The organism is Hydromonas duriensis (assembly GCF_004363775.1).
Taxonomy (GTDB): domain Bacteria; phylum Pseudomonadota; class Gammaproteobacteria; order Burkholderiales; family Burkholderiaceae; genus Hydromonas; species Hydromonas duriensis.
Genome location: NZ_SNZE01000002.1, coordinates 57,672 through 115,342 on the forward strand (window position 1 = coordinate 57,672; position 57,671 = coordinate 115,342).

Annotated in this window: 52 protein-coding genes and 3 tRNA genes (2 of these 55 cut by a window edge); 23 read left to right on the forward strand and 32 right to left on the reverse strand. The window is 45.7% G+C overall.

Annotated features, from left to right (window positions below; translation table 11 throughout):
• The 6 genes in view from panB to DFR44_RS01485 are tightly spaced (at most 38 nt apart) and all read right to left on the reverse strand, a layout consistent with a single transcriptional unit that may run on beyond the window.
• A protein-coding gene (gene panB, locus DFR44_RS01460; RefSeq protein ID WP_133618939.1) for a 3-methyl-2-oxobutanoate hydroxymethyltransferase crosses the window boundary here: on the reverse strand, positions 1-846 show its 5' portion. The gene continues 24 nt to the left of window position 1, outside the view; 846 of the gene's 870 nt are visible here — the first part of the coding sequence; its start codon is at positions 844-846; its stop codon lies off the left edge, out of view.
• 38 nt (positions 847-884) lie between these two features.
• A complete protein-coding gene (gene folK, locus DFR44_RS01465; protein WP_133618940.1) occupies positions 885-1,406 on the reverse strand; it encodes a 2-amino-4-hydroxy-6-hydroxymethyldihydropteridine diphosphokinase in 522 nt (173 codons plus the stop codon).
• A gap of 3 nt (positions 1,407-1,409) precedes the next feature.
• On the reverse strand, positions 1,410-2,909 hold the full coding sequence (gene pcnB, locus DFR44_RS01470) for a polynucleotide adenylyltransferase PcnB (RefSeq protein WP_133618941.1): 1,500 nt from the start codon (positions 2,907-2,909) through the stop codon (positions 1,410-1,412).
• 12 nt (positions 2,910-2,921) lie between these two features.
• Positions 2,922-3,632, reverse strand: coding sequence for a histidinol-phosphatase (locus DFR44_RS01475; RefSeq protein ID WP_246012015.1), 711 nt, complete (start codon positions 3,630-3,632; stop codon positions 2,922-2,924).
• Positions 3,616-4,293 carry a DnaA regulatory inactivator Hda gene (hda, locus tag DFR44_RS01480; protein ID WP_133618942.1) on the reverse strand — a complete coding sequence of 226 codons (678 nt, stop codon included), beginning with the start codon at positions 4,291-4,293 and terminating at the stop codon, positions 3,616-3,618. The genes DFR44_RS01475 and hda overlap by 17 nt, the downstream gene beginning before the upstream one ends.
• On the reverse strand, positions 4,290-5,387 hold the full coding sequence (locus DFR44_RS01485) for an AI-2E family transporter (RefSeq protein WP_162845113.1): 1,098 nt from the start codon (positions 5,385-5,387) through the stop codon (positions 4,290-4,292). Before DFR44_RS01485 ends, hda begins: the two co-directional genes overlap by 4 nt.
• A gap of 96 nt (positions 5,388-5,483) precedes the next feature.
• Here DFR44_RS01485 and purM point away from each other — a divergent pair, with 96 nt between their 5' ends.
• The 9 genes from purM to DFR44_RS01530 all read left to right on the forward strand — a co-directional run bounded on the left by purM (position 5,484) and on the right by DFR44_RS01530 (position 12,827).
• Complete coding sequence (gene purM / locus DFR44_RS01490) at positions 5,484-6,524, forward strand: phosphoribosylformylglycinamidine cyclo-ligase (RefSeq protein WP_133618944.1); 1,041 nt, start codon at positions 5,484-5,486, stop codon at positions 6,522-6,524.
• 19 nt (positions 6,525-6,543) lie between these two features.
• Positions 6,544-7,023, forward strand: a complete 480-nt coding sequence (locus tag DFR44_RS01495; RefSeq protein WP_162845114.1) for a hypothetical protein — start codon at positions 6,544-6,546, stop codon at positions 7,021-7,023.
• A gap of 206 nt (positions 7,024-7,229) precedes the next feature.
• Positions 7,230-7,799, forward strand: a complete 570-nt coding sequence (msrA, locus tag DFR44_RS01500) for a peptide-methionine (S)-S-oxide reductase MsrA (RefSeq protein WP_133618946.1) — start codon at positions 7,230-7,232, stop codon at positions 7,797-7,799.
• Positions 7,800-7,944: 145 nt separating this feature from the next.
• Complete coding sequence (locus DFR44_RS01505; RefSeq protein WP_133618947.1) at positions 7,945-8,685, forward strand: glutathione peroxidase; 741 nt, start codon at positions 7,945-7,947, stop codon at positions 8,683-8,685.
• Between the two features lie 170 nt (positions 8,686-8,855).
• Positions 8,856-10,313, forward strand: a complete 1,458-nt coding sequence (locus tag DFR44_RS01510) for a dihydrolipoyl dehydrogenase (protein ID WP_133618948.1) — start codon at positions 8,856-8,858, stop codon at positions 10,311-10,313.
• 162 nt (positions 10,314-10,475) lie between these two features.
• A complete protein-coding gene (locus DFR44_RS01515) occupies positions 10,476-11,018 on the forward strand; it encodes an HD domain-containing protein (protein ID WP_133618949.1) in 543 nt (180 codons plus the stop codon).
• Positions 11,019-11,203: 185 nt separating this feature from the next.
• On the forward strand, positions 11,204-11,950 hold the full coding sequence (locus DFR44_RS01520; RefSeq protein WP_133618950.1) for a sulfite exporter TauE/SafE family protein: 747 nt from the start codon (positions 11,204-11,206) through the stop codon (positions 11,948-11,950).
• 3 nt (positions 11,951-11,953) lie between these two features.
• A complete protein-coding gene (locus DFR44_RS01525; RefSeq protein ID WP_133618951.1) occupies positions 11,954-12,520 on the forward strand; it encodes a molybdenum cofactor guanylyltransferase in 567 nt (188 codons plus the stop codon).
• Complete coding sequence (locus tag DFR44_RS01530; protein WP_133618952.1) at positions 12,504-12,827, forward strand: hypothetical protein; 324 nt, start codon at positions 12,504-12,506, stop codon at positions 12,825-12,827. Before DFR44_RS01525 ends, DFR44_RS01530 begins: the two co-directional genes overlap by 17 nt.
• Positions 12,828-12,844: 17 nt before the next feature.
• Here the strand turns inward: DFR44_RS01530 and phoR are convergent, their stop codons facing one another.
• Positions 12,845-14,140, reverse strand: coding sequence for a phosphate regulon sensor histidine kinase PhoR (phoR, locus tag DFR44_RS01535; RefSeq protein ID WP_133618953.1), 1,296 nt, complete (start codon positions 14,138-14,140; stop codon positions 12,845-12,847).
• Positions 14,141-14,154: 14 nt separating this feature from the next.
• Entirely contained in the window at positions 14,155-14,769 is a 615-nt protein-coding gene (locus DFR44_RS01540; RefSeq protein ID WP_133618954.1) for a 5-formyltetrahydrofolate cyclo-ligase, read from the reverse strand.
• A gap of 31 nt (positions 14,770-14,800) precedes the next feature.
• Between DFR44_RS01540 and DFR44_RS01545 the strand changes: the two genes are divergently transcribed.
• Positions 14,801-16,735, forward strand: coding sequence for a lytic transglycosylase domain-containing protein (locus tag DFR44_RS01545; protein WP_133618955.1), 1,935 nt, complete (start codon positions 14,801-14,803; stop codon positions 16,733-16,735).
• A 152-nt stretch (positions 16,736-16,887) separates the two neighbouring features.
• Positions 16,888-17,358 carry a dihydroneopterin triphosphate diphosphatase gene (gene nudB, locus DFR44_RS01550; protein WP_133618956.1) on the forward strand — a complete coding sequence of 157 codons (471 nt, stop codon included), beginning with the start codon at positions 16,888-16,890 and terminating at the stop codon, positions 17,356-17,358.
• A 158-nt stretch (positions 17,359-17,516) separates the two neighbouring features.
• Here nudB and DFR44_RS01555 read toward each other — a convergent pair whose 3' ends face one another.
• Complete coding sequence (locus DFR44_RS01555; RefSeq protein ID WP_133618957.1) at positions 17,517-18,401, reverse strand: CorC family transporter; 885 nt, start codon at positions 18,399-18,401, stop codon at positions 17,517-17,519.
• A gap of 192 nt (positions 18,402-18,593) precedes the next feature.
• Between DFR44_RS01555 and DFR44_RS01560 the strand changes: the two genes are divergently transcribed.
• The 3 genes from DFR44_RS01560 to glnE all read left to right on the forward strand — a co-directional run bounded on the left by DFR44_RS01560 (position 18,594) and on the right by glnE (position 22,956).
• Positions 18,594-19,145, forward strand: coding sequence for a cysteine hydrolase family protein (locus DFR44_RS01560; RefSeq protein ID WP_133618958.1), 552 nt, complete (start codon positions 18,594-18,596; stop codon positions 19,143-19,145).
• A 30-nt stretch (positions 19,146-19,175) separates the two neighbouring features.
• A complete protein-coding gene (locus DFR44_RS01565) occupies positions 19,176-20,153 on the forward strand; it encodes an HpcH/HpaI aldolase/citrate lyase family protein (RefSeq protein ID WP_133618959.1) in 978 nt (325 codons plus the stop codon).
• 76 nt (positions 20,154-20,229) lie between these two features.
• Entirely contained in the window at positions 20,230-22,956 is a 2,727-nt protein-coding gene (gene glnE / locus DFR44_RS01570) for a bifunctional [glutamate--ammonia ligase]-adenylyl-L-tyrosine phosphorylase/[glutamate--ammonia-ligase] adenylyltransferase (protein WP_133618960.1), read from the forward strand.
• A gap of 17 nt (positions 22,957-22,973) precedes the next feature.
• Here the strand turns inward: glnE and DFR44_RS01575 are convergent, their stop codons facing one another.
• Positions 22,974-23,333, reverse strand: a complete 360-nt coding sequence (locus DFR44_RS01575) for a septum formation initiator family protein (RefSeq protein ID WP_133618961.1) — start codon at positions 23,331-23,333, stop codon at positions 22,974-22,976.
• 254 nt (positions 23,334-23,587) lie between these two features.
• Between DFR44_RS01575 and DFR44_RS01580 the strand changes: the two genes are divergently transcribed.
• Positions 23,588-23,959 (forward strand): hypothetical protein, encoded by a 372-nt coding sequence (locus DFR44_RS01580; RefSeq protein ID WP_133618962.1) that lies wholly within the window; start codon positions 23,588-23,590, stop codon positions 23,957-23,959.
• Between the two features lie 72 nt (positions 23,960-24,031).
• Positions 24,032-24,871, forward strand: coding sequence for a class I SAM-dependent methyltransferase (locus DFR44_RS01585; protein ID WP_133618963.1), 840 nt, complete (start codon positions 24,032-24,034; stop codon positions 24,869-24,871).
• Positions 24,872-25,360: 489 nt separating this feature from the next.
• On the opposite strand, the gene DFR44_RS01590 is transcribed toward DFR44_RS01585, so the two are convergent.
• Positions 25,361-27,568: a UvrD-helicase domain-containing protein gene (locus DFR44_RS01590; protein WP_133618964.1), complete on the reverse strand. Its 2,208-nt coding sequence runs from the start codon at positions 27,566-27,568 to the stop codon at positions 25,361-25,363.
• Positions 27,569-27,810: 242 nt separating this feature from the next.
• Between DFR44_RS01590 and recQ the strand changes: the two genes are divergently transcribed.
• A complete protein-coding gene (gene recQ, locus DFR44_RS01595; RefSeq protein ID WP_133618965.1) occupies positions 27,811-29,625 on the forward strand; it encodes a DNA helicase RecQ in 1,815 nt (604 codons plus the stop codon).
• A 127-nt stretch (positions 29,626-29,752) separates the two neighbouring features.
• Here recQ and DFR44_RS01600 read toward each other — a convergent pair whose 3' ends face one another.
• The gene (locus DFR44_RS01600) at positions 29,753-31,402 is read right to left on the reverse strand and encodes an electron transfer flavoprotein-ubiquinone oxidoreductase (RefSeq protein WP_246012016.1); all 1,650 of its coding nucleotides are present in this window, start codon (positions 31,400-31,402) and stop codon (positions 29,753-29,755) included.
• A gap of 296 nt (positions 31,403-31,698) precedes the next feature.
• Between DFR44_RS01600 and DFR44_RS01605 the strand changes: the two genes are divergently transcribed.
• Both DFR44_RS01605 and DFR44_RS01610 read left to right on the forward strand, forming a co-directional pair.
• The gene (locus DFR44_RS01605; protein ID WP_133618967.1) at positions 31,699-32,397 is read left to right on the forward strand and encodes a CoA transferase subunit A; all 699 of its coding nucleotides are present in this window, start codon (positions 31,699-31,701) and stop codon (positions 32,395-32,397) included.
• 45 nt (positions 32,398-32,442) lie between these two features.
• Positions 32,443-33,087, forward strand: a complete 645-nt coding sequence (locus DFR44_RS01610) for a 3-oxoacid CoA-transferase subunit B (RefSeq protein WP_133618968.1) — start codon at positions 32,443-32,445, stop codon at positions 33,085-33,087.
• Between the two features lie 44 nt (positions 33,088-33,131).
• Here the strand turns inward: DFR44_RS01610 and DFR44_RS01615 are convergent, their stop codons facing one another.
• From DFR44_RS01615 to DFR44_RS01665, 11 genes are all read right to left on the reverse strand, one after another.
• Positions 33,132-33,902, reverse strand: coding sequence for a TatD family hydrolase (locus DFR44_RS01615; RefSeq protein WP_133618969.1), 771 nt, complete (start codon positions 33,900-33,902; stop codon positions 33,132-33,134).
• Positions 33,903-33,988: 86 nt separating this feature from the next.
• Positions 33,989-34,064 (reverse strand) — tRNA-Glu (locus tag DFR44_RS01620).
• A gap of 51 nt (positions 34,065-34,115) precedes the next feature.
• A tRNA-Glu gene (locus DFR44_RS01625) sits at positions 34,116-34,191 on the reverse strand.
• 40 nt (positions 34,192-34,231) lie between these two features.
• Positions 34,232-34,307 (reverse strand) — tRNA-Ala (locus tag DFR44_RS01630).
• A 73-nt stretch (positions 34,308-34,380) separates the two neighbouring features.
• Positions 34,381-35,670: a serine--tRNA ligase gene (gene serS, locus DFR44_RS01635; protein ID WP_133618970.1), complete on the reverse strand. Its 1,290-nt coding sequence runs from the start codon at positions 35,668-35,670 to the stop codon at positions 34,381-34,383.
• Between the two features lie 31 nt (positions 35,671-35,701).
• Positions 35,702-36,979 carry a replication-associated recombination protein A gene (locus DFR44_RS01640; RefSeq protein WP_281275596.1) on the reverse strand — a complete coding sequence of 426 codons (1,278 nt, stop codon included), beginning with the start codon at positions 36,977-36,979 and terminating at the stop codon, positions 35,702-35,704.
• A 125-nt stretch (positions 36,980-37,104) separates the two neighbouring features.
• Positions 37,105-37,848, reverse strand: coding sequence for an ABC transporter permease (locus DFR44_RS01645; protein WP_133618972.1), 744 nt, complete (start codon positions 37,846-37,848; stop codon positions 37,105-37,107).
• The gene (locus DFR44_RS01650; protein WP_211336882.1) at positions 37,845-38,792 is read right to left on the reverse strand and encodes an ABC transporter ATP-binding protein; all 948 of its coding nucleotides are present in this window, start codon (positions 38,790-38,792) and stop codon (positions 37,845-37,847) included. The genes DFR44_RS01645 and DFR44_RS01650 overlap by 4 nt, the downstream gene beginning before the upstream one ends.
• Before the next feature lie 5 nt (positions 38,793-38,797).
• Positions 38,798-39,964, reverse strand: coding sequence for an ABC transporter permease (locus DFR44_RS01655; RefSeq protein ID WP_133618974.1), 1,167 nt, complete (start codon positions 39,962-39,964; stop codon positions 38,798-38,800).
• A 94-nt stretch (positions 39,965-40,058) separates the two neighbouring features.
• Positions 40,059-41,039, reverse strand: coding sequence for a glycine betaine ABC transporter substrate-binding protein OsmF (osmF, locus tag DFR44_RS01660; RefSeq protein WP_246012017.1), 981 nt, complete (start codon positions 41,037-41,039; stop codon positions 40,059-40,061).
• A gap of 188 nt (positions 41,040-41,227) precedes the next feature.
• Complete coding sequence (locus DFR44_RS01665; protein ID WP_133618975.1) at positions 41,228-41,872, reverse strand: glutathione S-transferase family protein; 645 nt, start codon at positions 41,870-41,872, stop codon at positions 41,228-41,230.
• 78 nt (positions 41,873-41,950) lie between these two features.
• Between DFR44_RS01665 and DFR44_RS01670 the strand changes: the two genes are divergently transcribed.
• Positions 41,951-42,514 carry a TetR/AcrR family transcriptional regulator gene (locus tag DFR44_RS01670; RefSeq protein WP_133618976.1) on the forward strand — a complete coding sequence of 188 codons (564 nt, stop codon included), beginning with the start codon at positions 41,951-41,953 and terminating at the stop codon, positions 42,512-42,514.
• A 573-nt stretch (positions 42,515-43,087) separates the two neighbouring features.
• Here DFR44_RS01670 and phbB read toward each other — a convergent pair.
• The 5 genes from phbB to polA form a co-directional block, all read right to left on the reverse strand.
• Entirely contained in the window at positions 43,088-43,825 is a 738-nt protein-coding gene (gene phbB, locus DFR44_RS01675) for an acetoacetyl-CoA reductase (protein ID WP_133618977.1), read from the reverse strand.
• Positions 43,826-43,943: 118 nt separating this feature from the next.
• Positions 43,944-45,125 (reverse strand): acetyl-CoA C-acetyltransferase, encoded by a 1,182-nt coding sequence (locus DFR44_RS01680; protein WP_133618978.1) that lies wholly within the window; start codon positions 45,123-45,125, stop codon positions 43,944-43,946.
• A gap of 97 nt (positions 45,126-45,222) precedes the next feature.
• Complete coding sequence (locus tag DFR44_RS01685; RefSeq protein ID WP_246012018.1) at positions 45,223-45,582, reverse strand: DUF3147 family protein; 360 nt, start codon at positions 45,580-45,582, stop codon at positions 45,223-45,225.
• A 12-nt stretch (positions 45,583-45,594) separates the two neighbouring features.
• On the reverse strand, positions 45,595-47,757 hold the full coding sequence (gene phaC, locus DFR44_RS01690) for a class I poly(R)-hydroxyalkanoic acid synthase (RefSeq protein ID WP_246012019.1): 2,163 nt from the start codon (positions 47,755-47,757) through the stop codon (positions 45,595-45,597).
• A gap of 162 nt (positions 47,758-47,919) precedes the next feature.
• The gene (polA, locus tag DFR44_RS01695) at positions 47,920-50,754 is read right to left on the reverse strand and encodes a DNA polymerase I (RefSeq protein ID WP_133618979.1); all 2,835 of its coding nucleotides are present in this window, start codon (positions 50,752-50,754) and stop codon (positions 47,920-47,922) included.
• A gap of 242 nt (positions 50,755-50,996) precedes the next feature.
• Between polA and DFR44_RS01700 the strand changes: the two genes are divergently transcribed.
• Complete coding sequence (locus DFR44_RS01700) at positions 50,997-51,743, forward strand: LOG family protein (RefSeq protein WP_170175393.1); 747 nt, start codon at positions 50,997-50,999, stop codon at positions 51,741-51,743.
• A gap of 126 nt (positions 51,744-51,869) precedes the next feature.
• Here DFR44_RS01700 and moaA read toward each other — a convergent pair whose 3' ends face one another.
• From moaA to msrP, 3 genes are all read right to left on the reverse strand, one after another.
• Positions 51,870-52,874, reverse strand: coding sequence for a GTP 3',8-cyclase MoaA (gene moaA, locus DFR44_RS01705; protein ID WP_246012020.1), 1,005 nt, complete (start codon positions 52,872-52,874; stop codon positions 51,870-51,872).
• 77 nt (positions 52,875-52,951) lie between these two features.
• The gene (locus DFR44_RS01710; RefSeq protein ID WP_162845115.1) at positions 52,952-53,584 is read right to left on the reverse strand and encodes a protein-methionine-sulfoxide reductase heme-binding subunit MsrQ; all 633 of its coding nucleotides are present in this window, start codon (positions 53,582-53,584) and stop codon (positions 52,952-52,954) included.
• A gap of 112 nt (positions 53,585-53,696) precedes the next feature.
• Positions 53,697-54,653, reverse strand: a complete 957-nt coding sequence (gene msrP, locus DFR44_RS01715; protein ID WP_133618981.1) for a protein-methionine-sulfoxide reductase catalytic subunit MsrP — start codon at positions 54,651-54,653, stop codon at positions 53,697-53,699.
• Between the two features lie 203 nt (positions 54,654-54,856).
• Between msrP and dnaK the strand changes: the two genes are divergently transcribed.
• The gene (dnaK, locus tag DFR44_RS01720; protein ID WP_133618982.1) at positions 54,857-56,782 is read left to right on the forward strand and encodes a molecular chaperone DnaK; all 1,926 of its coding nucleotides are present in this window, start codon (positions 54,857-54,859) and stop codon (positions 56,780-56,782) included.
• Positions 56,783-56,951: 169 nt separating this feature from the next.
• A complete protein-coding gene (locus DFR44_RS01725) occupies positions 56,952-57,350 on the forward strand; it encodes a hypothetical protein (RefSeq protein WP_133618983.1) in 399 nt (132 codons plus the stop codon).
• Positions 57,351-57,555: 205 nt separating this feature from the next.
• Here DFR44_RS01725 and DFR44_RS01730 read toward each other — a convergent pair whose 3' ends face one another.
• Positions 57,556-57,671, reverse strand: partial view of a LysR family transcriptional regulator gene (locus tag DFR44_RS01730; protein ID WP_162845116.1) — the 3' portion only. The gene runs 802 nt beyond the window's last position; 116 of the gene's 918 nt are visible here — the last part of the coding sequence; its start codon lies off the right edge, out of view; it ends in the stop codon at positions 57,556-57,558.

Sequence of the window (57,671 nt, forward strand, 5' to 3'; positions counted from 1 at the left end):
AGGTTGCGGAAACGCGCCCGTTTTTACAGCCTGTACATACGCATCAATCGCTCCCGAAATGCTGGTTTGGCCTTGCATAAAATTTTTCACAAACTTGGCTTTTTTGCCTGGAAACACATCCAGCATGTCATATAAAACCAAAACTTGACCATCGGTATCTTTTCCTGCGCCAATACCGATACACACCATTTCAACCTGCTCGGTCACGTGTTTACCGACATGCATTGGCACTGCTTCAAGCACCAACATCGACGCGCCCGCCTCTTGCAAGACCAACGCCTCTTGGAGTAATTGAGCCGCAGCCGCCTCTGTTTTTGCCTGAACCTTAAAACCACCCAATTGATAGACAGACTGAGGCGTCAAACCCAAATGAGCACAAACAGGAATGCCATTGCGCACCAATGTACGCACGGTATCAGCCAACCACGCTCCGCCCTCAATTTTAACCATGTGCGCTCCAGCTTGCATCAGCTGGACGGCATGATGCAACGCGTCCTCGGTATTGCCGTAACTGCCAAACGGCATGTCGGCGACCACCCAAGCACGAGAGGTTGGGCGTGTGTATAAGCCTCGCAATACCGCTTTGGTGTGATAAATCATGTCTGCCATGCTCACAGGCAAAGTTGTGCGCTGCCCTTGAATGACATTACCAAGCGAATCACCGACCAATAAACAATCAACATGATGCAGGTCGAGCAATGCTGAAAAAGAGGCATCGTAGCAAGTGAGCATGGCTATTTTTTCACCATTCTTTTTCATTTCCTGTAGCGTAGTGAGCGAAATGGGTTTAATCGGTTTGGCAGTCTCGGTGACCGAGTTGACATGTCCATAAGCGGCTTGGTTCATCAGAAAAACCTTTAAAAAAATATTTTAATAACAATCTATTAGATAAAATTTGGGTTGTGATTCGTCAATCGACTGACATCTTGACCATTCACCAAAGGCAATAATTGAGATAAGACCTGAATCTTGCCATCGGCTGCCAGCCACGTCAACTCGGAGGCAATTTCAGCCAAGGGCAAAAGGACAAAACCTCGCTCACACATGCGTGGATGCGGCACTGTTAACCGCTCATCATGCAAGCAGGCATTACCATACAACAATATATCCATATCTAAGGTACGCGGGGCATTGCGATAACTGCGTTCACGTCCGTGTTCACTTTCGATTTGTTGTAATTCATCGAGCAATTCGTGTGCGGTTAATTCGGTTTCAAGCTGCACCACGGCATTGATGTAATTGGGGCCGTCAGCCCCATCACCCACTGGCGCACTGCCATAGAGTGACGAGACAGCAAGTACTTGCGTGTCATGCAATTGACCCAATGCGTGTATGGCAACACGTACGGTCTGAGTCGGCTCGCCTAAATTTGCGCCTAGACCAATATACGCACGTACTTTATTCATCGTTTACGCACTTTCGCCATGTGTTTGAGGCGTACCCATTGTGTCTTCTTTTGATTTTTTAGAATTGCTTTTACGGCGACGACGGCGTTTTTTAGCCTGCTCGCCGCCTCCACTCAATGTTGAGCCGCGCTTAATTGGTTGGCTGCGCAAAATTGCAACCGTTTTATCACGCATCTCTGGAGTTGCAAAGTGAAAATCCTCCCACCACTGGGCTAAAGGCAAGCCCTCTTCGCCCAAATGGCCCAATTGTGCCCGCAACAATAAAAAATCATAAGCGGCACGAAAACGCGGATGTTCGACCAAACCTATGGCTTGACGTGGCAAACGGCGCTCTAAACGGGGCTGCAAACTCCAAATTTCACGCATATCGGCCACAAAGCGTTTGGTGATTGTAATTTGCTCGTTATTTTGATTAACCACTTCTACAATCGCTTGGTCCAACGCAACAATAGAAGGCGAACCTTTGCTTTGAAAAAACTGCCAACGCTCTTCAATTTTGGGCCACATTAATGCGGCAAATAAAAAACCTGGCGAAATCGATTTATCCTCGTTCACCCGAGCATCGGTTTGTGCCAAAACACGATGTACCCACGCCGCGCCCTTCTCAGTTTGCATCACTTCGTGCAATACGGGCATTAAATAGCGAGTGAAATCATAGTCTTGCAGAGCATCCAAACTGGCGGCAGCATGACCTGTAGTGAAAAACTTCAAAGTTTCGTCAAACAATCTCGCCTGAGGAATATTGCCTAAAAGAGGCTTACAGCTCTCCATTGCATCTTCAGTGTATTCATCAACTGAAAAATCGAGCTTGGCCATGAAGCGCAGTACGCGCAACATACGCACGGGGTCTTCACGAAAACGCGTGACGGGGTCACCAATAATGCGCAACATGCTGTCAGCCAAATCCTGCACACCGCCATGAAAATCCAGCACGGTTTGATGTTTGACATCGTAATACAACGCATTGATTGACAAATCACGACGCACCGCGTCATCGGTCAAAGTGCCATAAACATTGTCACGCAAGACACGTCCATGCTCATCGACCTCTTGGTCATCCAAATCGGCAGAACGAAAAGTCGTCACTTCAATTAAGTCACGTTTGTGCTGCACATGCACAATGCGAAAACGCCGCCCAATAATGCGAGCACGACGAAATAATTTGACAACTTGCTCAGGCTTGGCATTGGTTGCGACATCAAAATCCTTGGGTTGCAAGCCTTGCATTAAATCCCGCACCGCTCCGCCGACAACATAGGCCTCAAACCCTGCATCCGTTAAAGTGCGTGTGACCATGACCGCCGCTTCCGGGATGTATTTTGGATTGATGCCATGTTTTTTTACAGGATACGCATTCGCCTTATGCGAAACGGTTTTCAATGACAGTTTTTTTCTCGGCACACGCGTATCTTCTTTAACGGATTTAGCCGCTGTGGTATGTTTTGTGTGACTGTTTTTGTCTTTTTTAGGCGCAAACAGTTGTTTAATAAATTTGGTAATCATAAGTCTCTATTGTTATGCGGCATATTCGCTGTGAAACAGCTCAATGAATGGCCAATGGCGCTTTTTAGCTTCCTGTGCGAGGCGTTCATCGGGATGAATCACAACAGGAAAAGTTGCTTGCTCCAACAAAGGTAAATCATTGATAGAGTCGCTATAAAAATAGCTGGCGGCAACGGTATCCAACGACAACCCTAAGCCCTCCAGCCAAGCATTCACATTGATGATTTTGCCACTTTGAAAATTAGGTGTGCCTGCGACTTTACCTGTGTAACGACCAGCCACCATCTCCGCTTGAGTGGCAATCAAGGTATCGAATCCTAAAGCCTTGGCTATGGGCGCCGTGACAAAGTCATTGGTCGCAGTCACCAACGCACACAAATGACCTGCGTCACGGTGTTTTTTAACCAAAGCAACCGCCTGCGGACGAATCATGGGAGCAATAATAGTCGCCATATACTCATCGCGCCATTCATTTAAAGTCATTAAATCGTTGTCCGCCAAAACTTTGAACGAAAATTCACAATACTCATAAATGTTCAATGTCCCAGCTTTATATTGTCCATAAAAATAATCGTTTTTACTCTCATAAAACGCATGATCCACATAACCGCGATCCACTAAGAACGAGCCCCAGCCATGATCAGAATCCCCTGGAATCAAGGTGTGATCCAAATCAAATAAGGCCACCGTTGGTGCTGTTATGGGTTTAGTTGTGTTCATCATGTAACCATTCTTTAAGAAGCGGCAAGGTCAACGCCCTTTGTCGTTCTAGACTATACGTGTCTAAATGTTGTAAAAAATTGTTTAACTGTGACAAGTCGCGAGTTAGGTGTCGCAACATATAAGGCACGACATCCGCCGACAAGGAGAGTCCCCGCTCTTGTGCACGCTGTTGCAAAACCTGCGCTTTATCTTCATCGGTCAAAGCATGCAATTGATAAACCAAATCCCACGCCAAACGTGTTTTTAGATCGGGCAAAAAATCAACGGGCAGATGGGCGGGGGCAACATCCGCCGCCAATACCAATACAGTGCCTTTATGCGCCCGCACATGATTATAGAGGTGAAACAGGGCTTTTTGTTGCGCTGCATCTAATAAATGTACATTATCAAGCACATAAATCCGCGCAGTCTCATCATAATTTTGGCCATCCAAAACTTGTGGTGTCAACCAAGCCGAGTGCGGCAAAAGTGCCAAGCTACTGAGCACATGAGTTTTACCTACGCCCGCTGCCCCCCAAAGGTACAATGCCGCGTGTGAAAATTCGCCTCGTGCCACTTCAGTCACTTGGGCCATGGCCTCGCCATTTTGCCCCACTATAAAATTATGCAGGCTCGGCTCATTAGACAAACTCAATGGCAAAGCCAATTGCGGGTGAATCATGGCGAAACCTTGCCTTCATTATAAAAAGAGCTTTCAAGATATTTTCTGCGCATCTGACGCATCAACACCACAATCACTGCGGATGCAGGCAAAGCAAAAATAATACCAACAAAACCAAATAAAGCACCAAAGACCATTAAAGCAAAAATCACCGCAACGGGCGAAAGACCAATGCGTTCACCAACCAAGCGTGGCGTGAGCACATAACTTTCCAAGACCTGCCCCACCCCATAAATAGCCAATACTGCAAAAAATGGAGTGTTAAACCCAAACTGCAACATCGCTGACAGCGCCCCAAGCAACAGCCCCAAACTAAAACCAATGTAAGGGACAATCACAAAACAACCCGTCAAAATACCAACCGAGACCGCCACATCCAATCCAGTCAAACTTAATGCAATTGCATAATAAGCCGCCAAGCTGACTATCAATAAAAATTGCCCACGAACATATTGAGACAACACGGCATCCATTTCGTCACCCAACAAAAACACTTCAGCACGCCAACGCACAGGAATCAAACGACGCCACATTTTGACTGTTGAAGGCCAATTCGCAAGTAAATAGTATGTAATCAGCGGTAACAACGCCACCCACGTCAAAATATTCAAAATCACTGAGCCACCTTTCATCAATACGCCAAAAACCTGATGGCTGATATTGGAGAAATTGACATTATCGACAACGAATTGGCTGATATGTTCAAACCACGCCGCGATATCACCATCACCAAAGGATGGAACGACATTTTTTACCGTCAACAATACCGAAGAGGACGTGATTGTGTGTTGTAAATTATCGAGCATCAACGGCAACCGAGCCTGCAAGACAATCAATTGCTGGCTTAAAATGGGCCAAGGAATAAAAGCCACTAAGAAAAATAGCAATAAAAAGCTCAACGAAGCCAAACCCGCTGCAAGCGAACGGCTCACCCCATGCACGCCCAGTTTTTTTACAATCGGATTAAGCAAATACGCCAACAAAGCTGCAAAACCAAATGGAATCAGGATGCTTTTTATCGTCCAGACCAACCAGAAAAACGCTACAATAACGGCCAAAGCCAACGCAGCCTTAACAATCTGTGTCCATTTCATATTTTTCCCCATTTTTTATCATTTGCCCCAACACAATCGGTACACACTCAGTCCACTGTACCCAAGGGGCGTATTTTATAGGAGTTTTAGGGCATCATGGTAGAACAAACATCAGGATTATCGTATAAAGACGCTGGGGTCGATATGGAGGCAGGCGACGCGCTGGTTGAACGCATCAAGCCTTTTGCAAAAAAAACCATGCGCGAAGGCGTATTAAACGGCATCGGCGGCTTTGGTGCATTGTTTGAAATTTCTAAAAAATACGACAACCCCGTACTCGTTTCGGGCACAGATGGTGTCGGCACAAAACTCAAACTCGCTTTTGAATGGGGCTTTCACGACACGGTCGGTATTGACTTGGTCGCCATGAGCGTCAATGACATTCTCGTTCAAGGCGCAGAACCTTTATTTTTTCTTGACTATTTCGCATGTGGCAAACTTGATGTCGATACAGCGGCCGATGTCATTAAAGGCATTGCATACGGTTGCGAGCAGTCCAATGCGGCACTGATTGGCGGCGAAACCGCCGAAATGCCGAGCATGTACCCAGACGGCGAATATGATTTAGCTGGCTTCGCGGTCGGCGCGGTTGAAAAATCCAAAATCATCACGGGAGCAGACATCAAAGCAGGCGATGTCGTGCTTGGTTTGCAATCCAATGGTGTTCACTCCAATGGCTTTTCATTGGTGCGCAAAATTTTGGATGTGTCAAAAGCAGATTTAAATCAGGAAGTGGGCGGAGTCAGTTTGAAAAAAGCCATCAGCGCACCCACACGCATTTATGTCAAACCGATTTTAGCTGCATTGCAGCACGTTACCATCAAAGGCATGGCCCACATCACAGGTGGCGGCTTGACCGAAAATGTGCCCCGTGTTTTGCCCGAAGGTACGCAAGCGGTACTCGAACGCTCAAAATGGACTTTACCTCCGCTTTTCCAATGGCTACAGCAAGCGGGCAATGTCGCCAATGATGAAATGCACCGTGTATTTAATTGCGGTATCGGCATGGTGCTGATTGTTGATGCTGCAGATGCGGACAAAACCGCTGAAATTTTACGTGAACACGGTGAAACCGTATTTAACATCGGACACATCCGCGAACTGCCAGCGGGTGAAGCACAAACGATTGTGGTGTAAAACATCAACCACTTGAAAGATGGGAAAGGCATCCATTGAATTTCCCATCGTCATTGGCCACACTTCTCACTCATTTGACCCACACTTTCAAAACACACTGCAAAGTAAAAATATGATTAAGCGTCTAACATCTTTGTGCATCGCAATTGCGCTGACGGCGTGCCAAAACGTACCAAGTTCGCAAGTTTCAACCAAAGCATGCACGGGTCAAAGTTCAACAGCACAAGCCATTTGTCTCGACCCCAACTGGGTTCTTGATGCCGTAGTCGATGGCAATGATGAAAAAAGCAAAGTGATGGTTGTCCTCACCATTGACGGTATTAAGGCACTTAAAGCGAAGGCCGATGCGATGGGCAACACGCCTATCGCCCTCCAAGTTGGATTTTATACTTTTGAATCGTATAACTCGCAGTCGCTCACCAGTGGTTTTTTGGTGCTTAAGCCTTTTCACAACAGAGAGGAAGCGAGCTACATCGTAGAAGAGTTGACGCACAAATAAAGGCTTGCAACAAAAAACTAATGATTCAATAATTATGAATAAAAATAAAAAAGCCGCGAATGCGGTTTTTTTCATTTATGCTGTCAGTTCACACGGGTCAATACATCTGATAAAAATAGAAACAAATAAAAACAAATAGAATCTTTTTTTAAACAGGATGAATACAAAATGACAGTCAATTTTTATTCACTCATGAGGAGTTATTTATGTCCATTGCACACCCCATTACGACTCAATACCATCACGCCCCACAATTTGAACGGGCGACTCTAGGTGGAGGTTGCTTCTGGTGCATCGAAGCTGTTTTTACCAGTCTAAAAGGCGTTATTGACGTTGAATCAGGTTACGCAGGCAGTGACTACCCTCACGCCAATTATCAAGCCGTATGCACTGGAAAAACGGGATTAGCCGAAGTGGTACAGATTCTGTTTGACCCAAGCATCATCAGCTACGAGCAACTATTGGCAGTGTTTTTTACCGTACACAACCCAACCACGCTTAACCAACAAGGCGCAGACAAAGGCACGCAATACCGCTCGGTGATTTTCACTCATTCAGCGGAGCAAGCCGCAATGGCTCGCGCAGCAGTATCGCACGCACAACAAGACTGGGATGCGCCGATTGTCACTCAAATTGAGACGTTTAATCACTACACTCGCGCTGAAGATGAGCATCAGGAATATTTTGCTCAACATCCGTTTCAAGGGTATTGCCAAGCCACAATTCCCCCTAAACTTGCAAAATTAAGAGCACAATACAACTCGCTTTTAAAATAAACTATTGAAATTAAAAACATCAATAGCTTTAAACTATTAATTGAATTAAAAAGCATCATTAGTCAAAACAAAAATAGACTGATATGATTCGTACATCAACTCTCATCGGAGTTGTTTATTTGACAAATACATTAAAGGAGTGAACATGAGCTTAGAAAATTTTGAAGGTAAAAAAGTACCCCAAGTCGATTTTAAATTACATGAAAATAATCAATGGGTCGCCACGAATAGTGCAGAGTTATTCGACAACAAAACGGTCGTGGTTTTTTCTTTGCCTGGTGCATTTACACCCACCTGTTCATCGACTCACTTACCCCGCTATGAAGAACTAGCCCCTGTCTTTAAAGCGCATGGTGTGGACAGCATTTTATGTGTATCGGTCAATGATGGTTTCGTCATGGAAGCATGGGGCAAAGACCAAAACGTTGCCGCTGTTCGTCCTATCGCTGACGGCAATGGTGAATTCACAGCGGGCATGGGCATGCTGGTTGACAAATCTGAGATTGGCTTTGGTAAACGTTCATGGCGTTATTCAATGCTGGTCAAAAACGGCGTTGTCGAAAAAATGTTCATTGAGCCCAACGAGCCAGGCGATCCATTTAAAGTATCTGATGCGGACACAATGCTCAATTACATCGCGCCCAATGCCACCAAACCAGAACAAGTTGCCCTATTCACTAAAGTCGGCTGTCCATTCTGTGAAAAAGCCAAAGAAGAACTTAAAGCGGCTGGTGTGAGTTATTTTGAAATGCCATTGGAAGATAATGTGCGTCAACGCTTGTTATCCGCAGTGGCAGGAAAAGCAACCTCTCCACAAATGTTCGTCAATGGTCATTTAGTGGGTGATGCCGCGGCCATTAGCGAATGGGTTAAAGCACGCGGTTAAGTCGCCCCTAAACGATATGCGTCATGTCTGTATTTTTCGATACAGACATCCATTTAAAAATGGGCTTTGGCCTCCCCCAGCTAAAGCGACGCATTTTTAAAATTTATACGCCAGCGCATGATTCAACGTGCTTTGACTTATAAAACCAATAACATATAAAGGAAGCAATTATGACCGTTTACCATACTGATGTCGCCGTCATTGGCGCAGGAACCGCAGGTTTAGCCGCCTACCGCCAATCCATCGCTCAAGGCGCAAATACTTTACTTATTGAAGGCGGTCCTTATGGCACTACCTGTGCGCGTGTTGGTTGCATGCCATCAAAATTATTAATTGCAGCGGCGGATGCTCACCATGCTTTAGGTCGTTTACCCGCATTTGGTATCGACTTACCCCACCCCCCGCTCATCAAAGGTGAGCGCGTGATGGCGCGTGTGCGCAATGAGCGCGACCGCTTTGTTGGTTTTGTGGTCGATGGCGTCAACAACATCCCCGACGAACACAAAATCCGAGGTTATGCACGCTTTGTAGACGAACACACTTTAAGCGTCAACCTCGAACAAGGTGGGCAAGCCACCATTCATGCCAAAACCATTGTCATTGCTTCTGGCTCAACCCCTGTTGTACCAGACATCCTCAAAAATGCAGGTGACCGCGTCATCATCAATGATGATGTGTTTAGCTGGAACACACTGCCTAAATCAGTACTTGTCGTAGGCGCAGGTGTCATTGGCCTAGAGCTGGGACAGGCTTTATCTTATTTAGGCGTTCGCGTGACTTTGTTGGGGCGCAATAATGGCATCGGCCACTTATCCGACCCTGTCGTGCGTGAATCGGCATTAAATGTCATCAAACACAGCATGGATTTTCAATCGGATGCGAGCCTTGAATCCGTTGGGCGCACTGAAAGCGGTGTGAAAGTGACCTACATTGACGACGCGGGGCAAACACAGCATCGCGAGTATGACTACATCCTCGCAGCGACTGGACGAGCCATCAACCTGAACTCTCTCAACTTCGCCGCAACCCAATTAACCCCACAAGCCAACGGCGTGCCTGCTTTTAACCGCCACACTCTACAAATCGGCAGCAGCCATCTGTTTATCGCAGGGGATGTCAATGCAGATGTACCCTTATTACACGAAGCCGCAGATGAAGGCGCTATCGCAGGCGCGAATGCCGCACGATTGGCATTGGGCAAGCCCGTAGAAGCTGGAGAGCGACGCTCACCCATCGCCGTGATTTTCAGCGAACCCAACATCGCTCACGCAGGCCAAATGTACAAAGAATTGGATTTAAGTAATACTGCGGTCGGTTCTGTCGACTTTAGTGACCAAGGTCGCTCACGCGTCATGCAAGTCAATCAAGGGGTCTTACGTGTTTATGGCGACATTGCCTCGGATCGTTTCTTGGGTGCAGAAATGGTGGGGCCTCGCAACGAGCACATCGCGCACTTACTCGCATGGTCACATCAAATGGGCTTGACTGTCACACAAATGCTTGCAATGCCTTTTTATCATCCCGTGATTGAAGAAGGCTTACGCACCGCACTGCGTGCTTTAGCTGCAAACATTAAACAAAAAAGCGCAATTGCACCTTGTGAGGCGCACTTGACTGTCGGTGACTAACAACTCCGCGATTGATATAAACAAAATCGCTAACGCAAAAAAGCTGAGAGCAATCTCAGCTTTTTCATATTGTAAATAAATAACACAAAAAGAATACAATTATCAATTGCCCTGATATATCAATATCTTTAAAATTAAAATACATTATTTAAAAGGACCATCATGCCCAACGTCATTACACACATCCCCTTGCTTGAAGATATTTTAGATTTATGGAAAGAACGCATCGGCAACGATTTTGAAGGCTATAAAAATCATGTCTACCGCATGCTAAATTTTTGTTTTTATTTACACCCAGCCACTGAAGAAGAACAAAAAAAGATGCTCATTGCAGCGGCTTTTCATGACATTGGCATTTGGAGCGACGGCACCGTTGATTACTTACCGCCCTCGCTCATTCAAGCGCGTTTGTATCTAGAAAAAAATGGCTTGTCGCACTGGGTTGAGGAAATATGTCTCATCATTGACGAACATCATAAATTCACGGCCGTTAAAAACGAAACTTTTCCACTCGTCGAGATTTTTCGCCGAGCTGACTTGGTTGACTTTTCACTTGGCATGGTCAAACATGGCGTACCCAAAAGCTTTATCAAACAAGTTAAAGCGGCTCTACCCAATGCGGGATTTCATAAACGTCTCATGCAGTTAACATGGCAACAAATCAAAAAAGAGCCATTTAACCCTGCACCCATGATGAAGTGGTGAGCGTTCGGGTATCGAACTCATGCATCGCATCAAGGGCACATCACGTGCCCTTTCTTGATAACGGCCCAAAATTAAATACACTAAACCCAATGGCCATTATGATTATTACTCTAAAGTAGAGGTTACATTTCATTCAGTTTACTGTACGCTGTGACTTATTTGATTCACTGTTGTATAGGTCATTTATGAGCTTTGAGCTTCTAATTCTTCTCGCTTGTGCCTTCTTTGTCATCGCCTTAGTCTACTCCAGTGTCGGCCACGCGGGTGCTTCAGGCTACCTGTCAGTGATGATATTGGCTGGCGTGGCTCCAGCCGTCATGCGCCCGACGGCTCTGAGCTTAAATATTGCGGTCTCGAGCTTAGTGTGCCTCCATTTGTGGCGTCATGGCCGAATGGATTGGCGTGCATTGTGGCCTTTTATTTTGTCTTCAATTCCTATGGCGGCACTGGGTGGCTCAATGAAGTTGAGTGACAAAACCTATTTAAACTGGCTGGCAATTGTCATGGTGTTGTCGTCAATCTTGTTATTTTTGCGCACGCGCGAACACACGCCCAATGTCGAACAACGTGCACACATTCATCCCGTGTTAGCCTTATGTATTGGCGGCATCATCGGGCTGCTTTCTGGCATCACGGGAACGGGCGGCGGAATTTTTCTCAGTCCCATTTTAATTTTATTTGGTTTGGCGGGCGTGCGGACAACGGCCGCCATTTCAGCCCCATTTATATTATTCAACTCAATTTCAGGTTTGAGCGGCAATGTCCTCTCAGCCCATTATTTACCCGATGGCATTTCTGTTTTGATGGCGGTGGTATTGGTGGGCGGATTTATCGGCGCGCGCTTGGGCACTCACGTGTTATCGGCAAAAGTTTTATTGCGCGTTTTAAGCGGCGTCATGCTTTTTTCTGCTTCTAAACTTATTTTGGGCTAACCCATGACGATGATCGGTGTTGTACTTGCAGGCGGGCGTTCTTCTCGAATGGGGCGAGACAAAGCCCATTTACAACGGGAGGATGGACGAACGTGGCTAGAATTTAGCAAGGATACTTTGCGACAAATCAACTGTGAGGCTATTTTCATCAGCGGGCGCAATGATGAAAATGGCATTCCTGACCGTCAAATACATGCCGGGCCAGCCGCAGCATTGGTGGATGCGTATGCACACATCTGCACGCGCTGCCCCAACACAACGCTCATTGTTTTTATCCCTGTTGATTTGCCTTTTTTATCTGCCAACACTTTAAAAATTCTGGTGCAAGCATCGGCAAACGTTGATTTGGCGAATTTTACACATCACCCTTTGCCTTTGGCAATCAAGGTCACCCCGAAAATCAGTGCGCATTTACAAGCCCTGCCCCACGTACAAAACATGTCGATGCGTCAACTCGCAAAGGCACTTCATCATGTACAAGTGCCTTGCACGATAGCGATTGAACACTCGCTCACCAACGTGAACGCCATTGAGGAGTTAAAAAGACTGCATCATGAAAATCAGAATTGACAACAACAAAATGTGCTGGCGCATTTCACACGCTGAGCTGAACCTGCTCCGTGAGGGTGTGCCTTTGAATTGCGACATTGACTTGCCGTTGCCCATGCAATTTTCAATGAGCGTGCTCGCATTGGCACATCATCAGGTCTTACAGCTCGAGCACAACCAAACCAACACGGCAACACGCATCCACTTAAACCTCAGCCCACAAGGTTTAGCAGAACTCATCGCCCAACCGCAGCAACCCTTGCGAGATTTTGTGCCCAACCATACAACAGAATTAGTGGTCGAAATTGATTTTAAGAGCCAAGTTTAATTCATTCTAAAAACTCATTATTTTAATAACCGCTCTTTCGGAAACTGCACAATAAAAGTCGAGCCTTCGCCCACATTGGAATGAATTTTCAATTCAGCTTGGTGGCGAATTAATACGTGCTTGACAATCGCTAAGCCTAAACCTGTTCCTTTGCTCGCTCGAGATTGATCTTTATTCACACGATAAAAACGTTCGGTCAATCGGGGCAAATGCTCGGGGGCAATTCCAACGCCCGTATCGCTAACGCTTAAAACAGCCCCTTCTTGCGTGACAGACCACTTTAAAGAAATCACGCCACCTGCTGGCGTATAACGAACGGCATTTGACAACAAATTGGTAATTACGCTGTCAATTTCTTGATGACTGCCACGCAACTTCACTTGCACCACATCGGCCATAAACTCGTGCTGCCCATTGGACAATGCTTGAGCGGCAATCAACTGCTGTTCAAGCAGACGCGGCATATCAATATCAACGTCTTCAACACGCATCTCACTTTCCAGCCGCGAAAGCATCAACATATCGCTCACCAAAATCGTCATGTGTTCCGCCTGACGATGCATCAACTTCATTTGTCTTTGCTGCTCCTCTACAGGCGTATTTGCCATAGCGTCTGGGTCTTGCGCATATTCTAAAAAACCAGAAATAACCGTTAATGGCGTGCGCAACTCATGTGAAGCATTGGCAATAAAATCACGGCGCATCGCATCAACCCGTTCGGTTTCTGTAATGTCTCGACTGACTAAAATCACACTTTCTTCCTCAAACTCAATCAAAGTCACTTCCAACTGCCGACTGAGGTAACTCATTTTCATGGGCGCATCATATTGCGCCGCACGGATGTACTCAATGAGTTTAGGCTCTCTCACTAAATTGAGCATCCGATGTCCACGGTCACGCGCCAAACTGAACTCAAAATGCTGTTCCGCCACAGGGTTACACCACTCCAGATGCGACGATTTATCCATCAAAACCACACCATCGGGCAAATGCCTCATGGTATTTTGAAAACGCTCCAGCCATTCCGCCAGCTGCGCCTCGTGCTTTTCATCCATTCGCCGCATGGCGTATAACTTAGCAAAAATATCCGTCCACACGCCGTGGCCAGAAGGCACATTTTTACTGGTTGGGTGCGTCAACCATAGTGCAAAATGATGCAACTCTCGATAATGATTGGACAATTGCCACACCAAAAAAGCAATCACCAAAGCCAAACCCACCCAAACAGGCACAAACCAGCTCAAAACCGCCACAATCACCAGCCAAATCAATGAGGGTAAAGCCGCTGCTCGTAAAAAAGACACTTGTTTCATAAAAAACCCATCAATCAAACAGCCAAAATCACATCCATCGGAATGTCAAACTCGCTCGCAGCAAAATCCACACACCCTGCAGCATAAGCAACGCCAACGGTATGCACATCTGCCACCGCATGTCGCCACGACGCCAAAGTGCGGTCATAATAACCACCGCCATAACCCAGCCGATAATTTGCCGCATTGAATCCGACACAAGGAATCACCACCACATGAGGAATGCAATCAACAATATCACGCTCATCAGGCTCTAAAATGCCATACGCCCCAACATTTAAATTCATTTGACTTGAATAAGCAGCAAAACGCAAAGGTGCATGCTTTTCAAGCACCACGGGTAACAGAACCTGCCAACCCGCATCTAATAAATCATGCGCCAACGGCATCAAGTCAGGTTCACCTCTAATCGGCCAATACAACGCAATGGTTTTTGCACCCATTGAATCCGAAGACTCGAGAAACCCGCCGTATACTGTTTTTAAATGCGTTGATAATAATGCACACAACCGAGCATCCAAAAGCCCCTTTTCCGCCTGTGGCAACGACATCCGCGCACTCAATAATTGAGAGCGCAACGCCCCTCGGTCCGCATTTGCCGTTACAATACCGTTCTTGTGTATCACCATTGTGAACTAACCATTCTTTTGTAGGAAAAACATGTCCGCACTCAGCCAAAAAATCCCAGCCCTCCGTGCCGCAGGTGTCGCCTTAGCCGTATCAGGCATTTTGACCAGCACCACTATTTTTGCTCAAAACACCTATACAGGCGCTCCCGTCTTGAGTGCAGGTTCAATTGGCAGTCACCCCTTAGACAGTGTTTTTGCTCAATTACGCGAAGCAGCTCGCGCCAACAACCCAACACGCGCAGCGCAATTGGCGGATCAACTGTCAGACTACCCCATCCAAAGCTACGTCAATTACTACCGCCTCAAGCCCCAATTGTACAACACAGACGGCACGCCAAACGTCAACGCTCCCGATGACGAGATTAAACAGTTTATCAACACTTACGCCACAGATGCCATTGGCGACCGCATGCGCAACGATTATGCGTTGGTGCTCGCAGCACGTCAAGACTGGAGTGCATTTCGCACGCAATACGCTCAATTTGTACTCAAAGACGACATGCAATTAAAATGTTATGAACAAATGGCTGAAGCCGCCGAAGGTAAAAACGTCATCGAATCCACCCGCCTCTTATTGACAGAAAGCAAATTTGCCAACACAAAAGCCTGCCAACAGCTGCTCAACAACCTTGCTCGCACTGGCGGTATGTCAGAAGAAGACATTAACTATTTTGCCGCACTGAGCGCATATGGCAGTGGCACACAAGGGCAAGCCCTCGCCAGCAAAAGTAGAAATTCAAGTGGCGCATCGCGCATGGCCAGCCTGATCACACAAGCCAACAACGACAGCACAGGAAGTCTAGCCAGCACAGTTAGCGCAACGGCCAGCGGCTTGACGCCACAACAAGGGGCACTCGCTAATGCGTATTATGGCTACAGCGCGGCTCGCCGAGCAGACTCAAGCGCATCCAGTTTTTACAACAACGCCTACCAACAATACAGCAATTTAAAACTACCAGATGACGTACTCGGCTGGCAAGCACGCGCAGGCATGCGCGTCAACGACTGGAACTTAGTGGCCTCTGCAATTGATAAAATGAGCGATGCAGAGAAAAACACCGCCATTTGGCAATACTGGCGAGGCCGAGCCTACGCCGCACAAGGCAAAAAAGCACAAGCCAGCGAAGCATACGCCAATGCCGCCAAATCATTTGACTTCTACGGCATTTTAGCCACCGAAGCCTTGGGAAAACGCGTCGCCCTCCCACCAATGGCCGCGGCCCCTACGTCAGACGAAATGCGCGAAATATCTAAAATCAAAAGTTTTGAACGCGCCCGTAAGTTCCAATCAATGAACATGACGCTCGAATACAACCGCGAATGGAACTTCCCACTGCGCGCAATGAACGACCGTCAACTGCTCGCCTCCGCTGAACATGCACACAAGCTCGGCATGCTGGATCGGATGATTAACACCTCGGAACGCAGCAAAACAGAATTTAACTTCAAGCAACGCTACCCCACCCCATTTTTAAGCATCATGCAAAACCGTGCTGCCGAAGCAGGCATCACGCCCGCATGGGCATACGGCATCACCCGCCAAGAATCACGTTTTGTCGTCTCCGCACGCTCAGGCGCGAATGCCAACGGCTTAATGCAAATCATCCCTGAAACAGCGCGTGCCGTCGCCCGCCGAATTGGTTTAACAGGCTTCACCCTCGACCAACTGTACAACACCGACACAAACATCCAGCTCGGCACTGCTTATTTAGGACAAATTCGAGACCAATTCAACGGCTCATTACCCATGGCATCCGCTGGTTACAACGCAGGCCCTGGCCGCCCAGCGCAATGGCGTCGCTCACTCACGGGTAGCGTTGATGGTGCCGTCTTCGCCGAAACCATCCCATTCAGCGAAACGCGAAATTACGTGAAAAATGTCATGGCAAACACGATTTACTACCACTTGCTGATTGACGGTTCAGCACCGTCTCTCACCAATCTGATGGGAACGGTTTATCCATAAAACCTACCCAATGCGGTTTAAAATAAAAAGCCTGCGATGTTGCAGGCTTTTTTACACGCACCGAGTGTTCTAGTGTTTATTGCTCAGTTGCTATAGATTCGCTATACATTTTAAGATGATACAATCACCCGTCAAAATAGTTTTCAAACAATATGTTAATAAAAAAAATCCCCATCTCTGTTTTAGTGGTTGTATACACGCCCGATTTACAAGTCTTGATGATGAAACGCACGCCCAAGAGCCAAACGGGCGATTTTGAAAAGAATTTTTGGCAATGTATCACGGGCAGTTTAGACTTTTTGGACGAGAAGCCACGAGATGCAGCAGTGCGTGAGTTGTTTGAAGAAACGGGCTTACGCGCAGATGATTTTGAGTTGCAAGATTGGCAACATCAATCGGTTTACGAAATTTTTCCCGAATGGCGACATCGCTATGCTGAAGGTGTAGTGGAGAATGTAGAACACTGGTTTGGGCTGCGTGTGCCCTCAACTCGACTTCATATACAACTCGAACCTCAAGAACACACCGAATATAAATGGTTGCCTTTTGAGGAGGCGGCTACGTTGTGCTTTTCTTGGAACAATGCCAATGCGATTCGCAGCCTGCCTGAACGAAATCAATGATGGGCTTTATTTGACATTGCCAAAACTTACAAAACGACATCAACGAAAACTAAAAATTTAAGGCGACTTAAAAAAGCCGCCTTAAATTTTAGTAAAACTGAATCAAAGATGAGGAGTTAAAAAAGCATTTTTAAATAATGAACTTAAAAATCAAGTATTTAATTGTCTTCTTTATCCTCTTTCGCCTGTAACAACTCCAACTCTTCTTTCGTCAACGGGCGCACCATCAAAACATGTACCTGACGCGCATCGGCTCGCAACACCTCGAACTCAAACGAGTCCAATACAATTTTATCGCCACGTCGAGGCATACGGGACAACGTAGAAGTCACCAAACCGCCTATCGTATCGGCATCTTCATCAGACAACGCCACATTAAAAAACTCATTGAATTGTTCAATTTCGGTCAAGGCGCGCACACGGAAACGTCCACCACGGTCAGCGATGATGTTGTCTTCGTCTTCATCATAATCATGTTCATCTTCGATATCACCAACGATTTGCTCGAGCACGTCTTCGATGGTAATCAGTCCAGAGACACCGCCATATTCATCGACAACAATGGCCATGTGGTTGCGGCTTTCACGAAACTCACGCAACAACACATTCAACGGCTTGGATTCAGGAATAAACACGGCTGGGCGCAAGTTGTCGCGCACGTCAAAGTCTTTTTCGGTGTAATAGTGCAACAAGTCCTTAGCCAACAAAATGCCAATCACATGGTCACGCCCCTCTTCAACGACGGGGAAGCGTGAGTGATTGGTTTCCATGACAAAGGGGATAAATTCTTCGGGGGATTGGGCGATGTCAACCACGTCCATCTGCGCCCTCGGCACCATCAAATCACGCGCTTTGAGCGAGGCGACTTGCAGCGCGCCTTCAATCATTGACAATGCATCATCGTCGATTAAACCTCTTTCGCGCGCACCATGTAATATTTCTAGGAGTTGTTCTTGCGTCTCTGGTTCGCTGTCGAATAGAGCTGAAAAACGTTGAAAAAATGACTTTGGCTTGCTGCCACGCTTAGGATGGTCGTCTGACATGAGAATAAAATCGAGTTAATCGAACGGCTAGCATACTCATATTTATAAAATTACGCAAGCATAACCATACCAGCGCATAAATGCCGCTCAACTCAAGGGGGGATAACAAACGGTTTAAAAATACCGTAGCCGCAGTATAATCACTGCGGTGTCGACAACAATGCAATAAATGCAACAAACACAAGGTCAAACATGTACCCTGCTCTGATTATTATTGATATGCAAAAAGGCATTCATTCCCCCAAGCTCGGACAGCGTAACAACCCCGAAGCTGAAAGCAATATACACTCTCTTTTACTCGCATGGCGGGCTACGCAAGCGCCTATCGTGCATGCACGCCATATCTCTCGCTTTAGCGACTCTGTTTTTTGGCCTAATCAAGAAGGCGTTGAATTTCAAGACGATTTTTTACCTTTGTCGCACGAGCAGATATTTGAAAAAAATGTTCCTGATGCTTTTGCTCATTCAGGTTTGGAACGATGGCTACATGTTCGTGGCATTGAGTCTTTAATCATTACAGGTGTCGTTACCAATAATTCTGTTGAAGCCACTGCCCGTAGTGCGGGCAATTTAGGGTTCAACTGCCATGTGGTTGGCGATGGTACGTTTACGTTTGATAAAACAGACTACAACGGTATTCTGCGCAGTGCCGATGAGGTGCATGCCATGTCGCTGGCAAATCTCGATGGTGAATATGCAACCATCATCAAGACCCGTGAAGCACTCAATTTTTTGACCCCTTAATCATTATTCTCTCTTTTCATTGATACTCAAATGACAACTCACCCCGCCCAGATACTGTTCTCAGACAGCCCAGCTCCGAAGATGCTTTCACCTGTTGACCATTATGCAGGCAATGAACGATTTATAGGCAAAGCCATTGCCAAACAAATTGAGTTAAACGGTGCTTTTGACATTGCACTTGACCTTGAAGATGGCGCGAGTGTGGGACAAGAATCCGCACAAGCACGCTTAATGGGCGAGGTATTGGCTTCGTCAGATAATGTGTTTAACCGCCTAGGCGTGCGCATTCACGATGCCTCGCATGAGCATTGGCGGGCTGATGTGGAGATTGTATTAAAAACCGCGAAACGAGCGCCTGCATATTGGATGATTCCTAAGGTCGGCGATTTAAGCCAGACGCGCGACATTGTGACGCAAATTAAAATCGCTCACCACAATGCGGATATAGCACTCCCCCCACTTCACATTCTCATCGAAACGCATGCGGCATTGCATGATGTGTATCACATCGCCGCGTTACCTGAGGTTGAGAGCCTTTCTTTTGGCTTAATGGATTTTATTTCTGCGCATCACGGTACGATTCCCGCGCAAGCGATGAGCAGCCCGAAACAATTTGAGCACCCAATAGTTGCATATTGCAAACTTGCCATTTCTCGGGCTTGCGCTGCGCATGGCAAGGTGGCTTCACACAATGTGACGACCGACTACGCTACCGCGAATGCTGCTTTTAATGATGCGCGGCGCGCACGCGATGAATTTGGTTACAGCCGCATGTGGAGCATTCACCCGAACCAAATCGATGAGATTTTGCGTGCATTTGCTCCAGAAGAGGATATGGTTGATTTTGCCGCTGGTTTATTGGGTCAAGCAGCCGCTGCCAATTGGGGGCCTATTTCATACGCAGGTAAATTGCATGACCGTGCGAGCTTTAGGTACTTTTGGTTGATTATTCAACGTGCTCATGCCTTGGGCCAAAAGATGCCAAGCAATGTGGCTCAATGGTTTTGATATTCCATCATTTTGATGTCAATTGGGTACGCAACACATTGCTCATACAAAAACAACGCTCACCTATGAATCGCTTATGAATCCCTTACTCGCCGAAAATTACTCGAATTACGCCCGCACTCAACTGGCGAATGGTCGTCTTTCTGCCGAGCACGTCATGGCATTGTTGCCTGAATTGCCACTCTCAATTGATGACATTGCCCGTTTGATTCAAACCAATACTCCCGCACACCATGACCCCGAAGTCGCTGCTGGTATCGCTTTGCGCCGCACACGGACTTTAATCATGGTGACGCTAATGGAGTACAACTTAACTCACCCACTGGATGAAAAACACCTAAATGTTGTGACTCAAACCATCAGTGCATTGGCCGATGCCAGTACGCTCCATGCGCTGAATATCAGCCGCGCGGCATTAAGAGAGATTCACGGCGAACCCCTGCGCAAAGATGGCAGCCCAATGCCTCTTTGGGTGATGGGAATGGGTAAATTGGCGGGGCATGAGTTAAACGTGTCTTCCGACATGGATTTAATTTTTATATTCGAGCATGAGGGCGACACCGTAGACACCTGCAACAATCCGCGTATAAGGATGTTGTCTCATGGTGAATTTTTTGAACGTTTGGGTAAACGCATCATTAAGTTGCTGGATGATGTCAGTGAATACGGTTTTGTATTTCGCGTGGACATGCGTTTGCGCCCGAACGGGGCCAGTGGCGCATTGTGCGTGAGTTTAGCCAGTTTAGAAAAATATTTGATTTCCAATGCGCGCACATGGGAACGTTTTGCTTGGCTCAAAAGCCGTTTACTAAACCCAGACGAGCATTCACAACAGTTACAAAACTTAATTACCCCTTTCGTTTTTCGCCGTTATTTGGACTACGATGCCATTGATGCACTGCGCGATGTACACCGTAAAATCCGCACACAAGCCAATGCCAAAACAGCCGCTAAAAATAATGCAATTGACATTAAACTGGGGGAAGGTGGCATACGCGAAATAGAGTTCATCGTGCAATTGTTTCAAATCATCAAAGGCGCACGCAACCCTGTTTTGCAACAACGAAACACTTTAACCATACTTCCACACTTGCATGAACAGGGTTTATTAAGTACAGAAAAAACCGCACAACTCACCGAGTACTACGTCTTTTTGCGCCACCTTGAGCACCACATTCAATACATTGACGATGCTCAGACTCAACTGTTGCCGAGCCAAATCGAGGTTCAAAACAAACTGGCGCACGCCATGCGTTTCGCAGATTTTAACGCCCTCAAAACCTATTTAACGCAAGGGCAAGGCATCGTTTCAAGTCATTTCAACGCGCTGTTTGATTCGGGTAAAAATGATTCCCAAGACAGTCATTTGCCACAAAATGATGATTACGCTGCACTGATTGCGCCCTTTCAAGAACCCAACGCCCTACAAGAACAGCTTGCCCGTCTCGACACAGACGCTCGCATCATACAACTCCCCGAACGCAGTCAAATGCGATATAAGCAATTGATATTGCGTACATTGGCTATTTTAGACACCCAGAACACATCGCCCATTCCAAACGAATACGCGATGCGGGTGTTTAATTTTTTGGATGCCATTGCCAAGCGAAGCAGCTACTTGGCACTATTGACCGAGTATCCAAAGGCTCTTGCCCACCTTATCAAACTGTGCACACGATCACGCTGGGCGGCCGACTACCTGACGGCGCACCCGATTTTGCTCGATGAAATGCTCACCCCTGCTTTACACACACCGCCTGATTGGTCTCAGGTGAACAATCAATTATATGAGGACTTAACAAGGGCAAACATCAACGACAACCCCAACCAGCCCGATGTCGAACGACAAATGGATATTTTGCGCGAAACCCATCATGCACAGGTGTTTCGCCTACTCGCGCAAGAGTTAGACGGATTATGGAGCGTTGAAGAATTGGCCGACCATTTATCCGAGCTGACCGATATTATCTTGCGACAAGCCTTATATTTTTGCTGGCGTGCTTTCCCTAAACGACATCAAGATGAACCAAAATTTGCCATCATCGCTTATGGCAAATTAGGTGGCAAAGAAATGGGCTACGCGTCGGATTTAGACTTGGTTTTTTTATACGATGACACGCACATGGATGCGTCAGAAATTTACAGCCGCTTTGCCCAACGCCTGAATAATTGGCTCATCACACCAACGGGCGCGGGTAACCTATTCGAAACCGATTATCGCCTCAGACCGAATGGCGCAAGCGGTTTACTGGTCAGCAGCATTCAAATGTTTAAACAATACCAAGCCGAATCCGCTTGGTTTTGGGAGCATCAAGCCATCACACGCGCACGCTTTTGTGCAGGCGATGAAATGATTGGGCAATGGTTCGAAAATGAACGGCGAGCGATTTTGCAACAGCCTCGTCATCGTGACAAAGTCATTCACGACATCCTTGAAATGAAACAAAAAATTCAAGATGGACACCCGAACCCAACCGAGTTATTCGATGTGAAATACGATGTCGGTGGCATGGTCGATATTGAGTTTTGCGTACAAGCTTTGGTTTTGCTACACTCTCAAAACCACCCAGAGTTGCTTGATAACAAGGGCAACATTGGTCTGTTGCATCGAGCTGGCAAAGCAGGTTTAATCAAAAGCGAAACAGCCCAGCAAGCCGCCGATGCCTATCGTAATTATCGCGCCATCCAGCACGCAGCTCGATTACAAAACAGCAGCGACACCCGCGTTTTGCATGACACGGTGCAACACGAATCAGATGCTGTCAAACAGCTACTTAAAGAAGTGTGTGGCGAATTGCCGTGACAAAAAATAGATACAAACTAAGGTTTGACTAGCGTTACGGTTGCGCCTGTGGGTGCGGGGGCTGCGGCTCCCGCTTGAGTTGAAGCCCCACTCGGGGTGGCATTTAAAACAGAGGGCTGATCCATAATTTGCACAAACACTTCATCCGCCTTAACCATGCCAAGTTGTAACCGCGCGCGTTCTTGTACGGCATCGTTACCTTGTTTCAAATCACGAATATCCGCTTGTAACGCCGCATTACGATACACCAAATCTTGATTGACCTTTTGTTGAGCATCAATCGCTTGACGAGTTCGATACAAATTCCAATAACCATTCCACAAAGGCCATTGTAAAGTAAGCAAAACAAGTAATAAAAAAAGAGGTAAACGACGCATAGTAATTGATGTTCAGCGGTTTATATGATGAGCGTCACTATACCGCAAAACGTTTCATCAGACGTGGACTTTATTGCTAAAATCAACCGAGGCTTATACCCAAGCCTTTGTTTGTTATAGGCTTTGAATCACTTTGAACGTGGTACCAAACGTTTAAAGTCTGATACAATTGAATCGTCGACAAAAAACAAACATTCGATAAACTTTCCTTAAAAGTAGTTCTATTGCGGTTTTATTTAAACAAGGAGTATCTCATGGGTATTTTAGACGCTATTAAAAATTTAACTGACAAAGCGGTCGGTAACGTCAAAGAAGCCGTGGATGATGTGCAAGAAGCCTACAATGAAGCGGGTGGCATGAGCGGTATTGTTGACAAAGCAAAAACAGAGATGACCGAACTCGGAAGTGAGCTGTCTGAAGTTGCAGGGAAAGCGGTTGACACGGTTAAAACCTCAGCAGCTGAAGTCGCTGAATCGGCTAAATCAACCTATAACGAAGCGGGTGGCGTGAGCGGTTTAATCGATAAAGCGAAAACCGGCGTAACCGAGCTGGCTGACTCAGCTAAAGATGCCGCGGGTCAAATCATTAATAAAGTCAAAGGTGAAGATGGCGAGCCAAAGGCTTAAACTGTAGAATACGAATACGCTTTCTAAAACCAGCATCATGCTGGTTTTTTTAACCCCCATGCCCAAACCATCATGCACAAAAAAAAAGACAAGTCTCTCGCTTATGAAGTACGTCCAAACCAGTCCATCGAGCTGCTTAAAGAATTACATATCCTGACTAAAGATGGCAAAATGAACCAAGACAGCCGCAGGAAACTAAAGCAGGTCTATCATTTATTCCAATTCATAGAACCGTTATTAACGGACTGCTTGACGCGTAATCCACACTTTAGCTTGGTTGACCATGGCGCAGGAAAGTCGTATTTAGGATTTATTTTGTATGACTTATTTTTCAAAGAAAAGTCGCAAGAATCAAAAATTTACGGCATCGAAACACGTGATGAGCTGGTACAAAAATCAACCACTTTGGCTCAACACTTAGGTTTTTCGGGTATGAATTTTTTGAATCTATCCGTAGCTGATTCCATTACATCAAAGGCACTACCAGAACATGTGGATGTGGTCACCGCTCTGCACGCCTGCAACACGGCCACCGATGATGCCATTCATTTTGCCCTGAAAAAAAACGCCCAACACATTGTTCTTGTGCCTTGCTGCCAAGCTGAAGTCGCTTCTGTTTTGCGTAAAAACAAATCTTCGCAACTCAAAAACCCTTTATCTGAAATTTGGCGTCACCCTTTGCATACGCGAGAATTTGGTAGCCAATTAACGAACGTGCTGCGCTGTTTACAACTGGAAGCGCATGGCTATCACGTTACAGTCACTGAATTAGTCGGCTGGGAGCATTCTATGAAAAACGAACTGATTATCGCCAGTCGCAAAGGCAAAGCCAATCCTCGAACGCGTGAGCGGTTACATGAAATGTTGACATCGGTCGGTTTAGATGAGTTACGTGAACGATTTTTTTGTTAATTTTCGTCTACGCTGCGTAGTCGTAACTTAAAACTTTTTGGTCTGTAAATCTTATATTTTCAATAGACAGACACGTCATCCATTTAACGATAAAGCCACATAATAAATAACCTTATTTTTTATGTGGCTTTATTTTATTTTGTGGCGTATCATTATGACCGTACAATTTGTAAGGTTAATTTTCAAATTCAACTCAGGCCAATTGGAGAAAAATCATGAGTGACATGTGGAACTACGTGCCAGCCGAAATGCGTTATGTTGTTTACGTTTTATTGGTATTTGCAATTGTAACAACCGTTGGAATTGTTAAACTGCTCACTAAAGGCAATAAATAATCGTTTAACTGCTCGCTTAAGTCAAGCATATAGGCGTATTCCTTCGACACGCCTATTTTCGTCTACTTAATAAAAACATCCCAATAAACATCGTGTTGAAATCCATTCACTCGATTTATTGGGTGTTTTTTATACTCGTTTAACTTGACTCTGTTTAATGTGTTTCCAATTTTGCAATATTCAACGCCAAACACTTAATCCCAAAACCAGCACCAAAGTTAATATACGCCCGTGTATCTTCACCACTGCCTTCCAGTTTAACAATCACGCCATCGCCAAATTTAGCATGCGAGACCGATTGCCCCACACGATAGCCCAAGGTGTCTTTTTTACTTTCTTTGAATGTACCAAATGACGGTGTATCTTCAGTTGCTTTCGCCGTGTTTGACCACGCATCATAGCGCACACGCGGCGTGAGCCATTTCACATCATCATCTGATAATTCGTCGAGAAATCTCGATTTGATGCCGTAGCGCGTTTGGCCATGCAACATGCGTTGCTGCGCGAGGGTCATGTACAGACGCACGCGGGCACGAGTGATGGCGACATACATTAAACGGCGTTCTTCTTGTACACCATCGGCATCGGATAGGCTGTTTTCATGCGGGAACAAACCCTCTTCTAAACCTAAAATAAAGACGGTATTAAACTCCAAACCCTTTGCTGCATGCACCGTCATCAGCTGCACCGCGTCTTGCCCTGCTTGCGCTTGGTTGTCCCCTGCTTCAAGCGCAGCATGGCTAAGAAATCCAGCCAATGGCGTCATCATGGTGTCATCCTCATCCGTTTCACTGGCTGTCGTACTGTCCTTGTGCCCCTCAACTTGTACAAATGCAGCCGCGGCATTGATGAGTTCGCTTAAGTTTTCCAACCTATCCGCGCCTTCTCTATCTGCTTTGTAATGAGCAATTAAACCGCTGTGTGCGGTGACATGGTCAACCAGTTCAGGTAAAGGGAGGTGCTGGGTATCAAATCGCAGGCCGTCTATCATTTGTGCAAAAGCCAATAGTTTGGCTGCACCCGAACCTGACGCATGCTGCACCGCCCCCCATAAAGAACTGTTGAGGCTTTTAGCCGTGTCCTGCAATTGCTCAATTGTTCTCGCGCCAATCCCTCGAGTTGGAAAATTCACCACGCGCATAAATGCCGTATCGTCGTGCGGGTTGTCAATCAGCCTTAAATAAGCCAGCGCATGTTTAATTTCAGCCCGCTCAAAGAAACGCAAACCACCATAGACACGGTATGGAACGCCCGCATTAAATAGGGCATGCTCGATGACCCGCGATTGCGCATTTGCCCGATACAACACCGCGATGTCTCGACGAACGGCCCCTTCATTAATTTGCGCCTTGATTTCTTCGATGACAAAATCGGCTTCTGCATAGTCGCTGGTGGCTTCGTAAATGCGAATCGGCTCGCCCTCTCCTCTATCCGTCCATAGGTTTTTACCCAGTCGATTGTTGTTTTGGCTAATCAATGCGTTCGCAGCGTTGAGAATATGACCATAAGAGCGGTAATTTTGTTCGAGTTTAATCACATTGTGTTGAGCAAATTCGCGCTCAAACAAGCGCATGTTTTCCACTTTTGCCCCTCGAAACGCATAAATTGACTGGTCGTCATCACCGACCGCCATCATGACGGTTTGCGGGCTGGCTATCAATTTGAGCCACGCATATTGCAAGGTATTGGTATCCTGAAACTCATCCACCAAGACATGAGTGAAGCGCGTCTGATAATGCATGCGCAAAGCTTCGTTCGCTTTCAACACCTCGTATGCCCGCAACAATAGTTCTGGAAAGTCGACCACACCTTCGCGCTGACATTGCGCATCGTAGGCCGTATAAATTTCAACCAATTTTTTGTAAAAGTAGTCGTTTGCCTCAACATCGGCGGGGCGCAAGCCATCTTCTTTGGAACCGTTGATGAAGTTTTGCACTTGCTTCGGTTGAAATTTTTCGGTGTCCACCTGCATGCTTTTGAGCAAACGCTTAATGGCGGATAACTGGTCTTGTGTGTCTAAAATCTGAAAAGTTGCAGGTAAATTGGCTTCACGATGATGCGCTCGTAAAAATCGATTGCACAATCCATGAAACGTACCAACCCACATGCCACGCGTATTCATCGGTAACAACGCCGACAATCGCGTCATCATTTCCTTTGCCGCTTTATTTGTAAACGTCACTGCTAAAATTGACTGCGTTCGCGTCTGGCCTGTACTGATGAGCCACGCCATGCGCGTAGTCAATACACTGGTCTTACCCGAGCCTGCCCCTGCGAGAATTAGAGCAGACTGCGGTGGTAAAGTCACGGCTTGGAGTTGCGCCGAATTGAGTGACGCCATTTGTTTTTCGAGAGAATTCATGCGACCTTATGTTTTGATTTCAAAATGGTTGAGTGATAACAGTAATATGATAGTCATCACAGTTATGACATCAACGAGCACCCATGAGCACCCATAAGCACTAAACACGATACACACATTATGTCGTGCTGATGCCGCCCCCCGTCACAACCAGTTGGCAATGTCGGACATTTTACAGTGCCACACCTTTATAATGCCGTATCTTTTCAATTAATCTACGAATTTTACCGAATAGCGCACCCATGCCCCAAGAAAAAGCTTTGTCCGTCCTACAAAACACCTTTGGTTATACGCAATTTCGAGGCCATCAGGGCGACATCGTCCAACATCTGATTGAAGGGCATGATGCATTGGTATTAATGCCCACGGGAGCAGGTAAATCTCTGTGTTATCAAATCCCTGCTATGGTGCGCTCAGGCGTCGGCGTGGTGATTTCTCCATTAATTGCGCTGATGCAAGACCAAGTGGATGCCCTAACCGAATTAGGCGTGCGGGCGGCTTTTTTAAACTCAACACAAGATTATGAAACCAGCAGGTCAATTGAGCAAGATTTGCATTCAGGTACAATCGATTTACTTTATGTCGCACCCGAACGCCTCTTAATGCCGCGGACATTAAGCCTATTACAATCACTCGACATCAGTTTATTTGCGATTGATGAGGCACACTGTGTCTCACAATGGGGGCATGATTTCCGCCCTGAATACATTAAGCTATCTGTATTACATCAGCTTTTTCCTCGCACACCCCGAGTCGCTCTGACTGCGACCGCCGATGCACAAACCCGCGCTGAAATTACACTGCGTTTGCAGTTGGAAGAGGCTCGGGAATTTGTATCCTCTTTTGACCGCCCTAACATTCGCTACACCATCGTTGAAAAGAACAATGGGCGGGCGCAGCTATTAAACTTTATTAAAAATGAACATGCGGGTAGTGCGGGGATTGTTTATTGTTTATCGCGTAAAAAAGTAGAAGAAACGGCTGATTTTTTAAACAAAAACGGCATTAACGCCTTACCGTATCACGCGGGTTTGGATATCGAAACGCGCGCAGCAAACCAAGCTCGTTTTTTGCGTGAAGATAATCTGGTGATGACCGCAACGATTGCCTTCGGCATGGGCATCGACAAGCCGAATGTGCGTTTTGTGGCTCATTTAGACCTACCCAAAAGCGTCGAAGGTTATTACCAAGAGACAGGGCGAGCGGGACGAGATGGCGCACCTGCCGATGCGTGGATGGCATACGGTTTACAAGATGTGGTTCAACAACGTCGCATGATTGCTGAGTCTGAAGCGAATGACGAATTTAAACACACTCAATTCACCAAGCTCGATGCCATGATTGGTTTATGCGAAACCATCGATTGCCGCCGTGTACACTTACTCAACTACTTTGACCAAGCCAGTTCAGCGTGTGGCAATTGCGACACTTGTTTACATCCACCTAAAGCGATGGATGGCACGCAGTTATTGCAAAAATTATTATCGACCGTGTATCGCGTCAAACAGCGATTTGCCACTGGGCATGTTATTGACGTACTGCGCGGCATCGACAGTGAACGCGTGCAACAATTTCGCCATGACAACCTATCCACGTTTGGCATTGGCAAAGAGATCTCCGAAGCCGAGTGGCGAGCGGTTGTGCGCCAAGCCATTGCCCATAATTTACTCACTGTTGATTTTGAACATTACAATGCGTTACTACTGACCGAGCTCGCTCGCCCAGTCCTCAAAGGCGAGCGAACCATCAAACTGCGACTGTATCAAAAACCGCTCAAAACCAAACGCTCATCCAGCCCGTATGGCAACATACAAGATGCCAATTTATCCGACCTAGAAAAAGCAATTTTTGCCGCCCTACGCAGTTGGCGCTTCAAAACGGCACAGGCACATAATGTGCCTGCATACGTTATTTTTCATGATGCGACCTTACGCGACATTGCCATTGAAAAACCCACGCGCTTAAGTGAATTGCGTGGGTTATCGGGTTTGGGTGAGAAAAAACTAGATAATTATGGAAATGAGATTCTTGAAGTGGTTGCGCCATTTATTCATTAAAACCCATCATCAATTAAATTCACCACCAATTAAATTCATCGCCAATTTAAAGCGAGTGAGATTGTCTCCTCGCTTTAACAAACCATAACAACATTATTGATTGTTAAATCAACGAGTTAATCCGAATTTACATATTGGTATAGTTCGGCCCACCGCCCCCCTCTGGCGTGACCCAAACAATATTTTGACTCGGGTCTTTGATGTCACAAGTTTTGCAATGCACGCAATTTTGCGCATTAATTTGTAAACGTTTCTGCCCCACATTCTCAGCATCGTCAATGAATTCATATACACCCGCAGGGCAATAACGTGACTCAGGCCCTGCATAAGTTGCCAAATTAACGCCAACAGGAATCGAAGCATCGCGTAACGTCAAATGCGCAGGTTGATTTTCCTCATGATTGGTATTTGAAATAAAAACCGACGATAAACGATCAAAAGTCAATACGCCATCAGGCTTTGGATAAGCAATCGGAGCGCACTGTGCGGCGGGTAAAAGGCATTCATAATCCGCCTTGGTTCGATGGATGGTCCATGGAAAACGCCCTGCCAGTATTTTTTGCTCGATGCCCGTCATCAATGTGGCAACCGTTCTACCGTGCTTGAACCACTGTTTAAAGTTACGTGCCTTCCATAACTCATCTTTGAGCCATGATGCATTAAATAAAGCCTCATACTCAGGTAACTCATCTCGTGCGCGTTCAGCTTGAATGGCATTGGCAATCGCTTCTGCGGCCATCATGCCCGTTTTAATGGCCGCATGTGAACCTTTAATGCGTGACGCATTTAAAAAGCCCGCTTCGCACCCAACCATCACGCCGCCTTTAAAATAAAGCTGCGGCAATGACAAAATACCACCCGCAGTAATCGCACGCGCACCGTACGCCAAGCGTTTACCACCTTTAAGATACTTGGCAATTTCAGGATGAGTTTTATAACGTTGAAACTCTTCAAAAGGCGAGAGATAAGGGTTTTGATAATCCAAGCCCACCACCAAACCTAAAGCAATTTGATTATTGTCTAAATGATAAAGAAATGAGCCGCCATACGTATTTGAATCTAAAGGCCAACCCGCTGTATGCACAACCAAACCTTCTTGATGCTGTTCTGCGGGCACTTGCCAAATTTCTTTGATACCGATGCCATAAGATTGCGGGTCTTTGCCTTTGTTCAGGTTAAATTTTTCCATCACGCATTTGCCCAAACTTCCACGAGCGCCTTCGGCAAAAACCGTATACTTCGCGTGCAACTCCATACCCGCTTGATAGTTCGCAGTGGGTTCACCATTTTTACCGATGCCCAAATCACCTGTCACAACCCCTTTGACTGCGCCGTTTTCATCGTACAACACACCCGCCGCCGCAAAACCAGGGTAAATCTCAACGCCCAAAGCTTCCGCCTGTTCGCCCATCCAGCGTGCAACATTCGCCAAGCTGACAATATAATTACCATGATTTTGAAAGCCGCTAGGCAGTAACCAACTAGGGGTTGCCTTTGAATCCGTTTCGCTTAAAAACAAGAACTTATCTTCTGTAACGGCAACGTTCAGCGGCGCGTTAAGCTCTTTCCAGTTTGGAAAGAGTTCATTGAGCGCAATTGGATCCATCACCGCGCCCGACAGAATATGTGCACCAATTTCTGAGCCTTTATCGATTAAACACACATTCAAATTTGCATTTAATTGTTTTAAATGAATCGCACTGGCTAAGCCCGCAGGGCCACCACCAACAATGAGTACATCATATTCCATCACATCACGTTCGACTGTCGTGTCCATTGTTTGCTCCATGTTAATTTATTTATATTAAAGTTGACGAATAGTAGCATAAATCATTAAACACGCGCACAAAAAGAAACGGTCGTTCTTTTTTTGTACATGCTTAATTTTGAATGATTGAAAACTATATTTAAACTTTGTTTAAAATTTTTTGAGAAAAGTTTAAACCTGCAGGTTAAACCCTACAGAACAGTAAAACACTTCTAAAATAATGGCCAAATGCTTTATCGACGGTATATTTTAGGCTAAGATGCAGTGTGACTGTTTTTTGTGCAATACAACAAAAGGTAATGATTATGGCAAATAAAGTATTCCCAAGTGCGGCTGCCGCATTAGCAGATATAGTCAGTGATGGTCAAACAATCGCCGTGGGTGGTTTTGGTTTATGTGGCATTCCAGAAGCATTGATTGCCGCATTGAGAGATAGCGCCGTCAAAAACCTCACTTGTATTTCAAATAATGCAGGTGTTGACGGTTTTGGATTGGGCTTGCTGCTTGAAACACGTCAAATCAAAAAAATGATTTCATCGTATGTCGGTGAAAATAAAGAGTTTGAACGCCAATATCTCGCTGGCGAGCTGGAATTAGAGTTCACGCCTCAAGGCACTTTGGCTGAGAAATTACGTGCTGGCGGTGCTGGCATTCCTGCTTTTTTCACCAAAACTGGTGTAGGCACGCTGGTTGCCGAAGGTAAAGAATTACGTGAATTCAATGGCGACACCTATGTCATGGAGCACTCTTTAACCGCTGACGTGGCCTTAGTCAAAGCATGGAAAGCAGATAAGTCAGGCAACCTCATTTACCGCCGTACTGCACGCAACTTTAACCCTATGGTGGCGACAGCAGGCAAAATCACGGTAGTTGAAGTCGAGGAAATTGTAGAGAACGGCACATTTGACCCAGATGCTGTGCATACGCCAGGGATTTTTGTGCAACGCATTGTTCTAAACGCCACTCCCGAAAAACGCATTGAACAACGCACGTTGAGTGTTTAATGCATCTGCATCTACGCATTGACTCTTTTTTTGAAGGAAATTGTGATGGCTTGGACAAAAAATGAAATGGCCGCGCGTGCGGCGCAAGAATTAGAAGATGGTTTTTATGTCAATTTAGGCATTGGCTTGCCAACCCTAGTCGCCAACTACGTTGGCGATGATAAAGAGGTGTGGCTACAATCTGAGAATGGCCTGCTTGGCATCGGCCCATTCCCAACTGAAGCTGAGGTTGACCCTGACCTTATCAATGCAGGAAAACAAACCATCACCACACTACCAGGCTCATCGGTATTTTCATCGAGCGATTCTTTCGCCATGATTCGTGGTGGACACATCAACTTGTCTATTCTCGGCGCCATGCAAGTCTCCACAAAAGGCGATTTGGCCAATTGGATGATTCCAGGCAAAATGGTTAAAGGGATGGGCGGCGCAATGGATCTAGTCGCTGGGGTGCAGCGTGTCATTGTGCTCATGGAGCACACCGCTAAACGCAAAGATGGCTCAGGCGAAGATTTTAAAATTCTTCCAGAATGCACATTGCCATTAACTGGGGTGGGGGTGGTTGACCGCATCATTACAGATTTAGCGGTATTAGACGTCACTGCAGAAGGGCTAAAAGTTGTCGAGCTTGCACCTGAAGTCTCTTTTGCTGAGTTGCAAAGTAAAACAGGAGTGACGCTGATTCAATAAGCGTCATCTCCCATCAAAAATTGAAAAAATAAATCATGAGTGCTTTATAAAGCACTCAACCGAAAACATGATTTGAAATTCTCTGTAGTGACGCGCCCCACTTCCTCTACACTCACCCCTTTAATGTCGGCAATGCGCTGCGCCACATGTGCCACCCAAGCAGGTTGATTGGTTTGACCGCGATGAGGCACGGGCGCAAGGTATGGTGCATCAGTCTCGATTAAAATCCGTTCCAACGGCACATATTCAGCGCATTCATGCACAACTTTTGCGTTTTTAAAGCTGACGATGCCTGAAAATGAAATATAAAAATTCAAATCCAATGCTCGTTTCGCCACGTCCTTTGCCTCGGTAAAGCAGTGCATAACACCACCAATGTCTCGTGCATTTTCTTCGGTCATCAAGCGAATCGTGTCATCTTGAGCATTGCGCGTATGAATAATCAATGGCTTTTGTGCACGCAATGCCGCGCGAATATGCGTCCGAAAGCGTTCTCGTTGCCACTCTAAATTGCCCTCTAGGCGAAAATAATCCAAACCCGTTTCACCAATAGCAATGACTTTGGGGTGCTTCGCTTTTTCAAGCAACTCTTCAATGCTGGGCTCATGCACATCGGGATAATCTGGATGCGTTCCCACTGAACCATATAAGTTAGGATATTGCTCAATCAATGACTGGATGCGCGACCAATCGCTGACGTCAACGCTTACCGCGAGGGCATGAGAAACCTTGTGTGCCTGCATTTGCGCTAAAATTTCAGGCATCTGCGGCATCAGCTCGGGGAAGTCAATGTGACAATGAGAGTCAATAAACATGAATAACCTTTTATAGAGGGCAATGTAAACAATGTTAAGACAAGCATAAAACAAAAAACCACATCGCTTGGATGTGGTTTTAATTTTGGCACTCCCAAGGGGATTCGAACCCCTGTAACCACCGTGAAAGGGTGGTGTCCTAGGCCTCTAGACGATGGGAGCTTAGAACTTTTTTCAACACTAGAAAAGTACAAGAACTTTTCTTTAAAATCTTGGCACTCCCAAGGGGATTCGAACCCCTGTAACCACCGTGAAAGGGTGGTGTCCTAGGCCTCTAGACGATGGGAGCTTAGAACTTTTTTCAACACAAATATCTGACCAAAAAATCTTGGTGGAGATAAGCGGGATCGAACCGCTGACCTCTTGCATGCCATGCAAGCGCTCTCCCAGCTGAGCTATACCCCCTTGTGCGAAGAACCGAGATTATGCCGCAATTCGATTGTTTGCGCAAGGGGTTTTCTAAACTTTTTCTAAAAATTTATGCGTTCAACGTTTTTTTACCGCCCATGTATGCTTGCAAGGCGGTAGGAATTTTGACTGAGCCATCCGCTTGTTGATGATTTTCAAGTAAAGCCACTAAAGCGCGCCCTACCGCTAAGCCTGAGCCATTCAATGTATGAACCAGTTCAGGTTTGTTTGTGCCAACGCGGAATCGTGCTTGCATGCGTTGTGCTTGGAACGCTTCGCAATTGGACACGCTCGAAATTTCACGATAGGTGTTTTGTGATGGTACCCAAACTTCAAGGTCATAAGTTTTCGTCGCACCAAAACCCATGTCGCCTGTGCACAAGGCCACCACACGATATGGCAACTCTAGCAATTGCAAGATTTTTTCAGCGTGACCGCGCATTTCTTCAAGCGCCTCGTACGATTTTTCAGGGTGAGTAATTTGCACCATCTCAACTTTTTCAAATTGGTGCTGACGAATTAAGCCCCGCGTATCACGCCCTGCACTACCCGCTTCTGAGCGAAAACAAGGTGTTTGCGTAGTCAGTCGGATGGGTAAATCATCGGCTGAAACGATGCTGTCACGCACGGTGTTGGTCAATGGCACTTCTGAGGTCGGAATTAAATACATCTCACGCGCTTCTTCGTCGCCGCCTTTGCTGACCCAAAACAAATCTTCTTTAAATTTAGGCAACTGACCTGTACCCAGCATACTTTCAGCATTGACCATAAATGGTGTGTAGCATTCGGTATAGCCGTGTTGTTCTGTATGCACATCCAACATCATTTGAGCCAAAGCACGATGTAATTTGGCTAAACCGCCTCGCAAGAAAGAAAAACGTGCGCCCGACAACTTAGCCGCCGTATCAAAGTCCAATAACCCCAACTGTTCTCCAATGGCCACATGGTCTTTGACCTCAAAATCATAAGTTGCAGGCGTGCCCCAGCGCGATACTTCTATATTGTTCGTTTCATCTGCGCCAACGGGGACAGAGTCGTGTGGCAAATTGGGAATGCGCATCAAAAGGTCGTTCAACTTGACTTGAATTTCTTCCAGAGCAACAGCGGATGCCTTTAATTCATCGGCAATTGCAGCAACCTGCGCCATGAGGTCATCTGCATTTTGCTTTTGCGATTTAAGAATACCGATTTCTTTAGACAATTTATTGCGCTGTGCTTGAAGCTCTTCGGTTCGGATTTGAATGTTTTTGCGCTGCATTTCTAACGCATTAAATCCATCCACATCCAGTTCAAAACCTCGTGTTTTTAGACGAGCCGCCACCTCATCGGTATGTTTTCTGAGCAATTGTATATCGAGCATATTTAACCTATTGTATCAATAAAATATAATATTACTTTTTACGCGCGGCCTCATCCAAGGCACGCAACTCACGTAATTTATCCGCTATTCTACCTTCTAAGCCTCGGTCTGTGGGTTGATAACGGGGGGCAGGCGGCATATTTTCTGGAAAATAATTTTCTCCTGCTGCATACGCCCCCTCTTCATCATGGGCATAACGGTAGTTTTTGCCATAATCGAGCGATTTCATGAGTTTGGTCGGTGCATTACGCAGGTGCAGGGGCACGGCGCGTGATGGCTCGTTGGCAATAAAGGCTTTCATTTGATTAAATGCCATGTAACCTGCATTTGACTTCGCGGCCACCGCTAAATACAAGACCGCTTGCGCCAATGCCAACTCTCCTTCGGGCGAGCCCAGCCTTTCGTATGTGGTTGCGGCATCATTGCATATTTGCATCGCACGTGGATCGGCCAAACCAATGTCTTCCCATGCCATACGCACAATTCGCCTTGCAAGGTAACGCGGGTCGGCGCCGCCATCCAACATCCGCGTGAACCAATACAAAGCAGCATCTGGATTAGAACCTCTTACTGATTTGTGCAAAGCTGAAATTTGGTCATAAAAATCATCACCGCCTGAGTCAAACCGTCGCAGGGTGGAACCAAGTGACGACTTCACTAAGGTTTCGCTGATGTGGGTGGTCTTCTGGCTGGTGGCCACCTGCGCCACTTGTTCAACTTGATTGAGTAAACGCCGTGCATCACCATCTGCTGCGCCAATCAATCGAGTTCGTGCGCTATCCTCAATCGTCATGCCCAGTTCAACATCGCAGGCACGAGTAATAAGCTGGTTTAACTCCTCCTCATTCAGTGATTTCAACACATACACCGCAGCTCGCGATAGCAAAGCGTTATTCACTTCAAACGATGGGTTCTCTGTGGTCGCGCCAATAAACGTCAGTAGACCCGACTCAACATGTGGCAAAAATGCATCCTGTTGAGCCTTATTAAAGCGATGCACCTCGTCCACAAATAAAATTGTTTGTCGTCCTTGCGATTTGTAAATATGAGCCTGTTCCACGACTTCACGGATTTCTTTTACCCCAGACAACACAGCGGATAACGCCACAAAATGCGCATCGAACGAATTTGCCACCAAGCGAGCCAAAGTGGTTTTACCCACGCCTGGCGGCCCCCAAAAAATCATTGAATGCAAACGCCGTTGCGCAAACGCAACTTGCAAAGGTTGGCCGTCTCCGAGCAAATGCGATTGCCCCACAACATCAGCGATGGTTTGTGGGCGCATCCGTTCTGGAAGCGGAATATTCATGTTCGCATTTAAAAATAAATCTGACATTCGCTATACATTTCCCGTTATTTTTAGCTCAAATTTTTTATTGAAATATGCCAAACCTAAACCATGCGATGGCTCATTTTTTTAACAATGTCCAACAATCATTTGGCATGACTGTTTATGACTAAGCGGCGTTGCAACATATTTAAACCATCGTACACGAGCACCGCTATTAATCCCACGATGAGCCCACCCTGTAGAACATAGGCGGTATTATTCACCAATATCCCTGCCATTATAACTTCGCCCAAACATTGGGCCGCCACTGTTGCGCCGATGGTCGCCGTGCCAATATTAATCACCGCAGCAGTTTTGATGCCTTCGATAATCAACGGCAAAGCCAAGGGACATTCAACCTGCCACAACAATTGTGAAGAAGACATGCCCATGCCCTTAGCGGCATCAAGCACGCCGTCAGGAATGGACTTCAAACCCACGACTGTATTTTCAAAGATGGGCAACAAACCATACAAAGTCAGCGCAATTAAACTCGGATAAAAACCAAATCCAACCGCAGACACGGCCAAGGCCAATACCGCAACAGGTGGAAATGTTTGTCCAATATGGGCAATGGCTCGTGAGAGCGGTAAAAACTCAGCGCCACTCGAGCGCGTTACAAAAAAACCCGCACCAACACCAATCAAAATACTCAACACAAGTGAGACACCAACCAACTGCATATGCGCCAGTGCCAAACCAGCCAAACTGTTTTGATTATAAATAATCGGCATCCCCTCTTGCGCGAAGGGGGTAAAGAATTTTTCAAACCACTCGGGCTTCACCAGCAACGCAAGCAAAATAAAAAATGCGGTCAAACGAAAAATAATCGCTGGTATTTTGCTCATTTTACTTGACCTATTTTTAAAACATCCGACAAGTGTACCGTTCCAACAGCTTGACCTGCTTGGTTCACAACGCTGATGTGGTTCACACCGTGCCAAGTCATCTCAGATAGTGCATCACGGAGCGAGTTTGTTTGTAAAACGCTGGGTACTGCAAGATGGGTCAGACTCAATTCGCTGCGCATGTACTGGCAAACATTATGCAAAGACAACAGTTTGAGTGCGCGGTCAACCGTTCCAATGAATTGAGAACAAAACGAGTCGGCAGGATGGGTCAAAATGTCTTGCGGGCTATCGTATTGCAAAACCCGCCCATTATTCATCACAGCAATTTTATCGCCCAAACGTAAAGCCTCATCCATATCATGAGTCACCAACATCACGGTAATCCCTAACTGTTGCTGGATTTTTAACAAATCGTCTTGAGCTTTAGTGCGCGTTAAGGGATCTAATGCGCCAAAAGGTTCATCCATCAATAAAATTTTAGCTTCCGCCGCCAATGCGCGAGCAACCCCCACTCGCTGTTGTTGACCGCCTGATAACTGATGCGGATATTTATTTTGAAACACATCGGGGTTCAGTCCAAACACATCCAACAAAGTTTTAACCCGCGCATCAATTTTATTTTTTGACCAGCCAAGTAACTTTGGCACAGTGGCAATATTCTGTCCTACCGTTCGGTGCGGAAACAGACCATGCCCTTGAATCACATAACCCATGCCTCGACGTAATTCCGTCGAAGGAATGCGCATAATGTCTTGCCCCTGCACTTTGATGCCTCCATTGCTGATGGGCTCCAGTCGATTAATCATGCGCAACAAAGTAGACTTGCCCGAGCCAGAAGGCCCGACAATGACGCAAAAATCGCCTGTTTCAATCTCTAAAGAGACTTCGTCCACCACCGTAGCCGAACCAAACTGTTTACTGACGTTTTGAATTGAAATCATAGCGCTCATTTTTGCTCATCTTTTTTCAAATATTCAATTAGCACGTCTAAAAACACTGCCGCACTAAATGCAAAAAAAACCGTTGGCAATGCCCCAAGAAGCACTAAATCTGTAGCGGTTTGACCCAAGCCTTGAAATACAAACACGCCCAAGCCACCCGCGCCGATAAGTGCCGCAACAGTCACCAAGCCAATGGTCTGTACCAAAACGATACGCACCCCCGTCAAAATAACGGGCAACGCCAATGGCAGTTCAATTTGAAACAATATTTGCATTCGAGTCAAACCCATGCCTTTTGCTGACTCTTTCACAAAAGGCGAAACACTGTTTAGACCCACTACGGTATTGGCGACAATTGGCAAAAGGCCATAAAAAACCAGCGCAATCAATGCTGGCGCCACCCCAATGCCCGTCACACCCATCGCAGCAACCCAGTGATAATGAGCCGCTAAATACGATAAAGGCGCCATCAATAAACCAAATAAAGCCAAACTGGGGACGGTCTGAACCAAACTTAAGACTTGCAACGTGGCCGCTCTGATTTTTGGCAACACAAAGCAAGCCAAGCCTAAAGGTAAACCGAACACCAATGCAATAAACAAAGAGCCAAACGTCAAATTGACATGTCTAATAAACTCATCCCAAAATTGAGACTGTCGCTGGTTGTATTCCCGCATCACCGCCAAAGCATCCAAAGTGTGAGTATGTAAAAGACAAGCAAGGAAAGCTGTCAATAATATTAAAAACGAAAGTTTATGTAGGGGCTTTAATCTTAAATTGAGCAAACCATCCGCAAGCGACAACGTATAAACCGAAAACAGCACCCAAAAAGCGGCCGCTGGGCTTATTCGGATAGATGAACTACCCATAGCTAAAGCATTGGCCATCTGACCAACACCAACAAGCAATATGAACAAACTGACGCTTGCGACACCCAAACGCAGCCGTTGGGAAGATAAAAACAATTGAGATCCGCTCCACAATGCAAGCCCACCACACACACACCACATCGCGCTATATTCTATTAATTGAGCGAATGTTTTGGCATCACCTAAGGCAATGCGATTGGGCTTAACAATCAACAAAGGCAGGGTCAGCAGCGCCAACCAGCCCAGCAGTACCAGCAAGATGGATAAGCGATTGCTTCGCTTGATTAAATTTGATAGGCCCATGGCACTTGCTGATTTATGGTATTGATAGGGTATAGATTGCGTTGGCGATGTTAAGCCGAATCATTATGAATTAAAAATATGCTCAATATAAAAATTATTTAATCAAACCTTTGCTCTTCAAATATTCTAAAGCCACAGCTTTAGAAGGTTCGCCGTTCACCTGAACTTTCGCATTCAGCCCTCGTAAAACCTCATTATTCAAAGAATTAAACACAGGCTTTAGCAGAACTTCGATTTCTGGATGCGCTTTCAACACCTCCTCACGAATGACGGGAGCTGGCGCATAAATGACTTGAGTGCCTTTATCATCCTCCATCACTCTTAGGTTTGACGGCTCAATCGCACCATCTGTCCCGTACACCATGGCGGTGTTCACGCCATTGGTTTGTTGAGAAGCCGCTTTAATCGTATTAGCGGTGTCTCCACCCGAGACAATAACCATTTGTTCAGGCTTCATTTTAAAGCCATAAGTCAACTCAAACGCAGGCAACGCACCTTGTAAATGAGTAAACTCTTGCGACGCAATCATTTTTACATTGCCCCCATTTGCCACCCATCGTCCAAAATCGCTCATGGTTTTTAGGTGCGCAGGACCTGCAACATCTTCGCGAACAGCTAATGCATAAGTATTATTGGCTTGCGCTGGTGTCAACCACACCAGTTTATTCGCCTCATAGTCCAACTTTTTGACTTTTTCATACCCATTTTGCAAGTCCTTCCATTCAGCACTTTTTTCATTGCCGTTACTGAACATAAAAGCACCATTGCCAGTATATTCAGGGACAATATCCACCTCGCCACTGATCAAAGCTTTACGAACAATAGGCAAACCACCGAGAGACAATTTGTCTTGAGTTTTAATACCATTGGCCTCTAAAGTCAAAAGAATGATATTGCCCAAAAGCGTACCTTCAGTATCGATTTTTGAAGAGACAACCACAGGTTTACCGATTGCTGATGCCCCATCGGCTTGTGCAGAATTAGACGTTTCTTGCTTTGTTCCACCTGAACAAGCACTCAACAAAAGAGCACCACCCAGCAGCAATGAAATCATTTTTGGACTAACTTTAAACATTTAAACCTCTTTTTTGAATGAGCCATTTGATGTTTTACATTGTTTAGCATTATTTGATATTAATCTCAAACAAACACACAAGGTAAATTAAAATCATCGCGCAGTATACTTGAATAGAACAAAACCAGTTGTGAAGCGCCTCATCAGCACGCCAACAACTGGCTTTATCGAAAGAGAAAACACTAATATTAATTTTTAGGTGAGTTCATTTGTTCTAAAAAAGGAATCAACTCACCCATAAGTTTTTGCACACTGGGGCGCGCCATCATGCGTTCAAAATAAGCCTGCAAATTAGGACTCTCGTTAACAAAGCCCATCTGCTTTGCATAAAACAAAGGACCAAACATTGCACAATCAGCCATCGTAAAGACATCGCCATTCATGTACGACTGCTGACCCAATTCTTTTTCAAAATGAGCCAATGAAGACATCAATGTGTTTTTAGCTTGTGCAACCGCTTCAGGATTGCGCTTATCTTCTGGTTTGCGCGAATCAAGAAAGATGGCAACAATAGGATTGTTCACATACAAATCAATCATTCGATCTTTAAAGCGAGTGCGACGCGCAAGGGTTTTATCTGTAGGAATAAGGCATGTGCCTTGATTTGCAAACTCATCTTCTAAATATTCAACAATAATCGACGACTCAGGGATAAAAGAGTTTTCAGCAACCAATAAAGGAACTTTGCACATTGGGTACACTTCCTTATAGGCCGCTCGCCCAGCCTCACTCGCTAAATCTACAACTGATGGCTCAAACGCAATATTTTTCTCATACAACGCCAATAAAGCTTTTTGTGAATATGTTGAAGCAACAACGTAATATAATTTCATTTCGATGACCTTTTAATGGTATGGTATTGGCTCAAGAGAAACAAAACCAACCAGTTGGTTGGTTTCTAAAATATTAACATGCGTACAGATAGAAAACAAGAACTACTCAATATTGGTTTTAACCTCATGATGCTTCGTGGATATGACAGCATCAGTTTTGCCGACCTTGCTAAAGCCAGTGGTATCGCCAAGCCCACAATACACCACCACTTTCCCACCAAACAAGATTTTGGTTTGGCTTTACTCGACCAAATAGAAAACGGACTCACAGAACGCTTCAAAGGCTTATTGGCAATGCCGCCAGAACAAGTACTACCGATGCTTGAACAAGCACTACATACATTTGACCCCAACGGACGCATTTGCCCGATTAGCTCACTACAGGCACACCATCAAAGTTTATCTGAGCCTTTACAGCAACGCTTAATCGAAGTCACAGAATTAGAATTAAATTTTGTCAGTCAATTATTTGAACGTCTACGAAACGCGCTACATTGGAATGTCAACATCAGCAGCGATGCCGCAGCAAACTTGATTATGTTTCAAACCAAATCTGCTTTGCAATACGGACGCGCTTTAGGTAAAAATTTATTACCGCAAGCCATGGCAACAACGCTTGAGCTATTGGGCATCGCTCGTTAAGATGAGGACGTTTGATAAAAATTAGGCTTTTAAATGAATGGGATGCAATGCCAATTACTCAAAATGTTCAGGGCTCAATCAAAAAAGCATCGTTACCCTTTTATTTCAAATGACTGTTTGATTTTTTTACTTTAGACACATTCAATCTCCAATCCAATCGCCATTTCTTTATCCACAAAATCTGTGGATAAAACTTTGGATAAGTTTATGATAACTGGACTTAACTCTATAAAATCAACAGACTAGGTTAGTTTGGCTGAAATTTAAGCAACGGCTCAGCATTCAGTTGTTGGTCATCCCAAATGGCAATATTTTCTGATTCATCTACATATTTAAAGACTTAAAGACTGTCATTCGACCATACTCTTCCATGCTCGATTATTGAGTTCTTAATTTTTTGTTATTTGAATTAAAAATAAGTTTTAGGTTTTCAAAAAGCAAGCAGTCGGGAGCTGTCATAAGCTTTAAAAAATTTTAGACACCAAAAAAACACTTGAGCCCAAGAAAATCCCCCCAGCAAACTCGCTGAGGGGATTTTATTTGGTACACAAGTAAAGCCTACATAGGCACTCACTAGCCCATATGCAAGCCGCCATTGACGGAGAAGTCGGCGCCAGTTGAGAAACCACCCTCATCAGAAGCCAACCATGAAATCATAGAGGCAATTTCTTCAGGTTTACCCAATCGTTTGACTGGAATACCTGAAATAATTTTTTCCAAAACATCTTCACGAATCGCGGTCACCATGTCTGTTGCGATATAACCAGGAGAAATCGTATTGACCGTGACCCCTTTAGAGGCGACCTCTTGTGCCAACGCCATGGTAAAGCCATGCAAACCTGCCTTAGCGGTTGAGTAGTTGGTTTGACCAAACTGCCCTTTTTGACCGTTCACAGAGGATATATTAATGATGCGACCCCAGTTTTGTTCAACCATGCCATCAATCACTTGTTTGGTGACGTTGAACATGGAATACAAGTTGGTTTTAATCACTTCATCCCACTGTTTGAAGTCCATTTTGCGAAATTGTCCATCACGGGTAATGCCCGCATTGTTGACCAATACGCTGATAACGCCGTGTTCCGCCTTGACTTTATCAAAGGCTTGAACGGTTGAATCCCAATCACCCACGTTACCCGCCGAGGCGTAGAAGGTGTAACCCAATGCGGCTTGCTCATCCAACCATTTCTGAGCATCACGATTCGGACCACAACCCGCGATGACTTTAAAACCATCTTTGTGTAAACGTTGGCACATGGCTGTGCCCAAACCACCCATACCGCCTGTTACATACGCAACTCTTTGACTCATTTTAAGCTCCATTATTTTTCGCACAGCAATTTTTTGCTTTATACGATGTTTATTGTTTATTTTAACGAGCAACAATCAAGCGCACCTCGATTATTGCTCTGTGCTGTTCAACACTTTATTACGCACGTTCTACCGCTAAAGCCACGCCCATGCCGCCACCGATACACAGTGACGTCAAGCCTTTTTTGGCATCACGTTTAACCATTTCGTGCAATAAACTAACCAACACGCGGCACCCCGATGCACCAATCGGATGACCTAAAGCAACTGCACCGCCGTTGACATTGATTTTAGATGTGTCCCAACCCATTTCTTGATTCACAGCGCATGCTTGTGCCGCGAATGCTTCGTTGATTTCCATTAAATCAAGCTCATCTTTACTCCAACCTGCTTTTTCCAATGCACGGCGTGAGGCTGGAACGGGGCCCATGCCCATTATGGTGGGGTCAAGACCTGCGCTGGCAAATGATTTAACCGTTGCGAGCGGGGTAAGTCCCAATGCTTTGGCTTTTTCAGCACTCATCACCATGACAGCGGCCGCACCATCATTGATGCCCGAAGCATTGCCCGCCGTGACCGTGCCCGCTTTGTCAAAGGCTGGGCGCAATCCTGCCAAAGTTTCGGCGTTGGTCTTGCGATTGGGAAATTCATCGGTATCAAATACAATGGGGTCGCCCTTGCGTTGTGGAATGACCACAGGCGCAATTTCGTCTTTGAAGCGACCTGCATCTATTGCGGCAATGGCTTTTTGTTGTGAGGCCAAGGCAAAAGCATCTTGCATTTCACGCGTAATATTATGGGCTTTGGCCACGTTTTCAGCGGTAATGCCCATGTGGTAGTTGTTATACGCATCCCACAAACCATCATTAATCATGGTGTCGACCAGTTGCGTATTGCCCATACGAAAACCATCACGCGAGTTGGGTAGGACGTGAGGCGAGGCACTCATATTTTCTTGACCACCTGCGATGACAATTTCAGCATCCCCGCTTTTAATTGCTTGCGCGGCAAGCATGACTGCTTTGAGCCCAGAACCACAGACTTTGTTAATGGTCATTGCCGACACATGGTTGGGTAAACCAGCCTTAATAACAGATTGACGGGCAGGGTTTTGTCCGCTGCCTGCCGTTAATACTTGCCCCATAATCACTTCACTAATCGCGTCGCCAGACACGCCTGTTTTTTCCAGCAATGCTTTAATGACTGTTGCACCCAACTCTGGCGCAGAGACTTTAGACAACGAACCACCAAACTTACCTATCGCCGTGCGAACAGCTGCCACGATTACCACTTCTGTCATTACTATCTCCTTATTGAAAAAGCAATTTGCTTTTCGATTTTAATAAAAAACTAAATAATATCAATTGGATAGAACCCATTCATCCTGATGTCATTTTTTACAGCAAGTCTATTCCAAACTGTTTCATCAGCAAAACATAGACCATGAATAATGCCATCGTCAGCATTGACCAAACCAGCAAAGCCCATCCGAAGCCCAGCTTTGACAACAACCACGGAAAACACAAAAACATGGGCAACGTCGGCAACACATACCAAAAGGTATAAGACATGTGTCGACTGAGTTTTTCCATGGGTTGCCGCTCAAGATACAGCCAAATGAGCGTCAACACGGTCACCAATGGCAAAGAAGCAACCAGCGCACCGACTTTGTCGCTACGCCGAGCCAATTCGGAAACCAAGACGACAACACCTGCTGTCAGTAGGTATTTGACGATTAAATACATGTGACCAGTCATAACATCCAAATATTAGGCTGCTCGTGCCTTAACATATCGGCCGGGTGCGGCCTCAATGGGTTTATATTGAGCCGTACCCAATTTATTAGGTGCATTCACTTCTTTGCCAGCAAACGGTTTCAACCACAACGTCCAATCAGTCCACCAACTGCCTGGATGCTCCTGAGCTGTATTCAGCCAGTGCTCGGGGTCTCCTGCCAAACTCGCTTTTGGATTAACCCAATAATGGCGTTTATTCTTTTTCGCAGAATTAACCACACCCGCAATATGACCAGAAGCAGCAAGCACGAAGCGTTTATCACCACTCAACGGTTCTTGCGAACGGAAGGCGGCCGTCCAAGGCACAATATGATCTTCACGACAAGATAAGACATAAGTCGGCACATTGAGTCGCGACAAATCGATTTTCTCGCCACAGCAAATCACATCATTTTGCTTAATTAAACGATTTTCAAGATAAGTATTGCGCAAATACCAGCAGAACATTGGACCAGGTAAATTGGTCGAGTCTGAATTCCAATATAAAAGGTCAAATGCTGTTGGTTGCTCACCTTTTAGGTAGTTGCTCACCACATAATTCCAAACCAAATCGTTGGGGCGCAAAGTAGCAAAGGCATTTGCCAGTTCTTTACCCTGCATAATGCCACCTGCTCCAATGCTTTGCTCTCGCATCAACACATGCTGTTCATCGACATAAGCATCTAAAACACCGTTATCCGAAAAATCCAATAAAGTGGTTAACAGAGTCAAGCTGGCCGCGGGCGACTCACCACGGGCGGCCAGTACCGCCAAAGCAGTTGATAATAAAGTGCCGCCCACACAGAAACCGAGGGTATTTATCTGGTCAGAGCGACTCGCCTCTTGTACCACATGGATGGCTCGAATCACCACATCCTCGATGTAGTCATCCCAAGTCGTTTGAGCCAGTGCTTCATCTGCATTGCGCCAGCTTATCAAATAAACCGTATTGCCCGATTCAACCGCATGTCGAACAAGTGAGTTATCAGGCTGCAAATCCAAGATGTAGTACTTGTTGATACAAGGCGGCACAATCAGCAAAGGACGCTCGCCCACCTTTTCCGTCAACGGCGTGTACTGTAAGAGCTGAAAATACTCATTTTCAAAAATCACTGCCCCATCGGAACGAGCAACATTCACACCAATTTTAAAGGCGGTTTCATCCGTTTGAGAAATGCGCCCTTTTTGTAAATCGGTCAAAAAGTTGTGAATCCCCATTTTTAGACTTTCGCCTTGGGTTTCAATCAATTTTTGTTGAGCTTCGGGGTTGGTTAAAAAGAAATTCGATGGCGAGAGAGAATCCACCCACTGCATCACGGCAAAGCGCACACGCGTTTTCGTTTTTGGGTCGGCTTGAACGCACTCTGCCATTTCAAGCATTAAGCGTGCATTAATCAAATAACTCTGCGCCAAATAATTGGCCCAAGCACTGCTACGCCAAGCGGGCGAAGCAAAGCGTTTGTCTCTCAATTCAATGCCTTGTTGTTGTATGTAGTTTTGCCAAAGTGCGGACATTTCGCGCATGTACTCACTTTGTAACCGCTCTAAGTCTTGGGGATTAACCATATTGGCGATATCAGGTGCTTGACCACTTAGACCACCGAAACCCATTAAATTTGCAAACGACGGGTTCATGGGCATGCCCACAATCTGATTCGCAAACTGCTGCCACGTTGTCATTAAACCCATCGAGTCGTCTATGCCGTTGAACATGGACTGGAACAAATCAAATGGCGTGTTTTTTGAGGTGTCTTTTTCAACATTCTGTTGATTAGAACCATGCGCACTTGATTGAGCTGTCTGAACGGGTTTTGCTTTCTGTGCTGCGACTTTGGGTGTTGCTGTCGTTTTAACCGTTGTTTTAACCGCTGTTTTAACAGCCGTCTTAACAGGTGCTTTTACCGTCGTTTTTTTGACAACGGCTTTGGTCACCACTTTTGGCTTTTGGGGGCTTGTTACTTTTTTATTGGCCACTGGTTTAGGAGCGGCGACTTTAGCTGCTGTCGCTTTGACCCGCGTCACTTTGCTTGCCACGGGTTTAGACGAAGTTTCCACAGTCGAATGAACAACAGCTTTTTTTGGTTTAGCCGCTGGTTTTGTGGTTGTCGTTGAAACGGTTTTGCCCGTTGCTCCGTTTGCCCGCCCTTTTGTCGCCATAATGGTCTCCTATTAAAGTTATCTTCACATTGTGCGCAATGCCATACGCTTAGTCAAGTCAACAACAGTGTTTTGTGATTCCCCTAGGATTTACTTTCTTACACAATGCTGACTTGTTTTGCTTTTAAAAATCAAAGAACCATCACTTAGGTGAAATTGTACTCAATGCGCAAGTTCCCAGTTCAGCCCTACCCCAACCTCAGCAACCAATGGCACGTCCAGTTGCGCAACACCTGCCATGCACTCTGGAATCAGTTGCGTTAACACAGTCACCTCGTTGTCTGGCACCTCAAGCACCAGTTCATCGTGTACCTGCATGATTAGTTTTGATTGTAACTGACGTTCGACCAAGACTTGCTGTACCTTTATCATCGCCAATTTAATTAAATCAGCCGAAGTGCCTTGCATCGGCGCATTAATGGCCGCACGCTCGGCCCCTTGGCGTTTACCTTGGTTACGGTCATTGATGTCGGGCAAGTAGAGGCGACGACCAAAATGCGTGAGCACATACCCATGTTCACGCGCAAATTGTTTGGTGCTTTCCATAAACTGCAACACAGTGGGATATTGCATGAAATATTGATCCATATACTGCTGTGCTGCGGTGCGGCTGATGTCTAAGTTTCCCGCTAAACCAAATGCACTCATGCCGTAAATTAAACCAAAGTTAATCATTTTTGCCATGCGCCTTTGCTCAAAACTCACATCACCCAAAGCCACTCCAAAAATCTGCGCTGCCGTTCGTTGATGCACATCTTCATTATTGGCAAACGCACTGAGTAACCCAGGGTCTTGGGATAAGTGCGCAAGGATACGCAACTCAATTTGCGAATAGTCGGCCGACATCATGACGCTTCCTGCGGGTGCCACAAAGGCGGTACGGACTTTACGTCCTTGTTCGGTACGAACGGGGATGTTTTGTAAATTAGGTTCGTTTGAAGACAACCGCCCTGTCACTGCTACGGTCTGGGCATAATGGGTATGCACTCGCCCCGTACTTGGCTCAACCATGAGCGGTAATTTATCAGTGTATGTCGATTTGAGTTTGCTCAAACTGCGATATTCGAGCATGGCTTTAGGCAAAGGATAGTCTTCAGCAAGTTTTTGCAACACGTCTTCGTCTGTGCTCGGTGCGCCTTTGGCGGTCTTTTTAACCACAGGCATGCCGAGTTTTTCAAAGAAAATTTCACCGATTTGCTTAGGGCTATTCAGGTTAAAAGGCTGCCCTGCAAGCTCATGCGCTTGTGTCTCTAAGCTCAGTAATTGCTGTCCTAAATGATGCGACTGTTGACGCAAAGCCTCCACATCAAGCATCACTCCCGCGCGCTCCATAGTGAACAATACATCTGATGTCGGCAACTCAATCTGCTCGTACACCTTTTTGAGTCCATCATCGGCGCAAATACGCGGGTACATCACTGCATGCACGCCAAGACACAAGGCGGCATCTTCAACGGCGTATTGCGCAGCGCGCTCAATATCGACTTGGGCAAATGGAATTTGCGCGGCGCCTTTTCCACACAAATCTTCATACGACACGCTAGAAACTCGCAAATAACGTTCGGCAATGGCATCAAGCGCATGTTTGGCGTGCGAATCCAAAACATACGATTGCAATAAAGTATCGTGCGCGATACCACGCAAAGCAATGCCATGATTGGCTAGAACATGGGCATCGTATTTAAGATTTTGTCCAATTTTTTTAGCATTTTCATCCTCAAACCATGTTTTGAGGGTTCGCAACACAATGTGAATCGGTAATTGTTCAACAGTCTGCATCCCTTCATGCATAAGCGGAATATACCAACCTGATTGCGCGTCAGTGGCAAAAGAAAGTCCGACAATACGTGCCGCGAATGGGCTTAATGAAGTGGTTTCGGAATCAAATGCCACCAAAGATGCGCGGGTCAAAGCGGTGTACATTTGACTCAACGCAGCGTGGGTATTTACAATCGTGTAGTTGACCTTGAACGCGGTAATGGCCACTGGCTCAGTCTCTTGTATTGGGTTACTCGCAGCAGAAGAGGTGGTCGTTGCTTGAGTATTAACCGCATCGAACAACGAGCCTGACTCACCAAACGCCAATGCTGGGGCTTCACCCTCCGTCGCTAACAACGTTTTAAGCCATGATTTAAAACCCGCTTGCTCATATATTTGGCGCAAGGCGGTGCGGTCTTCATTTTTAATATGAAATGCGCCCAAATCACTCGCTTCAGAAGTCAGTTGCAAATCGCATTTGACCGTCACCAAACGACGCGCCATCGGTAGCCAATCCAAAGTTGAGCGCAAATTCTCACCCACCTTGCCAGTCACTTTATCGGCATGTGTAATCAAATTATCCAGCGAATCATATTCAGTCAGCCATTTCACCGCTGTTTTTGGCCCGACTTTTTCAACCCCAGGCACATTATCAACGGTGTCACCCACCAAGGTGAGGTAATCAACAATCCGTTGAGGCGGCACTCCAAATTTTGCCGTCACGCCGTTGGCATCAAGCACCTCGTCGCTCATCGTATTGAACCACAAGACGCGCTCATTGACCAATTGCGTCAAATCTTTATCACCCGTCGCCATGACCGTAACCCAGCCCTGACCAGCCGCCTGTACAGACAAGGTACCAATCACATCATCGGCTTCCACGCCCTCCATCGACAGCACTGGCCAACCAAGGGCACGCACCGCGGCCTCAATAACAGGAATTTGCAAGGCCAAATCATCTGGCATGGATGGGCGGTTGGCTTTATATTCGGGATACCATTCGTCACGAAATGTTTTGCCTTTTGCATCAAACACACACAACGCATGTGCAGTCGGCACCATCGTGCGCAGGCGTTTAAGCATATTGATAATGCCATACAGCGCACCCGTCGGCGCACCAGATGGACTACGTAAATCAGGCAAACCATGATAAGCACGGTACAAAAAACTCGAACCATCAACCAACAATAAGGTGTGCTCAGTATCTGTTTGAGCTAAAAAATCAGAAAGTAAAGACATAGGGTCAACATCACTCAATATAAAAGACGCGGTTTTATTTTTTAAATATTCAATTTTAATTTAAAGCATTTATTTGAAACACTTGTTTGGAACATTCGTTTGACGCCTCAAGCCCGTCATATCTGGCATTTTTTAAAACCTGTGTAAAAACAATCGCGTTACAAAATCCAAAGATGGATATTGTCGTACAATGCTGGATTACATTTTCGTGTATTTAACTAAAAAACAGTAAAGCCAAAACCATGAACCGTAACGCCAAAGAACAAATCCAAACACTCAGCGAATCTTCACACACAGAAACTGAAAAAGCCACCATGACCAAAGCGCGGGAGTCATGGCACATACTCGGCATTATGTCAGAATTTGCCAATGCCGCTGAGCAATTGGCGCATATTCGCCCTGCCGTTAGCATTTTTGGCAGCGCACGCACCAAGCCTGAAGACCCTGTGTATCAAAAAACCGAACAGCTGGCCAACATGTTATCCAACGCAGGCTTTAGTGTCATATCTGGTGGTGGTCCAGGCATCATGGAGGCGGCCAACAAAGGTGCATTCGCTGGCAAGTCCGCCAGTGTCGGTTTGAATATTTTGCTGCCACACGAGCAGTCAGGCAATCCATACCAAAATGTCTCCATGAACTTTCGCCACTTTTTTTCGCGCAAAGTCGCCTTCGTTAAATACGCCACGGCATACGTGGTGATGCCTGGTGGCTTTGGCACGATGGACGAATTATTTGAATCATTGACTTTGATTCAAACAGGTAAAAGCCGAAAAATGCCCGTATTTTTGTATGGCACAACATTTTGGACTGGGCTGTGGGACTGGGTCAAAGAACAGTTGCTTGGCAACAAGCTGATTTCACCAGAGGATTTAGACCTTGTACAGATTACTGATGACCCTGAATTTATCGTCAATGCGATTTTTGATTTTTACGAAAAACGCGGCTTTACACCAACCGACACTGAACGCGCACAAATGATGCAACTATAAGCGATGCATTGTTGCATGTAAGCATTGAAAAAAAGCAGGCAAAAGTAAACATACTTTTGCCTGCTTTTTTTCAATAGCCATGCGAACTATCGCACCCACCATAACAGTCCTCGGCTCGCCATAAACTCAGCCCCCTGTCATCGACATAAAACGAATAATTTTTTCAGGCTGCTCACGGAACTCATGTTTTTCAGGTTTCAATTCAATCGCAGCACGGATGGCATCTTCAAGCTCTTCATCAGTGCAACCCTCTCGCAACAATGGGCGCAACTCAAAACGCTCCTCTTGCCCCAAGCACATATACAACGTGCCATCCACCGACAGCCTCACCCGATTACACGTTTGGCAAAAATGCTGCGACATTGGTGTAATCACACCCACGGTAAACTCACCATCCTCGCTGTGCCAGTAACGCGCAGGTCCGCCACCGAGCATTTGATGACTTTCTTGCAAATTAAATTGCTTTTTAAGTCGCGCCAAAATCGGTTGTACATCGACAAAACCTTGGTTTTGTGCGGTCACGCCCATCGGCATCATTTCAATCAAACGCAAGATGAAGCCATGTTGAATACAAAACGCCACCATATCACTGACATCGTTTTCATTCACGCCCTGCATCATGACCATATTGAGCTTGATGCGTTCAAAGCCTGCACCTTTCGCAATGCGCAGACCATGAAGCACTTTATCTAAACTATTACTACCCGTAATGCGTTGCACACACTCGCCCCGCAATGAGTCCAAGCTGATGTTCAAACGTTTGACACCCGCACGACGCAACGCATACGCTTGTGTTGCCAGTTGAGTGCCATTGGTTGATAGTGACAAATCATGCACACCATCAATGACGTTGAGCTGCTCGACCAAATCAACCAAGCCTTTACGCAACAGAGGCTCTCCCCCTGTGAGGCGAAAACGGCGCGTACCCAAACGAGCAAAAGCCCCAACCACACGAGCGATTTCATCAAATGAAAGCCAGTGTTCGGGTTCTTCAAAGTTGCGAAAGCCTTTTGGAATGCAGTATGTACATCTCAAATCGCAACGATCTGTCACAGACAAACGCAAATAATCAATGCTTCGATTAAAGCGATCTTTAAGTCCATTGATGGGAAAGGCTGTGGGTATCATCATGAATGAATTGTACGATAAAACAAGGTTTGCGCTTATACGTCAAACGACTTAGTTCCATCCGCTTTGTGATTAGCCTTCTATGCTGTTTTTTTAGGCTGAGTTTTCGGTTTCGGCGTGTTTTTTTGCTGACGCGCGTAAAGACGATACCCCAGCAAAATCATTAATATAAAAGCAAATACCAGCGGCCAAAACACATCCGACTTCACAATCATATAAAAATGAACAACGCCGCCAATGGCAAGAACATAAACCAGCTTATGCAACTTTAGCCATCGTTTTGCGCCCAAACGATGCAACATGCGGTCGGTCGAGGTAATGGCCAATGGAACCAACATCAAAAAACTTGCCATACCAATAGTGATAAAAGGTCGCTTAATCACATCCGCTAAGGTGCTCGATAGACTCCAGCCACGGTCAAAGCCCAAATACGCAATCAGATGCAGGCAGGCGTAAAAAAAGGCAAACAAGCCCAACATGCGGCGATATTTAATCAAAAAACCCCAACCAAAGATTTTACGCAGCGGTGTAATGGTTAAAGTGACGAGCACAAACACAAGCGCCATCACGCCAAAATAGCGAATCAAAAACTCAACAGGATTCACCCCCAGTTGATGTCTAAAGCCATCCCATGCGACCAATGCCAATGGCACAAGGGCATTCATAAAAACGAGGAATTTGTTCAGTTGCAAATCTTTTTTATCGGTTCTCATGGCTATCTTAAAAGTATAAAAAATGGGGGAATATAGCAAGTTGTGTGTTGTCGCAACCGTCATCAAACTCAAGACAAAGCAAGCATCAGAGAGAATATGTCCTTGTCAAACTTTAAAAATTCACTTTTAAATCCATGCCGTTATACAACCCCGCCACTTCTTCAGCATAACCATTGAACATCAAACTTGGACGACGGCTCAACTCGCCAATACGTTGCTCAGTGGCTTGTGACCACCGAGGGTGGTCGACGTTCGGATTAACGTTGGAATAAAACCCATACTCATCTGGTGCCAACTTATTCCAAGTGGTCTCGGGCATGGTATCGGTCAATGTTATTTTCACGATGGACTTAATGCTTTTAAAACCATACTTCCATGGCACAACGAGGCGAATCGGCGCACCGTTTTGGTTCGGCATGGGTTGCCCATACAAACCCGTTGCAATGAGCGTCAAGGGATGAAGGGCCTCGTCGAGGCGCAAACCTTCCACGTAAGGCAAATCAATCCCTGAATACTTGGCATTTGGCATTTGCTCTTTATCGTAATAGCTCTCAAAAGCAACGAATTTAGCCGAACCCAAAGGCTCAACCAAGTCCAATAATTTTTTTAACCGAAAGCCCTGCCAAGGAATGACCATCGACCAACCTTCAACACAGCGGAAACGATAAATACGTTCTTCATGCTCAATCTTAAGTAAATCCATCAAATCAAATGTGCGCGGTTTACCAACCAAGCCACCGACCTCAACCGTCCACGGTGAGGTGACAAAGTGTTCAGCGGCTTTAGCCACCGCTGATTTATTGGTAGAAAATTCATAATAATTATTGTAATGCGTGATTTCTTGCAAAGTATTGGGCTGCTCAATCGCATGAGCATTGGATACGGGATTAACTGCTGGGCTTGATTGCACCTCAGAGGCCGCACGCTCCTGAACCACAGGATTAAAATAGCGATAAACACCCGTAGTCAAAACGGCAGCACCAGCGGCTACACCCGTTTTCATAAAAAAACGGCGGTTGCGATAAGTTGACTCGGGGGTGATTTCGGATGGTTGGATGTCATGACTCATAACGAAAGCGCCTTTAAAAACAGGTTATTATTTTTTACAATTGTTTATTAGACGTTTACATTGTACGCGACCTGACAAAAATTAGAAAAAATTGTGTAGAAGCCCTTGAAATAGGTCTCTTCGCCTCCAATTAGCAGTCAAGGCGCAAGAGGCTTTTGCGCAAGACATTTTTAAAATCAATCATTTAGCAACTGGAGAGATATATGGGACGTATTATTGGCATCGACTTGGGAACGACAAACTCTTGCGTGTCGGTTATGGAAGGCAATACGCCTAAAGTCATCGAAAACGCTGAAGGTGCACGCACAACACCTTCAATTATTGCCTACATGGACAACGGTGAGGTTTTAGTGGGCGTACCCGCTAAACGCCAAGCGGTCACCAATCCCAAAAACACGCTGTACGCCATCAAGCGTTTAATTGGTCGTCGTTTTGAGGACAAAGAAGTACAAAAAGACATCGACATGATGCCTTTCAAAATTTCAAAAGCAGACAACGGCGATGCTTGGGTGACCGTTCGTGACGAACAACTGGCGCCACCGCAAATTTCTGCAGAAGTTTTGCGCAAAATGAAAAAAACAGCAGAAGACTACTTAGGCGAAACAGTGACCGAAGCGGTCATTACCGTTCCCGCATACTTCAATGATGCGCAACGCCAAGCCACTAAAGATGCAGGCCGCATTGCAGGTTTGGAAGTCAAACGTATTATCAATGAACCAACCGCCGCTGCATTGGCATTTGGTTTGGACAAAACCGATAAAGGCGACCGCAAAGTCGCGGTATATGACTTGGGTGGTGGTACGTTTGACGTTTCAATCATTGAAATTGCTGACGTCGATGGCGAAAAACAATTTGAAGTATTGGCCACCAACGGCGACACCTTCCTCGGCGGTGAAGACTTTGACCAACGTGTCATTGACTACCTCGTTGATGAGTTCAAAAAAGAACAAGGCGTGGATTTGTCAAAAGACGTATTGGCCTTGCAACGTTTGAAAGAAGCGGCTGAAAAAGCAAAAATCGAATTGAGCTCAAGCGCACAAACTGAAATCAACTTACCTTACATCACCGCCGATGCGAGTGGCCCTAAACACATGGCCATTAAAATGACGCGCACCAAGCTTGAAGCATTGGTAGAAGATTTAGTTGAACGCACCATTGCCCCTTGCCGCACAGCCTTGACTGACGCAGGATTGAAAGTATCAGACATCGACGACATTATTTTGGTCGGCGGTCAATCACGCATGCCTAAAGTGCAAGAAAAGGTAAAAGAATTTTTCGGCAAAGAAGCCCGTAAAGACATTAACCCAGATGAAGCAGTAGCGGTTGGCGCTGCTATTCAAGGTCAAGTATTGGGCGGTGGTCGCACGGATGTCTTGTTACTCGACGTTACACCATTGTCACTCGGTATCGAGACGATGGGCGGCGTAATGACCAAGATGATTAAGAAAAATACCACCATTCCAACCAAGTTTGCGCAAGTCTACTCAACCGCGGAAGACAATCAACCTGCAGTGACTGTTCGCGTTTACCAAGGTGAACGTGAAATGGCGGCTGGTAATAAGTTACTCGGCGAGTTCAACTTAGAAGGCATTCCAGCCGCGCCACGCGGTGTACCTCAAATCGAAGTCACTTTTGACATCGATGCCAATGGTATTTTGCATGTTCATGCCAAAGACAAAGGTACGGGCAAAGAAAACAAAATCACCATCAAAGCCAATTCGGGCTTATCAGAAGACGAAATCGCGCAAATGGTTAAAGATGCTGAAGTAAATGCTGAGGAAGACAAAAAAGCCCGTGAAATGGCGGATGCACGTAATGGTGCAGATGCTCTGGTTCACTCAACCAAAAAATCTTTGGAAGAATACGGCGACAAAGTCTCAGCGGATGAAAAAACTGCCATCGAAGCGGCCATAAAAGAACTAGAGGAGGCGGTTCAATCTGGTTCTAAAGAGGACATCGAAGCAAAAACCGAGAACCTCAGTAAAGTCGCTCAAAAACTTGGCGAAGCAATGTATGCTGACATGCAAGCTCAAGCGCAAAGCGAACAAGGCGGCTCAACAGCAGGCTCTAAAGTCGACGATGATATTGTTGATGCCGAGTTCACAGAGGTTAAAAAAGATGATAAATAATAAATATTTATATATTTTTAAAAACTGAAAGCGCCCGTATAAACATAAGGGACAAAACGCCACCCATCGGTGGCGTTTTTTGATTTATAATCAACAATTAACTATAGACCATTATTCTCATCGACCTTGGTTGTAGTTGCATTATCAATTGTTAAGTCACGGAGCCAGCATGAAAAAATTACTCTCAACTATCTCTTTGAGCCTTGCTTTATTGAGTCCAACATTACATGCTCAACAAACACCAACCGAAAAACTTTCACTTGAACAATCAATTCTTTGCATGAAAGCCAATGCCCCTGCTAAATGGGATGCTTTGGTTTCTTGGGTTGACCGCAGCAATCCACAACAGATTACGGTCAATGCTTTGGCACATATAGCGGGTACACCAATAGATAAAACAGTTCCATTCAACGTGTGTGATGCAGAAACACAAGCACATGCGTTATTAGGCTTGACCACACTCATTCCAAAAAATGAATCTATGTGGAAAACACTCTTGGTTCGCATTGATGACAAAGGCAATTACAGCGTTTTAACCGACATTAGCATGGCTCGAGCAAACAAATAACCGCATTTAAATGCGCTTTTGATTTGAGATTAAAAATCATAAGAGCTTTGCATCCAGCGGATTGTTATTGTTCGTTATTAAAGCGTTTAATACAAAAAAGCATCTGATTAACATCGGATGCTTTTTTATTTGTATGATAAATACAACAAATAAATATTGAATTTTATTTACCTTTTGAGTCGGATATTAACGGCCTAACAAGGTATCACTCCACCTGCTCACTGATGAATTGACGCATCCAACAGTGCATTGCATCAAAGTGTGAACGGTGATGCCATATTAAATAATAATCAAACATCTCCGCCTGAACCTCTAACGGAT

Bases quoted from the DNA above. Each gene is read 5' to 3' on its own strand.
- DFR44_RS01510 (WP_133618948.1), top strand. From the start codon at position 8,856: ATGACCGTTTACCATACTGATGTCGCCGTCATTGGCGCAGGAACCGCA.
- DFR44_RS01530 (WP_133618952.1), top strand. From the start codon at position 12,504: ATGAAAATCAGAATTGACAACAACAAAATGTGCTGGCGCATTTCACAC.
- purM (WP_133618944.1), top strand. From the start codon at position 5,484: ATGGTAGAACAAACATCAGGATTATCGTATAAAGACGCTGGGGTCGAT.
- DFR44_RS01665 (WP_133618975.1), bottom strand. From the start codon at position 41,872: ATGAAATTATATTACGTTGTTGCTTCAACATATTCACAAAAAGCTTTA.
- DFR44_RS01590 (WP_133618964.1), bottom strand. From the start codon at position 27,568: ATGAATTCTCTCGAAAAACAAATGGCGTCACTCAATTCGGCGCAACTC.
- DFR44_RS01485 (WP_162845113.1), bottom strand. From the start codon at position 5,387: ATGAAATGGACACAGATTGTTAAGGCTGCGTTGGCTTTGGCCGTTATT.
- DFR44_RS01540 (WP_133618954.1), bottom strand. From the start codon at position 14,769: ATGGTGATACACAAGAACGGTATTGTAACGGCAAATGCGGACCGAGGG.
- DFR44_RS01525 (WP_133618951.1), top strand. From the start codon at position 11,954: ATGACGATGATCGGTGTTGTACTTGCAGGCGGGCGTTCTTCTCGAATG.
- pcnB (WP_133618941.1), bottom strand. From the start codon at position 2,909: ATGATTACCAAATTTATTAAACAACTGTTTGCGCCTAAAAAAGACAAA.
- DFR44_RS01605 (WP_133618967.1), top strand. From the start codon at position 31,699: ATGGCAAATAAAGTATTCCCAAGTGCGGCTGCCGCATTAGCAGATATA.
- DFR44_RS01650 (WP_211336882.1), bottom strand. From the start codon at position 38,792: ATGATTTCAATTCAAAACGTCAGTAAACAGTTTGGTTCGGCTACGGTG.
- DFR44_RS01580 (WP_133618962.1), top strand. From the start codon at position 23,588: ATGGGTATTTTAGACGCTATTAAAAATTTAACTGACAAAGCGGTCGGT.
- DFR44_RS01555 (WP_133618957.1), bottom strand. From the start codon at position 18,401: ATGTCAGACGACCATCCTAAGCGTGGCAGCAAGCCAAAGTCATTTTTT.
- folK (WP_133618940.1), bottom strand. From the start codon at position 1,406: ATGAATAAAGTACGTGCGTATATTGGTCTAGGCGCAAATTTAGGCGAG.
- DFR44_RS01520 (WP_133618950.1), top strand. From the start codon at position 11,204: ATGAGCTTTGAGCTTCTAATTCTTCTCGCTTGTGCCTTCTTTGTCATC.
- DFR44_RS01670 (WP_133618976.1), top strand. From the start codon at position 41,951: ATGCGTACAGATAGAAAACAAGAACTACTCAATATTGGTTTTAACCTC.
- DFR44_RS01710 (WP_162845115.1), bottom strand. From the start codon at position 53,584: ATGAGAACCGATAAAAAAGATTTGCAACTGAACAAATTCCTCGTTTTT.
- phoR (WP_133618953.1), bottom strand. From the start codon at position 14,140: ATGAAACAAGTGTCTTTTTTACGAGCAGCGGCTTTACCCTCATTGATT.
- DFR44_RS01645 (WP_133618972.1), bottom strand. From the start codon at position 37,848: ATGAGCAAAATACCAGCGATTATTTTTCGTTTGACCGCATTTTTTATT.
- recQ (WP_133618965.1), top strand. From the start codon at position 27,811: ATGCCCCAAGAAAAAGCTTTGTCCGTCCTACAAAACACCTTTGGTTAT.
- osmF (WP_246012017.1), bottom strand. From the start codon at position 41,039: ATGTTTAAAGTTAGTCCAAAAATGATTTCATTGCTGCTGGGTGGTGCT.
- serS (WP_133618970.1), bottom strand. From the start codon at position 35,670: ATGCTCGATATACAATTGCTCAGAAAACATACCGATGAGGTGGCGGCT.
- DFR44_RS01610 (WP_133618968.1), top strand. From the start codon at position 32,443: ATGGCTTGGACAAAAAATGAAATGGCCGCGCGTGCGGCGCAAGAATTA.
- dnaK (WP_133618982.1), top strand. From the start codon at position 54,857: ATGGGACGTATTATTGGCATCGACTTGGGAACGACAAACTCTTGCGTG.
- moaA (WP_246012020.1), bottom strand. From the start codon at position 52,874: ATGATGATACCCACAGCCTTTCCCATCAATGGACTTAAAGATCGCTTT.
- DFR44_RS01560 (WP_133618958.1), top strand. From the start codon at position 18,594: ATGTACCCTGCTCTGATTATTATTGATATGCAAAAAGGCATTCATTCC.
- glnE (WP_133618960.1), top strand. From the start codon at position 20,230: ATGAATCCCTTACTCGCCGAAAATTACTCGAATTACGCCCGCACTCAA.
- DFR44_RS01600 (WP_246012016.1), bottom strand. From the start codon at position 31,402: ATGGACACGACAGTCGAACGTGATGTGATGGAATATGATGTACTCATT.
- DFR44_RS01515 (WP_133618949.1), top strand. From the start codon at position 10,476: ATGCCCAACGTCATTACACACATCCCCTTGCTTGAAGATATTTTAGAT.
- phbB (WP_133618977.1), bottom strand. From the start codon at position 43,825: ATGAGTCAAAGAGTTGCGTATGTAACAGGCGGTATGGGTGGTTTGGGC.
- DFR44_RS01640 (WP_281275596.1), bottom strand. From the start codon at position 36,979: ATGAATATTCCGCTTCCAGAACGGATGCGCCCACAAACCATCGCTGAT.
- DFR44_RS01585 (WP_133618963.1), top strand. From the start codon at position 24,032: ATGCACAAAAAAAAAGACAAGTCTCTCGCTTATGAAGTACGTCCAAAC.
- polA (WP_133618979.1), bottom strand. From the start codon at position 50,754: ATGTCTTTACTTTCTGATTTTTTAGCTCAAACAGATACTGAGCACACC.
- DFR44_RS01575 (WP_133618961.1), bottom strand. From the start codon at position 23,333: ATGCGTCGTTTACCTCTTTTTTTATTACTTGTTTTGCTTACTTTACAA.
- msrA (WP_133618946.1), top strand. From the start codon at position 7,230: ATGTCCATTGCACACCCCATTACGACTCAATACCATCACGCCCCACAA.
- DFR44_RS01685 (WP_246012018.1), bottom strand. From the start codon at position 45,582: ATGACTGGTCACATGTATTTAATCGTCAAATACCTACTGACAGCAGGT.
- DFR44_RS01475 (WP_246012015.1), bottom strand. From the start codon at position 3,632: ATGATGAACACAACTAAACCCATAACAGCACCAACGGTGGCCTTATTT.
- hda (WP_133618942.1), bottom strand. From the start codon at position 4,293: ATGATTCACCCGCAATTGGCTTTGCCATTGAGTTTGTCTAATGAGCCG.
- DFR44_RS01700 (WP_170175393.1), top strand. From the start codon at position 50,997: ATGAACCGTAACGCCAAAGAACAAATCCAAACACTCAGCGAATCTTCA.
- DFR44_RS01495 (WP_162845114.1), top strand. From the start codon at position 6,544: ATGGGAAAGGCATCCATTGAATTTCCCATCGTCATTGGCCACACTTCT.
- DFR44_RS01725 (WP_133618983.1), top strand. From the start codon at position 56,952: ATGAAAAAATTACTCTCAACTATCTCTTTGAGCCTTGCTTTATTGAGT.
- DFR44_RS01505 (WP_133618947.1), top strand. From the start codon at position 7,945: ATGAGCTTAGAAAATTTTGAAGGTAAAAAAGTACCCCAAGTCGATTTT.
- msrP (WP_133618981.1), bottom strand. From the start codon at position 54,653: ATGAGTCATGACATCCAACCATCCGAAATCACCCCCGAGTCAACTTAT.
- phaC (WP_246012019.1), bottom strand. From the start codon at position 47,757: ATGGCGACAAAAGGGCGGGCAAACGGAGCAACGGGCAAAACCGTTTCA.
- DFR44_RS01565 (WP_133618959.1), top strand. From the start codon at position 19,176: ATGACAACTCACCCCGCCCAGATACTGTTCTCAGACAGCCCAGCTCCG.
- DFR44_RS01545 (WP_133618955.1), top strand. From the start codon at position 14,801: ATGTCCGCACTCAGCCAAAAAATCCCAGCCCTCCGTGCCGCAGGTGTC.
- DFR44_RS01680 (WP_133618978.1), bottom strand. From the start codon at position 45,125: ATGACAGAAGTGGTAATCGTGGCAGCTGTTCGCACGGCGATAGGTAAG.
- DFR44_RS01615 (WP_133618969.1), bottom strand. From the start codon at position 33,902: ATGTTTATTGACTCTCATTGTCACATTGACTTCCCCGAGCTGATGCCG.
- DFR44_RS01655 (WP_133618974.1), bottom strand. From the start codon at position 39,964: ATGGGCCTATCAAATTTAATCAAGCGAAGCAATCGCTTATCCATCTTG.
- nudB (WP_133618956.1), top strand. From the start codon at position 16,888: ATGTTAATAAAAAAAATCCCCATCTCTGTTTTAGTGGTTGTATACACG.